Annotated in this window: 45 protein-coding genes and 1 pseudogene; 20 read left to right on the top strand and 26 right to left on the bottom strand. The window is 68.5% G+C overall.

The annotated features are described in order from the left end of the window. Positions 1-52: 52 nt before the first annotated feature. The 7 genes from ACWFRB_RS15770 to pafA form a co-directional block, all read right to left on the bottom strand. A complete protein-coding gene (locus ACWFRB_RS15770; protein WP_452642072.1) occupies positions 53-1,039 on the bottom strand; it encodes a DUF4333 domain-containing protein in 987 nt (328 codons plus the stop codon). 117 nt (positions 1,040-1,156) lie between these two features. Continuing rightward, complete coding sequence (locus tag ACWFRB_RS15765) at positions 1,157-3,856, bottom strand: DEAD/DEAH box helicase (RefSeq protein ID WP_452642071.1); 2,700 nt, start codon at positions 3,854-3,856, stop codon at positions 1,157-1,159. Between the two features lie 113 nt (positions 3,857-3,969). Then, entirely contained in the window at positions 3,970-4,911 is a 942-nt protein-coding gene (gene tatC / locus ACWFRB_RS15760) for a twin-arginine translocase subunit TatC (RefSeq protein WP_452642070.1), read from the bottom strand. A 71-nt stretch (positions 4,912-4,982) separates the two neighbouring features. Continuing rightward, a complete protein-coding gene (tatA, locus tag ACWFRB_RS15755) occupies positions 4,983-5,246 on the bottom strand; it encodes a Sec-independent protein translocase subunit TatA (protein ID WP_452642069.1) in 264 nt (87 codons plus the stop codon). Between the two features lie 71 nt (positions 5,247-5,317). Continuing rightward, positions 5,318-6,292 carry a helix-turn-helix transcriptional regulator gene (locus tag ACWFRB_RS15750; RefSeq protein ID WP_452642068.1) on the bottom strand — a complete coding sequence of 325 codons (975 nt, stop codon included), beginning with the start codon at positions 6,290-6,292 and terminating at the stop codon, positions 5,318-5,320. Further along, the gene (locus tag ACWFRB_RS15745) at positions 6,289-7,296 is read right to left on the bottom strand and encodes a helix-turn-helix transcriptional regulator (RefSeq protein ID WP_452642067.1); all 1,008 of its coding nucleotides are present in this window, start codon (positions 7,294-7,296) and stop codon (positions 6,289-6,291) included. The genes ACWFRB_RS15750 and ACWFRB_RS15745 overlap by 4 nt, the downstream gene beginning before the upstream one ends. Positions 7,297-7,336: 40 nt before the next feature. Beyond that, on the bottom strand, positions 7,337-8,695 hold the full coding sequence (pafA, locus tag ACWFRB_RS15740; protein WP_027501390.1) for a Pup--protein ligase: 1,359 nt from the start codon (positions 8,693-8,695) through the stop codon (positions 7,337-7,339). Between the two features lie 87 nt (positions 8,696-8,782). Here pafA and ACWFRB_RS15735 point away from each other — a divergent pair, with 87 nt between their 5' ends. Then, the gene (locus tag ACWFRB_RS15735) at positions 8,783-10,201 is read left to right on the top strand and encodes a phosphatase PAP2 family protein (RefSeq protein ID WP_452642066.1); all 1,419 of its coding nucleotides are present in this window, start codon (positions 8,783-8,785) and stop codon (positions 10,199-10,201) included. Between the two features lie 18 nt (positions 10,202-10,219). Here ACWFRB_RS15735 and prcA read toward each other — a convergent pair whose 3' ends face one another. The 5 genes from prcA to ACWFRB_RS15710 form a co-directional block, all read right to left on the bottom strand. After that, positions 10,220-11,032 carry a proteasome subunit alpha gene (prcA, locus tag ACWFRB_RS15730; protein WP_452642065.1) on the bottom strand — a complete coding sequence of 271 codons (813 nt, stop codon included), beginning with the start codon at positions 11,030-11,032 and terminating at the stop codon, positions 10,220-10,222. After that, positions 11,029-11,907 (bottom strand): proteasome subunit beta, encoded by an 879-nt coding sequence (gene prcB / locus ACWFRB_RS15725; RefSeq protein WP_452642064.1) that lies wholly within the window; start codon positions 11,905-11,907, stop codon positions 11,029-11,031. The genes prcA and prcB overlap by 4 nt, the downstream gene beginning before the upstream one ends. Next, complete coding sequence (locus ACWFRB_RS15720) at positions 11,904-12,098, bottom strand: ubiquitin-like protein Pup (protein ID WP_452642063.1); 195 nt, start codon at positions 12,096-12,098, stop codon at positions 11,904-11,906. The genes prcB and ACWFRB_RS15720 overlap by 4 nt, the downstream gene beginning before the upstream one ends. A gap of 128 nt (positions 12,099-12,226) precedes the next feature. Beyond that, the gene (dop, locus tag ACWFRB_RS15715) at positions 12,227-13,726 is read right to left on the bottom strand and encodes a depupylase/deamidase Dop (RefSeq protein ID WP_452642062.1); all 1,500 of its coding nucleotides are present in this window, start codon (positions 13,724-13,726) and stop codon (positions 12,227-12,229) included. A gap of 81 nt (positions 13,727-13,807) precedes the next feature. Beyond that, complete coding sequence (locus ACWFRB_RS15710) at positions 13,808-14,533, bottom strand: carbon-nitrogen hydrolase family protein (RefSeq protein WP_452642061.1); 726 nt, start codon at positions 14,531-14,533, stop codon at positions 13,808-13,810. Positions 14,534-14,713: 180 nt separating this feature from the next. Here ACWFRB_RS15710 and ACWFRB_RS15705 point away from each other — a divergent pair, with 180 nt between their 5' ends. Continuing rightward, the gene (locus ACWFRB_RS15705) at positions 14,714-15,934 is read left to right on the top strand and encodes a DUF418 domain-containing protein (protein WP_452642060.1); all 1,221 of its coding nucleotides are present in this window, start codon (positions 14,714-14,716) and stop codon (positions 15,932-15,934) included. Here ACWFRB_RS15705 and ACWFRB_RS15700 read toward each other — a convergent pair. Further along, complete coding sequence (locus tag ACWFRB_RS15700; protein ID WP_452642059.1) at positions 15,848-16,228, bottom strand: nitroreductase family deazaflavin-dependent oxidoreductase; 381 nt, start codon at positions 16,226-16,228, stop codon at positions 15,848-15,850. The genes ACWFRB_RS15705 and ACWFRB_RS15700 overlap by 87 nt on opposite strands. 35 nt (positions 16,229-16,263) lie before the next feature. On the opposite strand from ACWFRB_RS15700, the gene ACWFRB_RS15695 reads away from it, so the two are divergent. Next, positions 16,264-16,812, top strand: a complete 549-nt coding sequence (locus ACWFRB_RS15695; RefSeq protein WP_452642058.1) for an NUDIX hydrolase — start codon at positions 16,264-16,266, stop codon at positions 16,810-16,812. Positions 16,813-16,889: 77 nt separating this feature from the next. On the opposite strand, the gene arc is transcribed toward ACWFRB_RS15695, so the two are convergent. Further along, positions 16,890-18,665, bottom strand: a complete 1,776-nt coding sequence (gene arc / locus ACWFRB_RS15690; protein ID WP_452642057.1) for a proteasome ATPase — start codon at positions 18,663-18,665, stop codon at positions 16,890-16,892. A gap of 185 nt (positions 18,666-18,850) precedes the next feature. On the opposite strand from arc, the gene ACWFRB_RS15685 reads away from it, so the two are divergent. After that, complete coding sequence (locus ACWFRB_RS15685; protein WP_452642056.1) at positions 18,851-19,336, top strand: nuclear transport factor 2 family protein; 486 nt, start codon at positions 18,851-18,853, stop codon at positions 19,334-19,336. Between the two features lie 73 nt (positions 19,337-19,409). Here ACWFRB_RS15685 and ACWFRB_RS15680 read toward each other — a convergent pair whose 3' ends face one another. Further along, entirely contained in the window at positions 19,410-20,273 is an 864-nt protein-coding gene (locus tag ACWFRB_RS15680) for a tRNA (adenine-N1)-methyltransferase (RefSeq protein WP_452642077.1), read from the bottom strand. 115 nt (positions 20,274-20,388) lie between these two features. On the opposite strand from ACWFRB_RS15680, the gene ACWFRB_RS15675 reads away from it, so the two are divergent. Both ACWFRB_RS15675 and ACWFRB_RS15670 read left to right on the top strand, forming a co-directional pair. Further along, a complete protein-coding gene (locus tag ACWFRB_RS15675) occupies positions 20,389-21,276 on the top strand; it encodes a RecB family exonuclease (protein ID WP_452642076.1) in 888 nt (295 codons plus the stop codon). Further along, positions 21,273-22,082: a thioesterase family protein gene (locus ACWFRB_RS15670; RefSeq protein ID WP_452642055.1), complete on the top strand. Its 810-nt coding sequence runs from the start codon at positions 21,273-21,275 to the stop codon at positions 22,080-22,082. Before ACWFRB_RS15675 ends, ACWFRB_RS15670 begins: the two co-directional genes overlap by 4 nt. Before the next feature lie 124 nt (positions 22,083-22,206). Here the strand turns inward: ACWFRB_RS15670 and ACWFRB_RS15665 are convergent, their stop codons facing one another. Then, a complete protein-coding gene (locus ACWFRB_RS15665; RefSeq protein WP_452642054.1) occupies positions 22,207-22,434 on the bottom strand; it encodes a hypothetical protein in 228 nt (75 codons plus the stop codon). Continuing rightward, positions 22,434-23,579: a Rieske 2Fe-2S domain-containing protein gene (locus tag ACWFRB_RS15660; RefSeq protein WP_452642053.1), complete on the bottom strand. Its 1,146-nt coding sequence runs from the start codon at positions 23,577-23,579 to the stop codon at positions 22,434-22,436. The genes ACWFRB_RS15665 and ACWFRB_RS15660 overlap by 1 nt, the downstream gene beginning before the upstream one ends. A gap of 356 nt (positions 23,580-23,935) precedes the next feature. Between ACWFRB_RS15660 and ACWFRB_RS15655 the strand changes: the two genes are divergently transcribed. The 6 genes from ACWFRB_RS15655 (at position 23,936) to ACWFRB_RS15630 (ending at position 32,720) form a co-directional block, all read left to right on the top strand. Next, entirely contained in the window at positions 23,936-24,610 is a 675-nt protein-coding gene (locus ACWFRB_RS15655; protein WP_452642052.1) for an IclR family transcriptional regulator, read from the top strand. Between the two features lie 67 nt (positions 24,611-24,677). Next, complete coding sequence (locus tag ACWFRB_RS15650) at positions 24,678-25,193, top strand: nuclear transport factor 2 family protein (RefSeq protein ID WP_452642051.1); 516 nt, start codon at positions 24,678-24,680, stop codon at positions 25,191-25,193. Positions 25,194-25,249: 56 nt separating this feature from the next. Then, a complete protein-coding gene (locus tag ACWFRB_RS15645) occupies positions 25,250-26,308 on the top strand; it encodes an oxidoreductase (RefSeq protein ID WP_452642075.1) in 1,059 nt (352 codons plus the stop codon). Positions 26,309-27,022: 714 nt separating this feature from the next. Continuing rightward, a complete protein-coding gene (locus tag ACWFRB_RS15640) occupies positions 27,023-28,717 on the top strand; it encodes an Ig-like domain repeat protein (RefSeq protein WP_452642050.1) in 1,695 nt (564 codons plus the stop codon). A 235-nt stretch (positions 28,718-28,952) separates the two neighbouring features. Further along, positions 28,953-30,584, top strand: coding sequence for an Ig-like domain repeat protein (locus ACWFRB_RS15635; RefSeq protein ID WP_452642049.1), 1,632 nt, complete (start codon positions 28,953-28,955; stop codon positions 30,582-30,584). Positions 30,585-30,821: 237 nt separating this feature from the next. Beyond that, complete coding sequence (locus tag ACWFRB_RS15630) at positions 30,822-32,720, top strand: Ig-like domain repeat protein (RefSeq protein WP_452642048.1); 1,899 nt, start codon at positions 30,822-30,824, stop codon at positions 32,718-32,720. A gap of 321 nt (positions 32,721-33,041) precedes the next feature. Here ACWFRB_RS15630 and ACWFRB_RS15625 read toward each other — a convergent pair. The 9 genes and pseudogenes from ACWFRB_RS15625 to metH form a co-directional block, all read right to left on the bottom strand. Then, positions 33,042-33,734 (bottom strand): annotated as a pseudogene (locus tag ACWFRB_RS15625) (transposase); the annotation flags it as partial. A gap of 149 nt (positions 33,735-33,883) precedes the next feature. Next, the gene (hisG, locus tag ACWFRB_RS15620) at positions 33,884-34,735 is read right to left on the bottom strand and encodes an ATP phosphoribosyltransferase (RefSeq protein ID WP_452642047.1); all 852 of its coding nucleotides are present in this window, start codon (positions 34,733-34,735) and stop codon (positions 33,884-33,886) included. A 68-nt stretch (positions 34,736-34,803) separates the two neighbouring features. Next, on the bottom strand, positions 34,804-35,067 hold the full coding sequence (locus tag ACWFRB_RS15615; RefSeq protein WP_027501839.1) for a phosphoribosyl-ATP diphosphatase: 264 nt from the start codon (positions 35,065-35,067) through the stop codon (positions 34,804-34,806). A gap of 168 nt (positions 35,068-35,235) precedes the next feature. Further along, positions 35,236-36,888 (bottom strand): ABC transporter ATP-binding protein, encoded by a 1,653-nt coding sequence (locus ACWFRB_RS15610; RefSeq protein WP_452642046.1) that lies wholly within the window; start codon positions 36,886-36,888, stop codon positions 35,236-35,238. Next, positions 36,885-37,706 (bottom strand): ABC transporter permease, encoded by an 822-nt coding sequence (locus ACWFRB_RS15605; RefSeq protein ID WP_452642045.1) that lies wholly within the window; start codon positions 37,704-37,706, stop codon positions 36,885-36,887. Before ACWFRB_RS15605 ends, ACWFRB_RS15610 begins: the two co-directional genes overlap by 4 nt. Continuing rightward, positions 37,703-38,650 (bottom strand): ABC transporter permease, encoded by a 948-nt coding sequence (locus ACWFRB_RS15600; protein WP_452642044.1) that lies wholly within the window; start codon positions 38,648-38,650, stop codon positions 37,703-37,705. Before ACWFRB_RS15600 ends, ACWFRB_RS15605 begins: the two co-directional genes overlap by 4 nt. Before the next feature lie 9 nt (positions 38,651-38,659). After that, entirely contained in the window at positions 38,660-40,171 is a 1,512-nt protein-coding gene (locus ACWFRB_RS15595) for an ABC transporter substrate-binding protein (protein WP_452642043.1), read from the bottom strand. Between the two features lie 25 nt (positions 40,172-40,196). After that, positions 40,197-40,895, bottom strand: coding sequence for an HAD family hydrolase (locus ACWFRB_RS15590; protein WP_452642074.1), 699 nt, complete (start codon positions 40,893-40,895; stop codon positions 40,197-40,199). Positions 40,896-40,902: 7 nt separating this feature from the next. After that, positions 40,903-44,472 (bottom strand): methionine synthase, encoded by a 3,570-nt coding sequence (gene metH / locus ACWFRB_RS15585; RefSeq protein WP_452642042.1) that lies wholly within the window; start codon positions 44,470-44,472, stop codon positions 40,903-40,905. Between the two features lie 51 nt (positions 44,473-44,523). Here metH and ACWFRB_RS15580 point away from each other — a divergent pair, with 51 nt between their 5' ends. The 8 genes from ACWFRB_RS15580 (at position 44,524) to ACWFRB_RS15545 (ending at position 56,205) form a co-directional block, all read left to right on the top strand. Further along, positions 44,524-45,420, top strand: coding sequence for a PAC2 family protein (locus ACWFRB_RS15580; protein ID WP_452642041.1), 897 nt, complete (start codon positions 44,524-44,526; stop codon positions 45,418-45,420). 272 nt (positions 45,421-45,692) lie between these two features. Beyond that, complete coding sequence (gene nirB / locus ACWFRB_RS15575) at positions 45,693-48,170, top strand: nitrite reductase large subunit NirB (protein WP_452642040.1); 2,478 nt, start codon at positions 45,693-45,695, stop codon at positions 48,168-48,170. Next, positions 48,167-48,508, top strand: coding sequence for a Rieske (2Fe-2S) protein (locus tag ACWFRB_RS15570; protein ID WP_452642039.1), 342 nt, complete (start codon positions 48,167-48,169; stop codon positions 48,506-48,508). The genes nirB and ACWFRB_RS15570 overlap by 4 nt, the downstream gene beginning before the upstream one ends. A 78-nt stretch (positions 48,509-48,586) precedes the next feature. After that, on the top strand, positions 48,587-52,300 hold the full coding sequence (locus ACWFRB_RS15565) for a nitrate reductase subunit alpha (protein WP_452642038.1): 3,714 nt from the start codon (positions 48,587-48,589) through the stop codon (positions 52,298-52,300). An 8-nt stretch (positions 52,301-52,308) separates the two neighbouring features. Continuing rightward, positions 52,309-53,934, top strand: a complete 1,626-nt coding sequence (narH, locus tag ACWFRB_RS15560; protein ID WP_452642073.1) for a nitrate reductase subunit beta — start codon at positions 52,309-52,311, stop codon at positions 53,932-53,934. Next, positions 53,934-54,632, top strand: a complete 699-nt coding sequence (gene narJ, locus ACWFRB_RS15555) for a nitrate reductase molybdenum cofactor assembly chaperone (protein WP_452642037.1) — start codon at positions 53,934-53,936, stop codon at positions 54,630-54,632. Before narH ends, narJ begins: the two co-directional genes overlap by 1 nt. Continuing rightward, the gene (gene narI, locus ACWFRB_RS15550; RefSeq protein ID WP_452642036.1) at positions 54,629-55,363 is read left to right on the top strand and encodes a respiratory nitrate reductase subunit gamma; all 735 of its coding nucleotides are present in this window, start codon (positions 54,629-54,631) and stop codon (positions 55,361-55,363) included. The genes narJ and narI overlap by 4 nt, the downstream gene beginning before the upstream one ends. Positions 55,364-55,500: 137 nt before the next feature. Then, a complete protein-coding gene (locus ACWFRB_RS15545; protein WP_452642035.1) occupies positions 55,501-56,205 on the top strand; it encodes an MspA family porin in 705 nt (234 codons plus the stop codon). Positions 56,206-56,249: the final 44 nt, after the last annotated feature.

The following is a 56,249-nucleotide window of genomic DNA, read 5'->3' as shown; positions in this document are numbered from 1 at the left end:
CCCGACGCCCTGGGGGGTCGGGTGGACGGTCGGATAGACGGTCGGGAAAGACCTACTTGCTGGTCGGCCTGCTGACCTCGTAGGTGCCGGAGTCGTCGGTGAAGGTCACGGTCACCTGCTGCGGCTCACCGTCGACGGTGAGCTCGCAGGTGAAACTGTCGCCCTTGTCGACCTTCTGGTCGGCGGGGCAGGTCACGTCGTCGACGTTCTTGATCCCGTAGGAGCCCGTGAGCACCTGCTCGACGCCCCGCTCGGCCGCCGCCCGGTCCAACGTGTCGCCGCCGACGAACGCCATCCCGGCGATCGCGGCGATGACGCCGAGCACCACGATCGCGCCGACGCCGAGGGCGATCCACAGCGGGGCCTTCGACGAACCGCCTCCCGGCTGCCCGGCGACCGGTGCGCCCCACTGCGGCTGGCCGGGCTGGCCTGGCTGGTACCCGCCCTGCTGATACTGGCCGGGGTACTGCTGCTGCGGCGCGTTGTACGCCTGGAACTGTGGCTGGGCGCCGGTCTGCGGCTGTCCGGGCTGCTGTGCGCCCCAGGCCTGCTGGCTCCACTGCTGCTGGTCGCCCGCGGGCTGCGCCGGGTATTGCGGCTGTCCCGGGTACTGCTGCGGCTGGTACTGCGGCTGACCGGGATACGGCTGCTGCGGCGCTGAGTACGCGGGGTACTGCGGCTGGGCGCCGGTCTGCGGCTGTCCGGGCTGCTGTGCGCCCCAGGCCTGCTGGCTCCACTGCTGCTGGTCGCCCGCCGGCTGCGCCGGGTACTGCGGCTGTCCCGGATACTGCTGCGGCTGGTACTGCTGTCCCGGGTACGCCTGCTGCGCAGACGGATACGCCTGGGTCGGTTCTGCGCCGGCTTGTTGCGGCCACTGGAACTGCTGGGTCTGCTCGCTTCCCGGCTGTTCGCCGGCTGCCTCCTGCGGGTTGGCTCCGGGCGCGTCGGATTCGGCGGGTGACTGCTCACCGGCACCGGGCTGGTCCTCGCTTGATGCCCCGTGCTCGTCTGGCTGGCTGGGTCCGACCGGGCCACTCATCGTTGCCTCCCCTGAAGGTTGTGTTGAGGTACACCGTAGTCCCCCGCGGCCCGTCACCCCGAGGTCAAACGGCGCGGCTGTGCCAGAAGCCGTCGAATCCGATCACCTTCGACTTGCTCAGGCCGCATCGATGGCGACCACGCCCCGCCGGATGGCGTGCACCGCCTTGGTCGCGGCGGCGCGCACCTCACGGTCGGGAGCGGTCGACTGCACCTGGTCGAGGAGATCGATCACCTGCCTGCACCACCGGACGAAATCGCCTGCCGAGAGCGCCTGTCCGCGATCGCCCGCCGCGAGCAGCGCGTCCACCAACGGCTCCCCTCGCGCCCACTTGTAGATCGCCGAGACGAAGCCGAAGTCCGGTTCCCTGGTGAGCGGCAGCTTGTGCCGGACCTCGTCCGCGCGAATCTCACTCCACACCTGCAGCGTCCGGGCGAGCGCGTGCCGTGACGGTCCGGTCGGACCGCGGTCACCGGTGTCGCCGTCCGACCGCGACTCGTAGACCATCGTCGACACCACCCCCGCCAACTCGGCCGGTCCGAGTCCCTTCCACAGACCGCCCCGCAGGCATTCCGCGACCAGCAGGTCGCTCTCGGAGTAGATCCGGCTCAGCCGTTGCCCGTTCTCGGTGATCCCGTGTCCCTCCTGCTCGATGTACTCGCGTTCGGCCAGCAGCGCGACGATCCGGTCGAAGGTCCTGGCCAACGAGTTCGTCGTCGCCGCGACCTTCTGCCGCAGCGTCTCCGTCTCGCGGGCCAGCGAGTTGTACCGCTCCCCGATCCGGCTCAGCTGCTCCCGATCCGGCGCGGTGTGGCACGGGTGGGAACGCAACGCCCGCCGGAGCGTCGCCAGCTCACGGTCACTGGCCGCGGGCGACTTCCGCTTGCTGTACCGGCCCGGCGGCACGATCCCGGTACTGCGCAACGCCGAGGCGAGATCCCTTCGGCTGCGCGCGGTTCGGTGGTCGACGTGGCGGGGCAACCGCATGCTGCCCAGCGATCTGGCGGGTGCCGGGAAGTCGGCCGCGGAGATCCGGCCCGCCCACTTGTCCTCGGTGAGCACCAGCGGGCGAGGGTCGTTCGGGTCGGAATCGCTCTCCAGCACCACGGCAAGCCCGGACCGGCGGCCCACCGGGATCGCGATGACGTCGCCGCGGCGCAGGGCCGTCAGGGAGCTCACCGCGTCCTGTCTGCGATCCGTGTGGCCCTGCTTCTCCAGCTGCCGTTCGCGTGCGCGCACTCGCTCCCGGAGCTGGGCGTACTCGAAGAACTCGCCGTCGGCGCCGCCGAGCTGATCGCTGAGCTCCGCCAGCACGACCCTGTTGCGTTCGATCGTGCGGACGAGCCCGACCACCGACCGATCCGCCTGGAACTGCGCGAAGGACCGCTCCAGCAGCGAGCGCGATTCGGCCGCCCCCATCCGGTCGATGAGGTTGATCGACATGTTGTACGCAGGCCGGAACGAACTCCGCAGCGGGAAGGTGCGGGTGGAGGCAAGGCCGGCCACCTCGGTGGTCTCGATCCCGGGCTGCCAGAGCACGACGGCGTGGCCCTCGACGTCGATGCCGCGCCTGCCCGCCCGGCCGGTGAGCTGGGTGTACTCGCCGGGGGTGAGCTCGGCGTGGGTCTCACCGTTGTACTTGACCAGGCGCTCGAGCACGACGGTCCTGGCGGGCATGTTGATGCCGAGCGCCAGCGTCTCGGTCGCGAACACGGCCCGGACCAACCCGTTGACGAACAGCTCCTCGACGGTGTGACGGAACGCGGGCAGCATCCCGGCGTGGTGTGCGGCGATGCCCCGTTCGAGGGCCTCCCGCCATTCCCAGTAGCCGAGCACCTCGAGGTCGGCGCGCGGCAACTCCCCTGTGTGCTTGTCGATGATCGCGGTGATCGCCTCGACCTGCTCCTCGGTGGTCAGCCGCAGCCGCGACCGCAGGCACTGTGCGACCGCCGCATCGCAGCCCGCCCGGCTGAAGATGAAGGTGATCGCGGGCAGCAGGCCCTCCTCGTCGAGGCGCGCGATCACCTCGGGGCGGGCCAGCGGCCGGAAGTTGCCGTTCGAGCCGCCACGGTCCCCGCGCCCGCGGCCGCGCGGCTGCCACGAGTCGGACCGGTCCAGCGCCTGGCGCTGTTTGAGGTGCCGCACCAGCTCACGGTCGACGATCACCTTGGCGCCGCTGTCCGCCTTCTGTGCATCGTTGTCGAACAGGTCGAAGAGCCTTCGTCCCACCATGATGTGCTGCCACAGCGGCACCGGCCGAACCTCGTCGACGATGATCTCGGTGTCTCCGCGCACGGTCTCCATCCAGGCGCCGAACTCCTCGGCGTTGCTGACGGTCGCCGAGAGGCTCACGAGACGGACCTCCTCGGGCAGGTGCAGGATGACCTCCTCCCACACGGCGCCGCGGAACCGGTCCGCCAGGTAGTGCACCTCGTCCATCACCACGTGCGAGAGCCCACGCAGCACCGGTGAGTCCGCGTACAGCATGTTGCGCAGCACCTCGGTGGTCATCACGACCACCGGCGCCTCGGGGTTGATGCTCAGGTCACCGGTGAGCAGCCCGACGGAGGGCTTGCCGTACCGGTCGACCAGGTCGGCGTACTTCTGGTTGCTCAGCGCCTTGATCGGGGTGGTGTAGAAGCACTTTCGGCCCGAGGTGAGGGCGAGGTGCACCGCGAACTCCCCGATCACCGTCTTGCCCGCGCCCGTCGGCGCGCACACCAGCACCCCGTGTCCCGCCTCCAGCGCCCGGCAGGCTTCCTTCTGGAAGGGATCGAGCGGAAAGCTCAGCTGCGCCGCGAAGGTCTCGAGTTCCACACAGCCAGGTTAGCCAACGACACGCCCGGTCCGGCCAACGACGAACGGGCTGCCCCCGAACCGACCACCGAACGGCGGTCGTGGGGGCAGCCCGTTCGTCGGGTCTGGTTGCGTCAGAGGGTGTCGGACAGATCCTTCAGCGGTGTCGCACCGGAGATCGTCGACGCGTCGTCGAGCGGCGTCGCCCCGGAGATGGACGAGGCCTCGTCGTCGTCGAGAGCGCCCCAGCCCTCCTCCTGCTTGCGGGCCTTGCGCCTGTCGTTCAGTCGCGCGATCTGGATGGAGAACTCGACGAGGACGGTCAGCGCCGCCGCCAGCGCGAGCATCGAGAACGGGTCCTGACCGGGGGTGGCGATCGCGGCGAAGACGAACAGTCCCATGATGATGCCGCGCCGCCAGGCCTTGAGCTTGTCGTAGCTGAGCACGCCGACGGCATTGAGCGCCACGATCAGCAGCGGGATCTCGAAGCTGACACCGAAGATGATGATCAGATTGATCACGAAGCCGAAGTACTCGGAGCCGCTGAGCGCGGTCACCTGGACGTCGCCGCCGATGGTGAGCAGGAAGTGCAGCGCCTTCGAGACCACCACGTACGCGAGGACCGCGCCCGAGACGAACAGCGCCGCGCCACCCGCGACGAACCCGATCGCGTACCGGCGTTCCTTCGCGTACAGCCCGGGCGTGATGAACGCCCAGAGCTGATAGAGCCAGATCGGGCAGGCGAGCACGATGCCCGCCGTGAACGCCACCTTGAACCGGAGCATGAACTGTTCGAACGGTCCGGTGGCCAGCAGTCGGCAGGCACCGTCGCTGGTGAGCTCGGCGCGGTTTGCCTGCGGCAACGAACAGTACGGCCCGAGCATCAGGTCGCCGAGGCTCTGGATGCCGAAGATCTCGTGCGAGTACCAGTAGAAGCCGAACGCGGTGGTGATCAGCACCCCGAGAATCGACAGGAGCAACCTGGTCCGCAGCTCGTACAGGTGATCGGTCAGCGACATGCTGCCGTCTGGATTGACCCTGCGTTTGCTCCGCCGCGGGTCGAATGGGATGCGCACAGTGGGCCCTGGTTCTGGTCAGCAGTCGGCCCGGGGCGCGTGACGCAGCCCCGGGACCGTCGGAATCGGGACTAGGAAGTCCGGGGCTCGGTGTGAGTGACCGCGGACTGCGTCGGATCGGCGACCGGCGCCGCTGAGGGCAGCTCGGCGGGCGGGGCGGCGGGTGCCGGCGCGGCGGTGGGGGCACCGTCGTTCTGCATCTCCTTGACCTCGCTCTTGAAGATCCGCAGCGAACGACCCAGGCCGCGCGCGGCGTCGGGAAGCTTCTTCGAACCGAACAGGATGACGACGACAAGCGCCACAATGGCCCAGTGCCAGGGGCTCATGGCTCCCATTTTTACCTCCAGGTATCAGATGATTCGATGCTACCGGACCAGAGTGGCCAGGCCCCCGCGGAGAGTGCGGGTCAGTCAGCGGTCGAGGCCTCACCATAGGCGGCAAGGGCGGCCTCTGCACGATTTCGAACGGACGCCGCCAGATCGTCGGCGCCGAGCACACGCACCCCGGGACCGAACCCCACCATCAGCCGCGTCATCCAGTCCTGCGAGCCGTATCGCATCGACGCCTCGACCGAGCCGTCCGCGGCCACGGTGACGTCCGTCATCGGGTAGTAGTCCATGACCCAGGCGTGTTCGGGCGCGATCAGCAGCCGGGCCTGCGGCAGCGTCGGGTCGTCGTGGAACAGGTCCATCGAACTGCCGTCCTCGAGTGCCGCCTCGGGCGCGGCTGCGGGCTCTTCGAGCTCGGTTGCGGCGTCGATCCGGTCGAACCGGAACAGTCGGACTCCCCCGGCCTGCCTGCACCACGCCTGCAGGTAGCTGTGGTTGTCGACGAGGACGATGCGCACCGGGTCCACGATCCGCTGCGACACCGCGTCCCGCGACGCGGAGAAGTAGGTCAGCTCCAGTGCCATGCCCCGGCGCACCGCGGAGCGCACGGTCGCGGCGACCGGGTCCTCCGCCTGCTCGCGCTGATCGGCCACGCCGGTGACAGACCCGCCCGCGGCGACACCAGCAGCCGATTCGATCTTGGCGATCGCACCCTGCACGGCCGAGGGGTCCGCGGTGCCCGGCATCTCCACCAGCGAGCGCAGGGCCACCAGGAGCGCGGTAGCCTCCGTCGAGGTCAGCCGCAGCGGCCGGTCGATGCCTGCCGAGAAGGTCACCTCGATGCTCTCCTCAGAGAACGAGAGATCGATGAGGTCGCCGGGTCCGTACCCGGGCAGCCCACACATCCACAGCTGGTTCAGGTCGTCCATCAGCTGGGCGGTGCTGACTCCCAGCTCGGTGGCCGCCTCCTCGGCGCTCATCCCGGGATTGGCGATGAAGTACGGGACCATGTTCAGCAGCCGGGCGAGCCGGGACGAGAGCTTCTGACTCATCGGGTGGCCCGCCCCTCGCTCCCGGACGTCGACAGCGCCGATCGCAGCTTGTCCAGGACGTCCTCCTTCAGTTCCGCGGGCTCGAACACCAGCGCGTCCTCCCCATAGCCTGCGATCAGCCTGGCCACCCAGTCCCAGGACCGCACCGGGACCTCGAGCATCGTGCCCGGTATTCCCCTGACGGTCCGGTCCGAGGCCGCGCGGCCGAGCCTCCGTAGCTCCTGAGCGCGACCGTCCGCGACCCACACGGTGGCGATGCCGGTGACCCCGCCCGATCCGACGATCCGGTCCACGATCTGGCGCAGGTCGACACCGTCGGGTTTGTGCACCGAGTTCACCGGCCCGAACGCGGTGACGTCGTCGCCGATCCGGGACAACCGGAACGTGCGGGTGGCGTCCCGGTCGGTGTCGTGCCCGACGAGGTACCAGCGGCCGGCGTGGGTCACCACACCCCACGGCTGCACGGTTCGGGTGCGCAGCGGCTCGTTGCGGGCCGATCTGTGCTCGAAGCGGACGCTCTGTCCGGCGTCGACGGCAGCCAGCAACTTCTCCAGTGCGGGCTCGGAACCCCTCGACCTGGCAGGCAGGGCGGTGATGATCGCCGACGCGGAATCCTGGTCGACCACCACGCCTGCGGCGCGCAGCTTCAGCAGCGCGCCCTGGGCTGCGGAGCTCAGTTCAGGCGACTCCCAGAGCTGCACGGCGATCGCGACGGCGGCGGCCTCCTCGCTGCTCAGATCGATGTCCGGCAGCTCGTAGGCGTCCCGGTTGATCCGGTAGCCCTCCACCGTGCCGAAGCGGGAGGCCTGGCCGGTCTCGAGCGGCACCCCGAGATCGCGCAGCTCGTTCTTGTCCCGCTCGAACATCCGGCTGAAGGCCTCGTAGCTGGCCGATTCGTCGTAGCCCGCCACGCTGTGCCGGATCTTCTCGGCGGTCAGGAACTGCCGGGTTGAGAGCAGACAGATGACCAGGTTCATCAACCGCTCGACTTTGGTGATCGCCACGGCTCAGCAGCCTAGTGCCAGAACGGTGACCGCCCGGCACTCACATCGATGCGATGAGGCGTTCGACGCGCTCATCGACCGACCGGAACGGGTCCTTGCACAGCACCGTGCGCTGCGCCTGGTCGTTGAGCTTGAGGTGCACCCAGTCCACGGTGAAGTCCCGGCCGGCATCCTGGGCGGCCGAGATGAACTCGCCGCGCAGCTTGGCCCTTGTCGTCTGCGGCGGCGTGTTGACCGCCTCGTCGATCTGCTCGTCCTCGGTGACACGCTTGGCCAGTCCCTTGCGCTGCAGCAGGTCGAAGACGCCGCGGCCGCGCTTGATGTCGTGGTACGCGAGGTCGAGCTGCGCGATCTTCGGGTCGGAAAGCTCGAGGTTGTGCTTGTCCTGGTAGCGCTGGAACAGCTTGCGCTTGATCACCCAGTCGATCTCGGTGTCAACCTTCGCGAAGTCCTGGGACTCGACGGCGTCGAGGGTGCGGCCCCACAGCTCGACCACCTGGTCGACCTGTGGGTCGTGCTCCCTGGTCTTGAGATGCTCGACCGCGCGGGCGTAGTACTCGCGCTGGATGTCGAGCGCGCTGGCCTGGCGTCCTCCGGCCAGCCGGACGGGGCGCTTGCCCGTCATGTCGTGGCTGACCTCGCGGATCGCCCGGATCGGATTGTCGAGCGCGAAGTCGCGGAAGGAGACCCCGGCCTCGATCATCTCCAGAACCAGCGCCGCCGTGCCCACCTTGAGCATGGTGGTGGTCTCTGACATGTTCGAGTCGCCGACGATCACGTGCAGGCGCCGGTACTTCTCCGCGTCCGCGTGCGGCTCGTCGCGGGTGTTGATGATCGGCCGGGAGCGGGTGGTCGCCGACGAGACGCCCTCCCAGATGTGTTCCGCGCGCTGCGAGAGGCAGAACGTCGCCGCCTTGGGCGTCTGCAAGACCTTGCCCGCGCCACAGATCAGCTGGCGGGTGACCAGGAACGGCAGCAGCACGTCGGAGATCCGCGAGAACTCGCCCGCCCGCACCACGAGGAAGTTCTCGTGGCAGCCGTACGAGTTGCCCGCCGAGTCGGTGTTGTTCTTGAACAGGTAGATGTCCCCGCCGATGCCCTCCTCGGCGAGCCGCTCCTCCGCGTCGATCAGCAGATCCTCGAGCACCCGCTCGCCCGCCCGGTCGTGGGTGACCAGCTGCGCCAGGCTGTCGCACTCGGCGGTGGCGTACTCGGGGTGCGAGCCCACGTCGAGATAGAGGCGCGCGCCGTTGCGGAGGAAGACGTTGGAGCTGCGGCCCCAGGACACCACGCGACGGAACAGGTAGCGGGCCACCTCGTCGGGGCTCAGCCTCCTGTGGCCGTGAAAGGTGCACGTCACACCGAACTCGGTCTCAATGCCCATGATTCGTCGCTGCACACTTCGACAGTACAGCGCCGAGGCGCCCCTGGACCGGCTCACCGCATACATACCTCCGCGGTGTTTCGCGCCGTCTACTCTGAACTGATGACCACGTCGGAGCGGGTCTTGCCGATGGCGCCGCTCGCGTCAGACCGCGGCCTCAGGGCGCTCAGTCGGGCGGCCGATCACGGCGTGCTTTGGTTCGGGATCAGCGCTGGACTGTTCGCGATCGGCGGCCGCCCCAGGCGCGCGGCGGTGCGCGGACTGCTCGCGCTCGGAGGTTCGAGCGCGCTCACGAACGCCGTTCTCAAACCGTTACTCCCCCGCAGGCGTCCGCCCGTGGGATGGGTGGCGGCGCACCGGCAGGCGCGGCGGGTCCCGACCTCCTCGTCGTTCCCGTCCGGCCATTCGGCGTCCGCCGCGGCCTACGTGACCGGTGTTGCGCTCGAATCGCCCGCCACCGCCGCGCTGCTCGCTCCGGTTGCCGCCGCGGTCGCGTACTCCCGGGTCCACATCGGCGTGCACTGGCCGTCCGATGTGATCGTCGGTGCCGCCGTGGGAAGTGGCATGGCCCTGCTCACCCGCCGATGGTGGGCCGTGCGAACCGAGGAGCCTGCCACGCTTGGGCCGACGGTTGCGGCGCCCGAGATCCCGAACGGCGCCGGCTTGCTCGTCCTGGTAAACCCCGGATCGGGGGCGGCCGACGATGATCCGGCCGCCGAGCTGTCCGAGCTGCTGCCGGACGCGACGGTCGTCGAAGCGGATCCGGGCGGCGATCTCGAAGCCCAGCTCGACGCCGCGATCGCGCGGGTGCGGCCACGGGCGCTCGGCGTGTGCGGCGGTGACGGCACCGTGGTGGCAGCGGCGGCGGCCGCGATCCGCAACGATCTCGCGTTCGCTGTGTTCCCCGGTGGCACCCTCAACCACTTCGCAAGGGACGCAGGGGTGGAGGACATCGAGGCCACCCGGGCGGCAGCTGCCGAGGGCCAGGCGACTCGGCTGGACGTCGCCGAGGTGAGTGCGGACGGCCAGAGCCCGAGGTTGTTCGTCAACACCGCGAGCCTCGGTGGCTATCCGGACGCCGTCCGGATGCGTGAACGCTGGGAGCACCGGATGGGCAAGTGGCCTGCGGCCGCCGCCGCGATGGTCCGGGTCCTCGCGCGGGCACAACCCCTCGAGCTGTCCGTTGACGACCGCCGGATCGCGGTGTGGATGCTCTTCGTCGGCAACGGCCGCTACTCGCCTGCCGATCAGGTCCCGATGTCGCGGCCGGAGCTACACAACGGACTTCTCGACGTCCGCCTGCTGCGGGCCGACCGGCGCTGGTCACGGACCCGGCTGCTGTGGGCGGCCGCGACCGGCACCCTCGGCGGCTCGGCAGGGTACGAGCGCACCATGGTCGCCGACCTGGAGGTGCGGGTGCACGGTGAGGCCGTCTCGCTCGCCACCGACGGCGAGGTGGCAGGTAAGGGCAATCGGTTCCGGTTCACCAGTAGGCCGCTGGCGTTGCGGCTCTACCGGTGACGTGACCGGTAGAGCCGGTCAGGCCTTGTCGGTCCCGTTCTCGTCGGGACCGGTGCCCTCGCCGCTCTCAGGGGTGCTCTCGGGTTCCTTCTCCGAGTCCGACCCGCCGACCATGTTGGCGGGCAGCAACCCGGCCAGCGCCGCGCCGGTGATGCGCTTGAACGCCCGGCGCTGGCGGGTCTGGTCGAGGACAGCGACCTCGAGCGCCTCTACGCCGATCGCGCGGGGTTCGACCTCGCCGTTCCCCGGCACCGCCGTACCGACACGCAGCGCGTTCACCGCGACCTCGACCGCAGGCCCCAGCTCGAGGTCCGGCTGGTAGGACGCCTTGAGGGCGGTGCTGATCGGTTCGGTCGCGCCGCCCATCACCACGAACTGCTGCTCGTCGACGATCGATCCGTCGTAGGTGATGCGGTAGAGCTGCGCGTGCTGCGGCTGCTCGACGCGGCCCACCTCGGCGACGCAGATCTCCACCTCGTACGGCTTGGGCTGCTCGGTGAAGATGGTGCCGAGAGTCTGCGCGTAGGCGTTGGCCAGCGAGCGGCCGGTGACGTCGCGGCGGTCGTACGAGTAGCCGCGCATGTCGGCGTGCACGATGCCTGCCCGTCGCAGGTTCTCGAACTCGTTGTACTTGCCGACGGCCGCGAACCCGAGCCGGTCGTACAGCTCGCTCACCTTGTGGAGTGCGGTCGACGGGTTCTCCGCGACGAACAGCACACCGTGCGCGTAGGTCAGCACGATGACGCTGCGGCCCCTGGCGATTCCCTTGCGAGCCAGCTCCGAGCGATCCCGCATGATCTGCTCGGCGGAGGCGTAATACGGCAACGTCACGCGTTCTCACCCGCTTCCTCGGTGCGCTCGGTGATGACCGCCTTGGCGAGCGCGGACGTCCGTTCCTGGGGAACGGTGACGGCGCCTGCCGAGGTGATCACCACGGCGGTCGGGTAGATGCCCCGGCTGACGTCGGGCCCGCCGGTGGCGGAGTCGTCGTCCGCGGCGTCGTAGAGGGATTCGATGGCGGCCCGCAGGGCGCGCTCCTCGTCCGCCTTCGGATCGAACAGCTTCTTGAGGGCGGACTTCGCGAACAGCGATCCGGAACCGACCGCGTGGTACCCGGCCCGCTCCTCGTAGCGTCCGCCCACCACGTCGTAGGACACGATCCGGCCTGCCTTCTCGGGCGTGGCCGAGTCCAGGTCGAAGCCGATGAGCAGCGGCACAACGGCGAGTCCCTGCATCGCCGCGGGGAGGTTGCCGCGCACCATCGACGAGAGCCGGTTGGCCTTGCCGTCGAACGTCAGCGGAACGCCCTCGATCTTCTCGTAGTGCTCGAGTTCGACGGCAAACAACCGCACCAACTCGATCGCCACACCAGCGGTGCCCGCGATCCCGGCCGCCGAGAAGTCGTCGGTGACGTACACCTTCTCCACGTCCCGGCTGGCGATCAGGTTCCCCATCGTCGCCCTGCGATCACCGGCGATCAGCACGCCACCGGCAAAGGTCAGCGCGACGATCGTGGTGCCGTGCGGAGCGATGTCCGCCGCGTCCATCGAGTCACCCCTTCCGGCGCGCTGACGACCGAGGTCGATCCGGTTCTCCGGCAACAGTTCCGGCGCATGCTTGCGGAGGTGATCGGAGAACGAGGACAGCTGCGAACCGAAGTGCAGCCGCTCGCCCCCCGCCACGGACCGCTGGTGATCCGCCGTCACTGGCCGCCCTTTTGCACGTACGCGCGCACGAAGTCCTCGGCGTTCTCCTCGAGAACGTCGTCGATCTCGTCGAGGAGGTCGTCGGTGTCCTCGGCGAGCTTCTCCCGACGTTCCTGACCCGCGGCACCGTCGCCGACAGGGGCATCGTCGTCGTCGCCACCGCCACTGCGCTTGGTCTGCTCCTGCGCCATAGCCGCCGACCTCCTCTTAGCTCTTGCACAATTACCGGCACAACCAGTGTGCGCTCGTGCACGGACCCCTACCCTACCGAGTGCGACCCACCCTGAGGTGGTGGACGAGCGTGTCGCGTGCGCGCGTCTCAGCTGGTGAGCTGATCGACCAGGTCAGCGGCGGAATTCACCGACTCGAGCAGTTTGCCGACGTGTGCCTTGCTGCCGCGCAACGGCTCGAGGGTGGGAATGCGGACGAGGGAGTCGCCGCCCAGGTCGAAGATGACGGAGTCCCAACTGGCCGCGGCGATGTCGGCCCCGAACCTGCGCAGGCACTCGCCGCGGAAGTACGCCCTGGTGTCCGTGGGCGGGTTGCTGATCGCGTCCAGCACCTGCTGCTCGGTGACGAGCCGTTCCATCGAGCCGCGCGCGACCAGGCGGTTGTACAGCCCCTTGTCGAGGCGCACATCCGAGTACTGCAGGTCCAGCATGTGCAGCTTGGGCGCGGACCAGGACAGGCCTTCGCGCTGCCGGAAGCCCTCGAACAGCCGGAGCTTCGCGACCCAGTCCAACAGGTGCGCGCACTCCATCGGGTCCCGCTCGAGCATGTCGAGAACGGTGGCCCATTTGTCGAGCAGGTCCGCCACCCGCGGATCGTCGTTGCCCTGGCGTTCGGCGAACGCCGCGCACCGCTCGTGGTAGATCCGCTGCAGCGCAAGACCTGTCAGCTCACGCCCGTCCGCAAGCGCGACCGTCTGTCGCAGTGTCGGATCGTGGCTGATCAGGTGCACGGCGGTGACCGGGCGCGCGAGCTGCAGGTCGGACAGGTCAACGCCCGCCTCGATCAGGTCCAGGACCAGCGCGGTGGTGCCGACCTTGAGGTAGGTGGACCATTCCGCGAGGTTCGCGTCGCCGATGATCACGTGCAGGCGCCGGTACTTGTCGGCGTCGGCGTGCGGCTCGTCGCGGGTGTTGATGATGCCGCGCTTGAGGGTGGTCTCGAGCCCGACCTCGACCTCGATGTAGTCCGCGCGCTGGGACAGCTGGAACCCGGACTCGTCGCCGGACTGGCCGACGCCGACCCGCCCGGATCCGCAGATCACCTGCCGGGAGGCGAAGAACGGCGTCAGCCCGGCGATGATCGCCGAGAACGGGGTCTCCCTGGAGCAGAGGTAGTTCTCATGGGTCCCGTAGGACGCGCCCTTGCCGTCGACGTTGTTCTTGTACAGCTGGAGCCGAGGGGCACCGGGAACGCTGGACGCGTGCCGTGCGGCGGCCTCCATGACGCGCTCCCCCGCCTTGTCCCAGATGACGGCGTCCAGCGGATCGGTGCACTCGGGCGCGGAGTACTCGGGGTGCGCGTGATCGACGTACAGCCGGGCACCGTTGGTGAGGATCATGTTCGCCGCACCGACCTCGTCGGCATCGATGACCGGCGCCGGCCCGCTGAAGCGGCCGAGATCGAAACCGCGGGCGTCACGCAGCGGTGATTCCACCTCGTAGTCCCAGCGGGTGCGCTTGGCACGCGGCACACCGGCGGCCGCCGCGTAGGCCAGTACCGCTTGCGTCGAGGTCAGGATGGGGTTCGCGGTCGGTTCCGTCGGGGAGGAAATCCCGTACTCGACCTCGATACCGATGATGCGCTGCATGCCCACGAGCCTAGATCGTCGGCGCGCTCGATCTTTCGACCGTTCCCACTTGGCGGCGCCGTGGCGTGGATCAGGGCGGGGTCACAGCTCCACCGAGGCGACCGCTCCCGGATCGGATCCGAGCTGCCGCACCACGGTTCCCGCCGAATCCCAAACTCCCGAGCCGCCGCAGGTTCGCGCGAAACCACCCCCTGTTGGTCCGGCGAACCCAGCAAATGCGACCGGCAGGTCGTATGCCGTCGCGATCCTCCGCGCTCGGATATCGAGTTCGGCAAGATCGTCAGCCGCATGGACGAGACCCGCGACGTACAGATCGATGCCGAGGGCCACGGTTCGGTCGAGGTGATGATCGATTCTGGTGTCCCTGCACACCCCGATGCCCACCCTCAGGCCCCTCACCTCGAGACTCGCCGGGCCACGCCCGGGCTCGAAATGTCTTGACTCCACCTCGCCGAGGGACATCTTGACGTAGGCGACGGTGACTCCGTCGCCGGTCACGGCGAGCACCCCGATGCTCCGGCCTCCGCTGCCGGTGTGGACCGGAGCACCCGCCAAGGCGATGGCGCCCGTTCGCCGGCATGCCTCCCTCAGCGGGAGGAGGCGCGGGTCGTCTCGGGCGACGGCCTGCGCGTCCATCGCGTATCCGCTCAACGACATCTCCGGGAAGACCACGAGATCGGCGGCCGCCCGATCCATCGCCGCCGCGTGTGCGGCAACGTTGCCCGAGAGGTCCCCGAGCACGGTCCTCGGCTGCGCAACGGCGACCCGGACGCTCAGGCCTGCGCTCGGCCGGTGTCTACCACCCATCCTTGGATCAAAACACACCTGGACCGACCCGCGCCCCTCCCTCGAGGTGGTTCTAGATCGTTTGGTGTCAGACCGACGCCACTCCGGCCTAAACGCCGATAAGCTGCGTTATGACATTATTCCAGGAAGAGAAGCCGAAAGATCAGGGCTGAACCCCTTCCCCGCTACCCGAGCCTCGACGTGCTCCGTGGCATCGCGATCCTCGGAACGCTGGCAACCAACATCTGGATCTTCACCAACCCGGAGGGACTGGTCGGCTACCTGAACGGCACCGCGGCCGCGGCGGGAGGCTGGGAGTGGGTCGAGAAAGTGCTCCAGCAGCTCGCACAGGGCAAGTTCCTCGGGCTGCTCACGTTGATGTTCGGGATCGGGCTCGCCATCCAGCAGCGCTCCGCCCTCCGTGCGGGCAGGCCCTGGCCGGGGAAGTACCCGTGGCGGGCGGCGCTGCTGTTCGTTGACGGCCTCGTGCACTACCTGCTCGTCGTCGAGTTCGACGTCCTGATGGGGTACGCCGTCACCGGCCTGGTGGTCGCGTTCGTGCTGGCGAGCAGCGAACGCGCACAGCGCCGTTGGATGATCTGGGCGGCGGTGGTCCACCTTGTGCTGCTCACTCTCGGCACCCTCGCGTTCGCTGCGCAGCCGCCGCGCCCCGATCCCCCACCGCTCGACCCGAACCCGTACGCGGACGGGTCGTGGTGGGATCTCGTGCTCTTCCGGATCGACAACCTGGTGCTCTTCCGGATCGAGCCGGTCTTCATCTTCGCGCTGTCGATCGCGTTGTTCCTGCTCGGGGCCAGGCTGTTTCGGGCGGGGGTCCTGGCGCCTGCCGGTTCCGGAATCCGTCGTCGCCTGATGATCCTGGGACTCGGGATCGCGCTACCCCTCGACGTCGCGACGGGGATCCTCGGCGGCGACGCGGGCCTGCTGGTTGCCCGCTACGGGACCGCGCCGATCGTCTCGCTCGGGTTGCTCGCGCTGGTCGCCGAGTTCTATTGCCGCCGCCCTCGGGTCGGCTCGGTCGGGGTCAGGCTCGCCGATGTCGGGCGGATGGCGCTGAGCTGCTACATCCTCCAGAACCTGCTCGCGTCGGCGCTCTGCTACGGCTGGGGCCTCGGTCTGGCGGCCCGCTTCTCCCCCGACGCCCGGGTGCCCGCGACCGTCGCGATCTACGTCGGCGTCGCCGCGGCGGTGATCGCCGCCGCGCGCCTGTGGCTCCGCCGATTCGAGCGCGGCCCCGTCGAATGGCTGTGGCACCGAGGCTATCTCCTGCTGGCCGGCGAGGACCCCGTCAGAGGACCCAGCCCCGGGACGGCGTCAGCGGTCGATCCGGCATTGCAGGTAGGTGTCGGCACCGACCCGGCGGAGCACGAAGCGGACTCCGCGCGGCGCCCAGTCCGCTGACGGGTCGGTGACCAGCCGGGGATCGGTGAGGGACACCAGCCGACCGCGGGTCGTGATGTCGACATGCCCGGCCGCCAGCACGTTCCGCACCCAGTCGCTGTCCGGGCCGTAGGTCAATGCGAACCGGTATCCGTCGCCACGCCGGAACACATTGACTGGTGTCCGGTACAACCGTCCGGACCGACGTCCGCGGTGCAGCACGATGGCGCAGCCTGGCAACCAGCCGGCGACGATCCTGCTGACGCGATTGGTGACCACCTTGTTGAACTCGGCGAGCCTGCGAGGAAGGGGCACGCGGTCAGCCTATCGCCACGTGGAACGATGGACGCATGGATCAGCGCCCATCGTCGCCGCCGGGCGACCCCGCCGCGCCGGATGAGGTGGTGACGGTCTACGACGCCGCGGGAGCGGCCATCGGCACGGCCCCACGATCGCGGGTGTACGCGGAGGGCCTGTGGCACGCCAGTGCGGGAGTTCTGCTGCGCTCGATGGACGGCAGCCGGGTCTACGTGCACCGCCGCTCCCCTGAGAAGGCGGTCTTCGCAGGCATGCACGATTGCCTCGCGGGCGGGGTGGTGGATCCCGGTGAGAGCCCGGACGAGACCGCGGTCCGCGAGCTCACCGAAGAGCTGGGCGTCACCGGAATCGAGCTGTCGCCCATCGCGCAGGTCAGGTGGGACGGCCGGTGGGACGGTAAACCGTTGCGATGCCACCTGTTTGCCTTCGAGGGGCGCTACGACGGTCCCATCCGTCACCAGGCGAGCGAGATCGTCGACGGTTGGTGGTGGACCGACGCGGAACTGCGCGCGCACCTCGCCGACCCGTCGTGGGCATTCGTCCCCGACACCAGGGCACTGCTCGCCGACTACTTCGCCTGAGCAACCCGAGGCCGGTGCCGCAACGAGATCGGGCCGGGCACCCGTGGAACGAGGTGCCCGGCCCGATCGTCGTCGCGCTACAGGTACTGGCCGGTGTTGGACTCGGTGTCGATGGCGCGGCTGGCACTGGCGTTCTTGCCGGTGACCAGCGTGCGGATGTACACGATCCGCTCGCCCTTCTTGCCCGAGATGCGTGCCCAGTCATCGGGATTGGTGGTGTTGGGCAGGTCCTCGTTCTCGGAGAACTCGTCGACGATCGAATCGAAGAGGTGCTGCACCCGAAGTCCGGGCGCCCCCGTATCGAGCACCGACTTGATGGCGTACTTCTTCGACCGGTCGACGATGTTCTGGATCATCGCACCCGAGTTGAAGTCCTTGAAGTACAGGACCTCCTTGTCACCGTTCGCGTACGTCACCTCGAGGAATCGGTTGTCGTCGCTCTCGGCGTACATCCGGTCCACGACCCGCTCGATCATGGTCTTGATGCAGGCCGCCCGGTCCCCGCCGAACTCGGCCAGATCGTCGGCGTTGACCGGCAGGTGCTCGGTCAGGTACTTCGAGAAGATGTCCTGCGCCGATTCCGCGTCCGGACGCTCGATCTTGATCTTCACGTCGAGCCGGCCGGGCCGCAGGATCGCGGGGTCGATCATGTCCTCGCGGTTCGACGCACCGATGACGATGACGTTCTCGAGTCCCTCGACGCCGTCGATCTCGCTGAGCAGCTGCGGAACGACGGTGGTCTCGACGTCGGAGGACACACCCGACCCACGGGTACGGAAGATCGAGTCCATCTCGTCGAAGAACACGATCACCGGGGTGCCCTCGGAGGCCTTCTCACGGGCCCGCTGGAAGATCATCCGGATGTGCCGCTCGGTCTCGCCGACGAACTTGTTCAGGAGTTCCGGGCCCTTGATGTTCAGGAAGTAGGACTTGGCGTCCTTGGCGTCCTGGCCCCTGGCCTCGGCGATCTTCTTCGCCAGCGAGTTGGCGACGGCCTTGGCGATGAGCGTCTTGCCGCAGCCGGGAGGGCCGTACAGCAGCACGCCCTTCGGTGGCCGCAGCGCGTACTCGTGGAACAGGTCCTTGTGCAGGAACGGCAACTCGACGGCGTCGCGGATCTGCTCGATCTGCCGCCCGAGGCCGCCGATGTCGCCGTAGTCGACGTCGGGCACCTCCTCGAGCACGAGGTCCTCGACCTCCGCCTTGGGGATTCGCTCGAAGGCATAGCCCGCCTTCGAATCGACCAGCAGGGAATCCCCCGGCCGCAACTTGCGCGACGGCGAATCGATGTCCTCGTCGTCGGGATGGACCGTCGCGTCGGACGCGGCCAGCGCGAGCGGATGCGCGAGCCAGACCACGCGCTCCTCGTCGGCGTGACCGACCACGAGGGCCCGCTCGCCGTCGTCGAGGACCTCGCGCAGGCTGCAGATCTCCCCGACCCGTTCGAAGGCCCCTGCCTCGACGATGGTCAGCGCCTCGTTCAGGCGAACCGTCTGACCGGGCCGCAGCGTCTCGGTGTCGATGTTCGGCGAGCACGTCAGGCGCATCTTGCGACCGGAGGTGAACACGTCGACCGTCTGATCCTCGTGCGTGGAGATGAGCACGCCGTACCCACTCGGCGGCTGACCGAGACGGTCGACCTCCTCGCGGAGCGCGATCAACTGCTGACGGGCTTCCTTGAGCGTGTCCATCAGTTTGGAGTTTCGGATCGACAGTGAGTCGACACGGGACTCGAGCTCTCGTACCTGCTCGGGCGACTGGGCGAGCTGGCGGCGAAGGCCAGCGGCTTCCAGGCGTAGCGCCTCGAGCTCGGCCCGGGCGGCGAACGAGTCCGGATTCTCTGTTGCGCTCATGTGCGACTCCTCCCAGTGACGATCTATCAACGCTACAGCCGCTGTACCAAAACTGCGGACCGACAGGCGGACACGGGCCACAGGCGTCGCACAGTGTGGGACGGCGAGCCGCCTCACCCGCACCATCTCTGATGTTAGCCTTACCTGACTAATTGGCACCGAAGCCAACGAGAAAGGCCCCACTCGTGATCATTCGCAAGTCCCTCATCGCCGTCGGAACCGTCGCACTGGCCGTAGGAGTCGCCTCCTGCAGCTCGGACGACTCGTCCAGCGCGTCCGACGCCACCACCTCCGCCGCGTCCGCAGGCACCAGCACCGGCGCCGAGGCCGCCGCGACCCCGACCGCCGCCGAGCTGCAGGCGACCCTGGTGACCTTCTTCAACCCGGCCGTCGGCACCACCGAGAAGGCCGCGCTCGTCGAGGACGGCAACGGTCAGGCGGCGGTGCTCGAGCAGTTCAACGGGGTGCTCCAGGGCTACCCGCTGACCGCCGAGGTGACCAAGGTGACCTCGGTCGACGAGGACACGGTCTCGGCCACGACGACCATCGCAGGCCCGCACGGCGGCGCCGCATCCGAGGTCGTCTTCGACCAGGTCGACGGCAAGTGGGTCATCTCCGAGGACGCCGCGTGCACCATCTTCTCGATGGGCAAGCTCACCTGCGCGAAGTAGGCGGCTCCGCCGCCTGTGAGTGGTTGTGGTCCCCAGGGGGTCCACAACCACTCACGGGCGCGCAGCGCCTCGGTCAGACCTTCTTGTCCTTGCCCGCACGACGCTGCGGCTTCGGGGTGACGGTGCCCTCGGCCAGCTTGCGCGCGCTGACCAGGAACGCGGTGTGGCCCTGCATCCGGTGTTCCGGACGCACGGCGAGGCCGACGACGTGCCATCCGCGCACGATCGACTCCCATGACCGCGGCTCGGTCCAGCACTCCTGCTCACGCAGCGCCTCGACCACCCGCGACAGCTGGGTCACCGTCGCGACGTAGACGATGAGCACGCCGCCTGGCACCAGCGCCTTCGACACCGCGGGCAGCGTCTCCCATGGCGCGAGCATGTCCAGGATCACCCGGTCCACCGGGCCGCCGTTCTCCTCGGCGTCGAAATCCGCCAGGTCCGCAACCGTGAGCTCCCAGTTGTCGGGGCGGCCGCCGAAGAAGGTCTCGACGTTGCGGACCGCGTGCTCGGCGTGGTCGTCGCGCACCTCGTACGAGATGACCTTGCCCTCGGGCCCGACCGCCCGCAGCAGCGAACAGGTCAGCGCGCCCGAACCCGCTCCGGCCTCGAGCACTCGCGCACCGGGGAACACGTCGCCCTCGTGCACGATCTGCGCGGCGTCCTTCGGATAGATCACCTGCGCGCCACGGGGCATGGACAGCACGTAGTCGACGAGCAGCGGCCGCAGCGCCAGGTACGGGGTCCCGTTGGTGGAGGTGACGACGCTGCCCTCGGGGGCGCCGATGAGATCGTTGTGCACGATCCCGCCGCGATGGGTGTGGAACTCCTTGCCCGCCTCGAGGACCACCGTGTACTTGCGCGCCTTCGCGTCGGTGAGCTGAACGCGGTCGCCCTCCCGAAACGGTCCGGTCGGTCGCTTCTCGCGTGCGCTCACGTCTTGCCCAGCCACGACTCAGATCTCCTCGTATTCAGCATTCCCGGCGACCCACGCGCCGGCCCCGACAGCGGTGTCGGACCCGCCGCATACCCTGCCAGGTGTGAGCTCTCCCGTGTCGACGCCCCCTGCCGAGTCCTCCGACGCCGCCGACGCGGGGACGGTGCGCCCGCGCTCACGGCCCGCCCTGTCCCCGTCCCGTGCCGGCGACTTCAAGCAGTGCCCGCTGCTGTACCGCTTCCGCGCCGTCGACCGGATCCCGGAGGTGCCGTCCAAGGCGCAGCTGAAGGGGACGGTGGTGCACGCGGCGCTGGAGTCGCTGTACGGCCTGCCCGCCCCGGAACGGGTCTCCGACCGCGCCGTGTCCCTGGTCGACCCCGCCTGGGAACAACTGCTGGCCGAGTCCCCCGAGATCGCCGACACCGTTCCAGCCGAGGAGCGCGCCGCGTTCCTCGCCGAGGCCCGCACGCTGATCGAGGGTTACTACAAGCTCGAGGACCCCACCCGCTTCGAGCCGGAGTCCTGCGAGCTGCGGGTGGAGACCGAGCTCGACAACGGAGTGCTGCTCCGGGGCTTCGTCGACCGGATCGACGTCGCGCCCACCGGTGAGGTCCGGGTCGTCGATTACAAGACCGGCCGTGCGCCGCGCGAGATGACCGAATCCAAGGCGCTGTTCCAGATGAAGTTCTACGCACTGGTGCTGCTGCGCACCCGGGGGATCGTGCCAGCACAGCTACGCCTGATCTACCTCACCGACGGCGAGATCCTCACCTACGCGCCGGACGAGGCCGAACTACTCCGGTTCGAGCGGACCCTGTCCGCGATCTGGAAGGCGATCCTCGCCGCGGGCCAGACGGGTGACTTCCGGCCGAAGCCGGGGCGACTGTGCAGCTGGTGCGATCATAAGGTGCGCTGCCCCGAGTTCGGTGGCACGCCGCCGCCCTACCCGGGCTGGCCGGAAACACCGGCCGAGGAAGACAGTTTCGAGGAGATCACCCAGTGAGCGACCAGGCCTACTACATCCCGCTCGAGTCCCGCGCGGACGGTACCGAGACGTTCGCCGCAACGGAACTGACGATGAGCACCTGGGGCGACGCGATGCAGCACGGCGCTCCCCCGTCGGCGCTGCTGGTGCGCGCGCTGGAACGGTGCGCCCCGCGCGAGGACGCCCGGCTCACCCGGGTGGTCGTCGAGATCCTCGGACCCGTACCGATTTCCGAGATCGAGGTCCGATCCTGGGTCGAACGTCCCGGCAGGCGGGTGGAGCTGGTGGTCGCGGAGCTCTGGGCCACCGGACCGGACGGCACCGCCCGCGCAGCCGCCCGCGCCACCGGATGGCGGATGCAGGTCGCGGACACCAGCGCCGTCACGCACGCGGGAGACCCGGCACTCGAGCCGGTGTCCGCGGGCCGTGAGGTCGCGATGGAGGGCCGCTTCTGGGACACCGGATTCGTGGCGACCCTGGACTGGAAGTGGCTGGCCGAGATCGGCTGTGAGGGGCCCGGCCAGGTGTGGGCGCGCCCCAATCCCGTTCTGGTCGAAGGTGAGTCACTCTCCCCGATCCAGCGACTGTTCACGGTCGCGGACGTCGCGAACGGCGTCGGGGCGAAACTGCATTTCGCGGAGTGGACCTACCTCAACACCGACCTGACCGTGCACCTGTTCCGGGTGCCCGAGGGCGAGTGGGTGGGCGTCTCGGCCGAAACCTCTTACGGCCCCGACGGTGTCGGGATGTGCGCGGGTGTGCTGCACGACGAGTCGGGTCCGGTCGGCCGGATCAATCAGACCGTGCAGGTCCGGGCCAGGTAACCGACGAGGCGGGTAGTCCGCGCATCCAGACGCGCGGCCTACCCCCTCCGCCCGGCGTCCTCAAGCAGTCGAAGACGCTGTTCGAGACTCGATCATCGTTCCCTCATGTCGCCCTGTCCGGCGGTCACTCGGAAACGGGGATACGTCCGTCAACGGCGGCCGCGGCGATCGACTCGCGCAGTGCGGAGCAGCGCCCCACCCGTGCGCCGCGCACCGTCAAAGACGGATCGTCCCGGTACTCGTGGCAGACGGTCTCCGGGTGAGCGGTGCTCCACTGGACGCTGGTGTGCTGCCAGCTGTTCTTCTCGGCGCGGACCTCGACCCCGCACCGCGCACAATCGACGTGCCGCATCAGACCGGCAACTCCTCGGGAGCCCAGCGGACCAGGTTGTCCGCGACTTCCTGCTTCCACGCCTCGACCGGCTTGGTGGTGTCGAGTTCGAACTCGAAGCGGTCGACCATGTCAGGGGTGATGTCGGCGACGTCGACGTAGAACTGCTCGTACCAGCGGCGCAGCTGGTAGACCGGTCCGTCCTCGTTGGTGAGCAGCGGGTTGTCGATCCGGGTCTTGTTCTTCCAGATCTCGATGTCCTGCTCGAAGCCGATGCCGATGTAACCGATCATCAGGTCCACCACCTGGTCGGTTAGCTCGGCCGGGATCTGTTCGGTCTTCTTCACGGAGATGCCGTACATCAGCACGAACCTGTCCGGCGAGATCGGGTAGTGGCAATTGATCAGGACGGACTCGACGTCGAACTTGTCGGTGCGGTAAACGAGGTCGTCGATCATGAACGACGGCCCGTGATAGGCGGCGATCGAGCGGTGGCCGAGCAGCTTCGGCACGTCGGGATCGGTCCACCCCATGATGTCCTCGCGACCAACGCCCTCCTGTTCCTGGATGGCGACATGGCCCTCGAAGATGTTCTTGAAGTACGTCGGGAACGAGTAGTGCACGTAGAAGAAGTGCGCCATGTCGACGACGTTGTCGATGATCTCGCGGCAGTTGGAGTCGATGACGATCGACTTCCATCGCCACTCGGTCCACTCGGCATCCTCGGACCGCGCGGCGGGGATCGCGACCTCGGGCGGCGGCGGGTTTCCCTCGGAGTCGTGCCAGACGAACAGCAGCTCGTCCTGCTCCATGGTCTGCCACGTGCGGGTGCGAGCCAGCGGCGGAACCCGGCGGGCGTAGGGGATGCCGGTGCACTTGCCGTTGCCGCCCCAGCGCCAATCGTGGAACGGGCACGCGATCGAATCGCCCTTGACGCTGCCCTGGCTCAGGTCGCCACCCATGTGCCTGCAGTAGGCGTCGAGGATCTTGATGTCACCGTTGCTGTCGGCGAACACCACGAGCTTGGTCCCGAAGGCCTCGACGGAATGCGGTGCGCCGTCCCGGAACTCCGCCAGCAGCCCCAGGCAGTGCCACCCCCGTGCGAAACGGGCGGGGGCCGTGCCCTCGTCGATGATGCGAACCTCGTCGGATTCGTCGATGTCCACGGTGGTCCTTTCGTTGCCCGGCACATTCGCGATGTCAGCCGCGGCGGTGTCGATGTGATCACGATCATGGGAGGTGACCTTCGAACCCGGCGCGCCTGCCTCGATCAGGGCACAACCGGAACAGACACAGGTCAGCACTATCGGGCAGGTCGCCTGCCGACCGGCAAACGAAAACCTGTGGCGCGCCGTCAGATTCCCCCCGGGGACCAGAATAGACCAGGTGGTCTGAAAACGTCCCACTGAGCGGACGCACCCCTGGCATCGCACCGATCATCACGGTGAGATGTCAGTGCCTGCGCACGCCCGGAGGTCCGCGGGCGATGCCAGCGCACACGGTGCACGGGGAGGAGATGCGAATGGCGATCGGAGACGGTCCGAAGGCGAGCCTGCCCACCTCAACGCTCGATCGACTCTCCCTGGTCCTGGACAGTTTCCGTAGCGCGTCGCGACTCAGCCTGACGGACGTGTCCCGCGGTACCGGCATCCCCAGGACGAGCACCCTCCGGATGCTCGAGCAGTTGGTCCGGATGGGGTGGCTCCGCCGCAGGGGTGTCGAGTACGAACTCGGGGACACCCTCGCCGAACTCGGTGCCTTGTCGCTGTACCGGGACCGTGCCGACCGGGTGGTGACACCACTGCTGCGCGAACTGCACCTCGTGACGGGCCACGTCGTGCATCTGGGCATTCTCGACGGCAAGGACGTGCTCTACCTGGAGAAGATCGGTGGTGCCGCGGCGCCCCATCTGCGGACACGGGTCGGGTCGCGCATCCCCGCACGATCGTCGACGATCGGCAAGGCGCTGCTCGCGGCAGCACCACGGCCCGGCGTCTCGTTCGGTACCTGTGCCGCCGGGTTCGGTTGCATCGGAGCGCGCGTCGGCTCGCTGGGCGGTGCGGAGATCGGCCTGTCGGTCAGCGGACCGATGGATCGGCTGAAGTTCGATCAACGGCACGCGGCTCCCGTCCGGATGGCGGCAACGGCGCTCGCGCACTTCTTCGACCTCACCGGAGCGGCGGGGCCGCGGACGTGACCTCGCCTTAGTCCGCTGATCGGAAGGACGAATTGCCCGCACGACGGACCGCTGACAGCGTGTGGCCATGAAATCCGAGCTCACACTGACCGTCCCCGAACAACTCCTGGCGATCGAGCAGATCAAGCGCACCTTCGCGGCTCGGCTGCGATGCATGGACAACAAGCAGTGGGACATCTACCCGACCCTCCATACCGACGACGTGGTCTCGGAGACGTGGGGCGGCCTGCCGGGCGACAAGCAGCCGCAGACCGAGGGCACCTCGAACCGTGTGGTGGGCAAGGAGAAGCTGACCCGCGCAATCAGCACCCTGCTCGGCGGGCGGACCGCGGTGACCACCGTGCACCACGGCCACACCCCGGAGATCGAGCTGACCTCCGACGACACCGCCCGCGGGATCTGGGCGATGGAGGACAAGCTGTGGTGGACCAACGGCGACCACGAGGAGCATCTCCACGGGTACGGGCACTACCACGAGGAGTACCGAAAGGTGAACGGCCGCTGGCTGATCAGCTATCGAAAGCTCACCCGGCTGCGTGAGGACGTGACCGCGGGCTTCTTCGACTACCTGCAGGCGCTGTGAACCCGCTCTTCGCCCCGCTGCAGGTCCGGTCGCTGGCGCTGCAGAACCGGATCGTCATGTCCCCCATGACACGTGAGCACTCCCCTGGCGGGGTGCCGGGACCCGACGTGGCCGCCTACTACCGGCGGCGCGCCGAGGGCGGCACCGGTCTCCTGATCACCGAGGGCGTGGCGATCGACCACCCGACGGCCGTCGACAGCCCCAGAGTCCCCCGCCTGCACGGTGAATCGGCCCTGGCGGGGTGGCGCTCCGTGGTCGACGAGGTGCACGCGGCCGGCGGCCGGATCATTCCCCAGCTGTGGCACGTCGGCCCACTGTGGGGCGCGATGAGCCCGGTGGATCCGGCTCTGACGCCGATGCGCCCCTCCGGGCTGTGGGGCCGGGTCGGTAGGACCGTCTATCCGGAGGACTACCTCGCGAGGGCGAGCGCCACCACCCCTCCGATGACCGACCGCGACATCACGGACGTCATCGCCGCATATGTGCGGTCGGCGCGCAATGCGGTCGACGTCGGCTTCGACGGGATCGCGATCCACGCCGGGCACGGCTACCTGCTCGACGCGTTCCTGTGGGAGTCGACGAACCAGCGAAACGATCGCTGGGGCGGCGACCTGCAACAACGGACTCGTTTCCCGGTGGAGGTGGTGCGGGCGATCCGGCGCGAGATCGGTCCCGACCTGCCGATCTTCTACCGGTTCTCCCAGCACAAGCAGCAGGACTACGGGGCGCGGATCGCGGACACCCCCGACGAGCTCGCCGTCGTCCTGAACGCGCTGGTCGAGGCCGGTGTGGACGTGTTCGACGCGAGCATCCGCCGGTTCGACGCCCCCGCGTTCGAGGGCAGCGAGCTGACCCTGGCCGGTTGGGCGAAGAAGCTGACCGGCGCACTCAGCATGGCCGTGGGCAGCGTCGGGCTCGACAAGTCACTTCGTGATGCAGGCACCCCCGGCCCCGCCTCTCTCGACGGGCTCCATCGGCGGCTCGAGGACGAGGAGTTCGACCTGGTCGCGATCGGGCGACTGCACCTGACCGAGCCGGCCATCGCGACGATCCTCCGCGACGGCGGGCCCATCCAGTCGTTCGACCGCGCGCTGCACGAGGGGAGGCTGTACTGACCGAGTCACAGGACGGCCCCGGTCACACGTGGGCGGATTCCAGGGATCGTCGCAACACGTGAACTGAAGATGGACTGCCTCCCAAGGACACTCGAACAGGTCCAGGAACGACTCGCCACATGAAACTGATCTGACCAGAACGCCACCAGTCCACTCGTGGTGGCCCGCCCCGACCGTCAGCAAGGGCACGGCCGGGGTGTCGGGTCAGCTGGCAGGTTGGGCGGCTTCGGCCTTGTAGGCGCGGACTCCTTCCTGAGCAGGTCGCGGTCGATCGCACGCAGCTTGGTGGTGGCATCGATTTTCACTGCTGGTGCTTGTCGGTCATACGCCGGCCCTACCGGCTGATGTGCGGGCGATCAGGCCCGCTTCGCCGACAGCGACTCCGTCGACCCAGAACGCTGCGCTCCGACGTGCCGGAACTGCCGCTGCGTTCGGCGACCCTCCTCAGTGCGATGACCTCGCGACGGCCGAGGCGGTCTACCCAACGAGCGGAACGGTAGTGCAAGTCGGAGCAGAGCAGAGCTGAACGGCACCAATGGCTCTGGGATGGCTACCGCCTCCCCCGCAGGCGCCGGGCCAGGTGCGCCGCTGAGCCCGCATTCATCCCACCAATTTTCGGTAGGCAGCGGCGGAAATCACGCATACAGTCCCGCAACCGGCCTGGCCCCGACGCCTCGGTCGTACCCCGCAACGCCCTCGAACCGAAAGGTCCCCATGCGTAGTACCCGCGCCCGCCGTGCCGCGATGATCGGCACCGCGGCACTCCTGCTGGCCGCGCCCTGCGCGACCCTCGCGCAGGCCGAACCCACCGAACCGGCATCCATGCTGCCCGAGGAACTGGTCGCCGCCATCCAGCGTGACCTCGGCATCAGCCCCACCCAGTACCTCGAGCGGGCCGACACCGGACAGGAACTGGCGACGTTCGCCGACACACTCCGCGGCAAGTTCCCCACCGCCTACGCGGGCGCCTGGCTCGATAAGGCCGGCACCCCGCTGGTCGGCCTGGCCGACGGACCGGACAAGGCCGCCGCCCGCACCGCCGTCGAGGCCGCCGGCTTCAAGGTCAAGGACCAGGCGCGCAGCGAAAACGCCCTGTCCGACCTGCTCGGTCAGCTCAACACCTGGATCCAGCAGCTGCCCGCACCGTTGTCCGGCCACATCAACGGCGCCAAGGTCGACATCGCCAACAACGACATCGTGCTGGGCGTCCACGACATCGCCGGGGGTCAGGGGCTGCAGCTGCCCGACTTCCTCAACTTCGTGCGCGTGGCGCAGGAACCGGCACAGGGCGCGTCCGACCTGCCCGGGCTCGGCTCACTCGGTTCATTCGGCTCGTCCGGCCCGACCAAGCCCACCGAACCCACCGAACCCACCGAGCCCACCAACCCCGGCGCCTCCACGATCGCCCTCGACCCCATCAAGGGAGCCACCGCAGGCAAGGAGATCACGCTGAAGGCGAAGGTCACCCCCGCAGCAGCGGGCGGCACCGTCGTATTCGAGGCCGACAACTTCTACGAAGAAGCACCGGTCGCCGCCGACGGCACCGCCACCCAACAGTGGTTCGCCCCCGAGACCGCAGGCAAGGTGACCATGAAGGCCACCTTCTCCGGCCGCAATGGCGTCGTCGGATCGACCACCACGCAGCAAGTCAACGTCGCCAAAGCCGCCACTACACCCACCACCACCAAGAAGCCCACGCCGCCGGCCGGCGACGCCATCATGGGTGGCGATGCGTACGACTACGTGCACGCCTTCGGCGGCGATTCCCACAGGTGCACGCTCGGTTTCAATGGCACCGACGCCTCCGGCCGCGCGGTGACCATCACCGCCGGACACTGCGACCCGGCCGATCCCGATGTCGCCGGCACTGATAACGCCTCAAGCGGACACGAGGTGGTGGGCGGCGTTCGCGGCGAGCGCTTCGGCGAGGCGGTCAAGACGGCGAAGGCGCCTATGCGACTCGACTACTCGGTGATCAAGATCGACGACAACTTCGCCAAGCGGTTCGAGAACAACTACGTTCGCGTCCCCGGCAAGGCCCCGCTGGCGATCACCGGCACCGCCGATCCCGTGGAGGGGGCTCCGGTGTGCATGTCCGGCATGGTCACCGGCTACCACTGCGGCACACTCAAAGCCGCTGTGGCCGGCGATGATCGAGGCAACCACACCACTGGCCGATTCACCGTGAGGATCTGCGGGCTGGGCGGCGACAGCGGCAGCCCCATGTTCACCGGCACCAAGGCGCTGGGCATCTCGGCCCAGTCCAGCGTGACGTCGGGCCAACAGTCGGAGTGCGATCTGTGGGAGACGATGCCGGACATTTCGGACTTCTACCGGCCCACCGTGTGGGTGACACCGATCAAGGAAATCCTCAAGGAAAACCCCGGCCTGAAGATCCGCACCAACTAGACACACCGAATCTCCCGAAAAGGGGCCTCGGACGCGAACTCTCGCGCCCATGGCCCCTTTTCGTATTCCGGGGTGATACCCCGACCCGCAGGTCCGAGCTGGCGCGTCTCGCTGAGCCGACATTCATCCCACCAATTTTCGGTAGGCAGCGGCGGATATCACGCATACAGTCCCGCAACCGGCCCGGCGCCAACGCCTCGGCCCTACCCGCACACGCTCAATCCGAAAGGTCCCCATGCGTAGAACCCGCGCCCGCCGTGCCGCGATGATCGGCACCGCGGCACTGCTTCTGGCCGCGCCGTGCGCGACCCTCGCGCAGGCCGAACCCGCCGCACCGGCACCCGCGCTGCCCGCGGACATGGTGACCGCGATCCAGCGCGATCTCGGACTCAGCCCCGACCAGTACCTCGACCGGGCTGAGACCGGACAGGAACTGGCGACGTTCACCGACACGCTCCGCGGCAAGTTCCCCACCGCCTTCGCCGGCGCCTGGCTCGATAAAGCCGGCACCCCGCAGGTCGGCCTCACCGACGCACCGGACAAGGCCGCCGCCCGCACCGCCGTGGAGGCCGCCGGCTTCAAGGTCAAGGACCAGTCGCGCAGCGAGAACACCCTGCGCGATCTGCTCGGCCAGGTCAACGGCTGGATTCAGCAACTGCCCGCACCGCTGTCCGGCCACGTCACCGGCGCGAAGGTCGACATCGCCAACAACGACATCGTGCTGGGCGTCCACGACATCGCCGGGGGCCAGGGCCTGCAGCTGCCCGACTTCCTCAACTTCGTACGCGTGGCCCAGGGACCGGCATCGAGCCCGTCCGACCTGCCCGGGCTCGGCTCACTCGGCTCACTCGGCTCGTCCGACCCGACCAAGCCCACGGAACCCACCACCAATCCCACCGACCCGGCCTCCACGATCGCCCTCGACCCCGTCAAGGGAGCCACCGTCGACAAGATGATCACGTTGAAGGCGAAGGTCACCCCCGCAGCAGCGGGCGGCACCGTCGTATTCGAGGACGACAAGAACACCTACCACGAAGAAGCAACGGTCGGCGCCGACGGCACCGCCACCCAGGAGTGGTACCCTAGCATCGCCGGCAAGGTGACCATCAAGGCCACCTTCTCCGGCCGCGACGGCGTCACCGGATCCACCACCACGCAACAGGTCACCGTCGCGGGCCCCCCTAAGCCCACCACCACCAAGCCCAAGCCGCCGGCCGCCAACGCCATCATGGGTGGCGATGTCTACGACGCCGTGGACGCCTCCGGCGGTTCCCGCAGGTGCACGCTCGGTTTCAATGGCACCGACGCCTCCGGCCACGCGGTGGTCATCTCCGCCGGACACTGCGACGCGAACCCCGACGCCGCGGGCACTGATGACGCCTCAATCGGACACGAGGTGGTCGACGGCGTTCGCGGCGATCGCTTCGGCACCTTCACCAAGGCGTCCCAGCGGCCACTCGACTACGCGGTGATCAAGATCGACGACGGCGTCGCCAAACGCTTCGAGAACAACTACGTTCGCGCCCCCGGCCAGGCCCCGGTAGCGATCACTGGCACCGCCGTACCCGTGGAAGGGATGCCGGTGTGCATGTCCGGCATGGTCACCGGCTACCACTGCGGCACGGTCGAATTCGTCGACATAATGAATATCCCCATCTTCCCGAGTCGTTTCACCGTGAGCATCTGTGGACTGAGCGGCGACAGCGGCGGCGCCGTGCTGTCCGGTACCAAGGCGCTGGGCATCACGGTCCGATCCAACAAGGCTGTCGAGGGGACGTGCGAATCCGCCACAGCACCCGAAGTGACCGCGACACCGATCACCAACATCCTCAGTGCCAACCCCGGCCTGAAGATCCGCACCAACTAGACACACAGAATCTCCCGAAAAGTGGCCTCGGACGCGAACTCTCGCGCCCGAGGCCCCTTGTCGGATTCCTGAGGTGACGCCCCGACCCGCAGGTCCGAAACGGCGCGCCGCCGAGCCCGCATTCATCCCATCAATTTTCGGTAGGCAGCGGCGGAAATCACGCATACAGTCCCGCAACCGGCCCGGCCCCGACGCCTCGGGTCGTACCCGCAACGCCCCCACATCCGAAAGGTCCCCATGCGTAGTACCCGCGCCCGCCGTGCCGCGATGATCGGCACCGCGGCACTGCTTCTGGTCGCGCCGTGCGTGGCCCTCGCCCAAGCCGAACCCACCGGACCGGCACCCGCGCTGCCCGCCGACATGGTGGCCGCCATCCAACGCGACCTCGGACTCAGCCCGGCCCAGTACCTCGACCAGGCGAAAGCCGGGCAGGACCTGGTGGCGTTCGCCGACACGCTGCGCGGCAAGTTCCCCACCGCCTTCGCCGGCGCCTGGCTCGATGCGGCCGGTACGCCGTTGGTCGGTCTGGCCGACGGGCCGGACAAGGCCGCCGCCCGCACCGCCGTCGAGGCCGCCGGCTACCAGGTCAAGGACCAGACGCGCAGCGAAAACGCCCTGCACGATCTGCTCGGCCAGCTCAACACCTGGATCCAGCAGCTCCCCGCACCGCTGGCCGGCCTCGTCAACGGCACCGCGATCGACCCCGCCGCCAACGACATCGCGCTGGAAGTAAAGGACACCGCCGCGGGCCAGGGCCTGCAACTGCCCGACTTCCTGGGCTTCGTCCGCGTGGCGAAGGGACCGGCCAGCTCGTCCGAACTGCCCGGGTTCGGCTCGCTCGGCTCGTCCGACCCGACCAAACCCACCACGGACCCGACCACGGACCCGGCCGCCACCACCGTCACCCTCAACCCCATCACCGGAGCCAAGGTCGGCACCGCCATCACACTGACCGCCACCGTCAACCCGGCGGCAGCCGGCGGCGAGATCGACTTCGCGGATGGCGACGACGTCCTCGGCACCGCACAGGTCGGCGCCAACGGCACCGCCACCCACCAGTGGACCCCCACCACCGCCGGTCAGCGCACCATCACCGCCATCTTCTCCGGCCGCGACGGCGTCCCCGGATCCACCACCACCGCGCAGGTCACCGTCGCTAAAGCCAACAGCAACACCGTTGCCTCCACGATCACCCTCGACCCCATCAAGGGAGCCACCGCCGACGGCAAGGCGATCGTGCTGAAGGCGAAGGTCACCCCCGCGGCAGCGGGCGGCACCGTCGTATTCGAGGACGACAAGAACACCTACCACGAAGAAGCACAGGTCGCCGCCGACGGCACCGCCACCCAGGAGTGGTACCCCAGCATCGCCGGCAAGGTGACCATCAAGGCCACCTTCTCCGGCCGCGACGGCATCACCGGATCCACCACCACCGCGCAGGTCACCGTCGCAGGCCCCCCCAAGCCGACCACGCCCCCGCCGCCGGCCCCCGACGCCATCCTCGGTGGCGACGTCTACGGCGTCGAGAACGAGAACGGGGGCCAGTTCAACTGCTCGTTCGGTTTCAACGGTACCGACGCGTCCGGCCACGCGGTGAACATCTCCGCCGGACACTGCGACACGGACGCAGCCGCTGCGGGCACTCTGTACGCCTCGATCGCATTCGAGGACTTCGGCGGCGTTCGCTTCGGCGATCGCTACGGCACCTTCGACAAGACAGTCATGGATGGCTTCGACTACTCGGTGATCAAGATCGACGACAACGTCGCCAAGCGCTTCGCGAACAACTACGTTCGCGCCCCCGGCTCGGACCCGGTAGCGATCACCGGCACCGCCGACCCCGTGGTCGGGGCTCCGGCATGCACGTCCGGAAAAACCACCGGCTACCTCTGCGGCAAAGTCACCAGCATCAACCAGCGTACTAAGCTCGGGTCGGCGACATTGAAAAACGCCTTCCGCACGAACATCTGCACGAATAAGGGCGACAGTGGTGGCCCCGTCCTGACCGGCACGAAGGCACTCGGCATCACGGCCGGCGGCAACGGGTGCCCCACGGGTGCCCCACGCAGCAACATCTCGTCACCGATCACGTCGATCCTCGCGGACAACCCCGGTCTGAAGGTCCGCACCAACTGATATGTAGGGAAGTTCGTCAAGAGGACAGGATGAGGCGCCGTCGGGGAGCGACCCCGACGGCGCCTCGGTGCTTCCTCTGGCGAGTCTGTGTGGTGAGCGTGTCAGTTGGCGACTCGCGGTCAGACGGGGGGGTCCCTCCCTGCACGAAGTGCTCGGGGGCATATGCGCGGGTTGGATACCGCAGGACGGGGTTTCGGCTGGATCGGGTTCCGCGTGTCTAGGATCGAGCGTCGGCCTGAAGGTCTGCTCATAGTTGGGTCGCGGGTCGATCCACGCGCTGCCACCACCGGACTCGGGGAGGAAGCAGATCAGGTGGGTCGCTCAGTCGTTCATGACCGCCAGGGACCAGCACCAGCCGGCGAGTTCTCGGGCGATCGCCACGTTCGCCACCGTCGGCCGCTTACGGCGTTCGAGGAAACTCACCCACCGGCCGTGCAGGCGGCGGTTGCCCTCGTCTCCACGGGCACGGGACGCGGCCGGTGCCAGATCCCACCGTCGGCGCATCACCGTCCCGACGTGATAGCGGGGCCGGTAGTGCCAGGCCGCTTCCACCAAGAGTCGGCGAACATGGGTGTTCCCGGCCTTGGTGATCGCGCCCTGCACCCGTGATGAACCGGAGGAATACTCCGAGGGAACCAACCCGACGAACGATCCGATCGCGAAAGCCGGTGAACCGGTTCCAGTCACCGATCTCGTGTGCCAACGCGAACCCGGTCAAGGTGCTCACACCGCGCAGGCATGACACCCGGCGCACCAGCGGGTGAACTCGCTGCCTGGTGCCGTTTCTTCGATCGCCGTGTCGAGGCGGCTGCGTCTGGCTTGCATCGTGAGTGCATGGTCGTAGTCGGCGTCGAACGCCATCCGGGTCGCTTGTGAGGTCAGCTGTGGTGCCGCTTCGGTGCGCAGCCACCGGTCATGCGCCCCGGCCGCGGCGGCACCGCCGTAGTAGACGATGCCGTGACGGAGCAGCAGCTTCGAGAGCCGATGCCGTGCCCGCATCAGGTCACCACAAGAAACCGCAGCTTCAACACTTCGCGGTCAACCTCTGAAATCGACACGGTCGTCGCAACTCCCACTGCTGGGTGTTGCGACGACCGCTAGAAGCTGCCCGTGGGTGTGACCGGGGCCGTTCGTGTCTCCTCGAAGCCGACGACGCGCGGGCGTCAGAAGGCCCGGCAGGACCGGATGTCGGAGGCCAGGATCGCCTTGGCGCCGATCTCGGCGAGCTGATCCATCACGTCGTTGCTGACCTTGCGCGGCACCAGTGCGCGGATCGCGACCCACGCCTCGTCGGCGAGCGGCGAGATCGTCGGCGACTCCAGGCCAGGGGTGATCCGCAGCGCCTCGTCGAGCAGTCCGCGCGGGCAGTCGTAGTCCAGCATCAGGTACTGCTGCGCGAAGACGACGCCCTGCACGCGGGCGATCAGCTGGTTGCGGGCCTTGTCGGTGCCGTCCGAGCCCTCGCGCTGGATCAGCACGCCCTCGGAGTCGCAGAGGGACTCGCCGAAGGCCACCAGGTTGTGCTGACGCAGCGTGCGGCCGGAGCCGACAACGTCGGCGATGGCGTCCGCGACGCCGAGCTGGATCGAGATCTCCACGGCGCCGTCCAGCCGGATGACAGTCGCCTCGATGCCGCGGGCGGCGAGGTCCCTGCGGACCAAGTTCGGGTAGGAGGTGGCGATCCGCAGGCCTGCCAGGTCGGCGGGCGACCAATTCTTGCCCGCGGGGGCCGCGTAGCGGAAGCTCGACCGACCGAAGCCGAGGGACAGGCGCTCGGAGACCGGGGCGCCGGAGTCGAGAGCGAGGTCACGACCGGTGATACCGAGATCGAGTTCGCCGGACCCGACGTAGATCGCGATGTCCTTGGGGCGGAGGAAGAAGAACTCGACCTGGTTCGCCGGGTCGAGGACGGTCAGGTCGCGGGAGTCGGTGCGGCGGCGATAGCCGGCCTCGTCGAGGATCTCGGCGGCGGACTCGGACAGCGAGCCCTTGTTCGGTACTGCGACGCGCAGCATGGGGGTGTTCCTTCCGGAGGTGGCGAGAGTATGGCCAGAGGACGTGCGGAGTCGGTGCGGAGCGCGACTCACAGATGTCGGTAGACGTCCTCGAGCTTGAGGCCACGGCCGACCATCAGCACCTGCACCCAATAGAGCAGCTGGGAGATCTCCTCGGACAGCGACTCGTCACTCTCGTGCTCGGCGGCGATCCACACCTCACCCGCCTCCTCGAGCACCTTCTTGCCCTGCGCATGGACGCCCGCGTCCAACGCGGCCACGGTGCCGGAGCCCTCGGGACGGGTGGCGGCACGGTCGGTCAGCTCGGCGAACAGCGAATCGAAGGTCTTCACGGGTCACGATTCTTTCACGGACGAGCCGGGGCTCCCCACCGCCCCGCCACAACCCGTCCTCGGTGTTGTTTCGAGCGACCTGCAAGCAGTCGCTACGGGTGATTCGAGCGACCTGCAAGCAGTCGCTACGGGTGATTCGAGCGACCTGCAAGCAGTCGCTACAGGGGATCAGAGATCCGGCAGGACCAGTTTCGGGGCGCTCGCGATGAGCGTTCGGGTGTACTCCTCCCGAGGCCGCTCGTACACCTCCTCGGTCGGTCCGCACTCCACGATCCGGCCCCGATGCATCACCGCGACCACGTCGCACACGTGCCGGACGACGGCCAGATCGTGCGAGACGAACAGCAAGGTCAGCCGGTACTCGTCGACCAGCCCTGCCAGCAGCTCCAGGACCTGAGCGCGCACCGAGACGTCGAGCGCGCTGACCGGCTCGTCCGCCACCAGGATCTTCGGCTTGGTGATCAGGGCGCGGGCGATCGAGATGCGCTGACGCTGACCGCCGGAGAACTGGTGCGGATACCGGTGCGCCATCGCCGGTTCGAGCCCGACGGCGGTGAGGATCTGGGTGACGGCCTCGGCCGAGCCCGCGCGCGAATCGAGCGGCTCGGCCACCACATCGCCGACCTTCATCCTCGGGTCGAGCGAACCCATCGGATCTTGGAAGACGATGGAGACATCGCGCCGGAACTGCCGCAACTCCCGTTCCCGCGCCCCGACGATCTCCTGCCCGTCGACCACGACCGAACCCGCGGTCGGCGTGTCGAGGGCACACAGCAACCGGATCAGCGTGGACTTGCCCGAACCCGATTCGCCGACCACGCCGAACCGCTGGCCGCGACCGATGTCGAACGACGCGTCGGCCAGCGCGTGCACCGGCTCCGCGCGACGCCACAGCGAGGACCGCGACCCCCGGTAGGTGCGGCTGAGCCCGCGCACGGACACGAGCGGCTCGGCCTGTTCGTTCGACACCGGCGCGGCGACCGTTGCCTCCCCCTGACCCGGCGCCGCGCGGGCCGCCACGGACCCCCCGAGCGTCGATCCGCTCAGGTCCGACGCCTCGAGCAGGGCGCGGGTGTAGGGGTGCTGCGGCGTACCGAACACCCGCTCGATCGGTCCGGACTCGAGGATCGACCCGTCCCGCATCACCAGCACCCGGTCACACAGCGCGGACACCACGGCCAGGTCGTGGGTGATGAACAGCAACGCGGTGTCGTGCTCGCGGACGGTGGTGTCGATCAGGTCGAGGACCTGCGCCTGCACGGTCACGTCGAGGGCGGTGGAGGGCTCGTCGCAGATCAGCACCCGCGGGCGGTTCGCCATCGCGATGGCGATCAGGACCCGCTGCCGCTGCCCACCGGACAGTTCGTGCGGATATGACCGCGCGATGCGCGCCGGGTCGGGAAGATTGACCGCGGCGAGCTGCGCCAGCGCCGCCTCCCGCCGGTCGCCGCGGCTCAGCGCGCCATCGTGCAGCTCGATCACCTCGGCGACCTGCCTGCCCACCTTCATCAACGGGTTCAGTGCCGTCATCGGCTCCTGGAAGACCATCCCCAGGTCGTCTCCCCGCAGGGTGGTGAGCAACCGCTCCGAAGCACCGACGAGATTCGCGTCGACCCCGTCGAGGGCGATCGAACCCGTCGCCGACAGCTGATCCGGCAGCAGCCCCATCAGGCTCAGCGCGGTCAGCGACTTGCCCGACCCGGATTCGCCGATCAGCCCCAGCCGCTCGCCCCGGTTCAGCGTGAACCCGATGCCGTTTAGCAGGGTGCGACCGGCCGCGCGGACGGTGAGATCCGAGACCTCGACCAGCGGGCCCGTCACTGTCGCACCGTCTTCGGGTCGAATCGGTCGCGAAGCCCGTCGCCGAGCAGGTTGAACCCGAGCACGGTCAGCGCGATCGCCAAGCCGGGCCACAACATCACCGCGGGCTGCAGGTACAGGTACGGCTGTGACTCCTGCAGCATCCGGCCCCACGACGGGGTCGGCGGCGGGGTCCCGAAGCCCAGATAGGACAGCGCGGCCTCGGCCAGCACCGCGATCGCGAAGGTCACCGACGCCTGCACGATCAGCGCGCTGGAGATGTTGGGCAACACGTGCCGCAGCGCGATCCGCAGTGGGCTCTTGCCTGCCGCCCGCGCCGCGAGCACGTAGTCCTTGGCCATCACCTGCCTGGTGCCGCCGCGGGCGACGCGCGCGAACGCGGGCGCAGTCCCGACACCGAGTGCGGTCATCGCCGTCACCGTCGATCCGCCCCAGACTGCGGCGAAGACGATGGCCAGCAGCAAGGCGGGGAATGCCAGGAGCACGTCGTTGCCACGCATCAGGATCTCGTCCGGCACACCGGGGCGCATCCCGGCTGCCACCCCGATCGGGATGCCGATCGACGCCGCGATGGCCACGGCCACGATGCCGACCAGCAGCGTCGTCCTGGCACCGACGAGGAGCGAGCTGAAGATGTCCCTGCCGAAATCGTCGGTGCCCAACCAGTGTTGTGCGCTCGGATGCAGCAGCCGCGCACCGGCGTCGACAACGGTCGGGTCGTAGGGCGTCCACACGAAGGAGAGCAGCGCGGCCAGCACCACCGCGGCGACCAGTCCGACCCCCAGGGTCAGCGTGCCCGACCACCGAACGCGTTTCACGCCGCGCTCCGCATCCGGGGATCGATCGCGGTGTAGAGCAGGTCCACCACAAGATTCAGCAGCAGCACCATCAACACCAGCACCATCACGATGGACTGCACCTCCGCCATGTCCCGCTGACTCACTTTGTCCAGCAACAGACTGCCGAGCCCGGGCACCACGAAGACCCGCTCGACGACCACCGCCCCGATCAACAGGGTGGCCAGCTGGAGACCGGCGACGGTGACCACCGGTACGGCGGCGTTGCGCAACCCGTGCCGCAGTAGCGCTCCCGTCCGGGTGAGCCCCTTGGCCCGCGCCGTCCGCAGGTAGTCCGCCCCCAGCTCGTCGAGCACGGCGGAACGGACGTACCGCGTCAGCACCGAGCCCTGCACGAGTCCCAGTGCCAGCGCGGGCAGCGTGAGGTAGCTGAGGAACCCGCCGATCCCCTCGATCGGTGCCTGCCAGCCGCTCGACGGCAACCAGCCAAGCTCGACCGCGAACACGGTGGCCAACAGCACGCCTGCCAAGAAGGCCGGGATCGCGATTCCCACCTGGCTGAGCCCACCGATGAGTACCCCGTCGGGGCGGCTGCGCCGGACCGCGGCCATGACCCCGAGCGGGATCGCGACGACCAGTGCGACCACCATGGCCGCACCGACCACCCAGAGCGTCACCTGCAGCCGATCGAAGATCTCCGGCCCGACCGGCTGCCTGGTCAGGTATGACTCGCCCATGTCGCCGTGCAGCATGCCCCACACCCAATTGCCATAGCGCACATGGGCAGGCGCGTCGAGGCCCATCGCGGCCCGCTCCCTGGCCACCTCCTCGGCCGAGGCCTGCACACCCAGTGCGATCCGCGCCGGATCGCCTGGGAGTACCGACAGCAACGCGAACACGAGCACCGATGCGAACGCGGCCGTGAGCGCGAAGATACCGAGCCGCCTGGCCAGCTGGATCGCCATCACACCGCCCTACCCGCGCCGCACCCGGGACAGGTCGAGCGCGAGGGAGGTCGCGTTCGCCGGGATCCCGGAGATGTCGGCGTCGGTCACAGCAAGGAGCGGAAAGAGGAAGAGCCAGTTCGCCGCCGCCTCGTCGGTGATCGTCCGCGCCACCATCCGCATCTTCTCGACGTAGCCGGCCTCGTCCGCCGTGTCGGCCTCCGCGATCAGCCGGGTGACGTCGGGGTTGCGATAGCCCCAGTAGTACCCGGGGTTGCCGAAGGTGACGATGTCCCGCGGCTCGGCGTGCTGGATCACCGACATCTGGTAGTCGTGCCTGCCGAACACGGAATCGAGCCAGACCGCGGGGAACTCGACCGGGTTGGTCTTCACGGAGAAACCGACCTGCTGCAGTTGCGAGCTCACCACCTGCGCGGCGGCAGTGGCATAGGGCAGGTTCGGCACGTCGAACCGCACCGTGGGATTCGGGGTGCCCGCCTCGGCCAGCAACTCGCGTGCCCGCTGCGGATCGAACGGGTACACGCCGGTGAGATCCTCGTACCAGGGGTCGGTGGGCGGCACCATAGATCCGATGAGATCGCCGTAGCCCGCGTACGCGGTGTCCCGCACCGCCTTTCGATCGACGGCATACATCACCGCCCGGCGTACCCGAATGTCGTCGAACGGCGCGACGGCCCCGTTCATCGAGAGGGTGACCTCCCCGTTGGTGCCGCCCTCGACGACCCGGAACCGTGGATCCGCACTGAACTGCCCGAGCAGTTGCGGGGCCCCGAGGCCGTAGATCGCATCCACCCCGCCACTGAGCATCGCGTTCGCCTGCGCGGTGGCATCGGCAAAGTACTTCAGCCGCACCGTCTTCATGGCCGGTTGTGCGCCCCAATAGCGGGGGTTGGCCGCGAGCACCAGCTCCGAGCCCGGGTTCCAGCGCGCCACGGTGAACGGGCCGGTTCCGATCGCGGTGGTGGCCAGCTGGGTGACGCCGCGTGGGGTGAACATGGCGCCGACGGGACCGGTCATGGCGAACAGCCACGCGCTGCTCGGCGCCCGCAGGATCACCCGCGCCAGATGCGGCGACGGTGTCTCCACCCGATCCACCACCGCCATCAGTGCAGGCGAGTTCGCGGTCCACTCGGTCTTGACCCGGTCGAGGCTGAACCTGACGTCCTCGGAGGTGAAGGCCTCACCGTTGGAGAATGTGGCGTCTTCGCGCAACACGAACTCGTAGACGGTCCGGTCCGGGCTGATCGTCCACGAGGAGGCCAGCAGCGGAACGATCGCACCGTGGTCGTCGAGCCGGACCAGCCCCTCGTACACGTTGTCCAGCAACGCCTGCGGGATCGCCGCGCCCGCAGTGCGGGTGAAGTCGAGGTTGTCCGGTTTCGCGGTGAGTGCGACGGTGAACGTATCCGGTCCGCCCGCGCTCGACAGGCCCGCGCCTGCCGAGCAGGACGCCAGCACAGCGATGATCACGGTCGACGCGGCCACCCCGCGTAGGAGCCGACCGGTCCACCGAGGCGTCATGCCAGGAATCCTGCCACGGCCGGGCTCAGGCGTGGACGGTCCGCCACGCCGCGGCGAACCCCGATTCCCCTATCCCCTCGAGACTCTCCCGGTGCACCCGACGCGGGCCGATCGGCACCGCGACCTCGCACGGCACCACCAGAACCGCGCAGCCTGCCGCCTCCGCCGCCGCCGAACCGGTCGGCGAATCCTCGACGGCCAGGCAGTGCTCGGGGGCGATGCCGAGCAGCTCCGCAGCGCGCAGATACGGATCCGGCTCGGGCTTGCCGAACGGAACCTCGTCACCGCAGACGGTGACGTCGAAGTGCTCGCGCCCCAACGTATCCAGCGCCTGTTCGGCCAGCACCCGCTCGGTGTTGGTCACCAGCGCGGTGCGCAGCCCGATCTCCCGCGCCGTGCGCAAGGCCTCCTGCGCACCCGGCCGCCACGGGATGCCGAGCGAGAACAGCTCGGTCACACGGCCGTTCATCCACGCCGCGGCGTCCGCGAGGGCCGCGGGCGTCGGGTCGAGTTCGAGCGCACCGAAGATCGTCGCCAGCGCGTCGGGGCCGGAGGCGCCGATGATGGCGTGCCGCGTGCTCGCCGTCATCACCCCGCCCAGTTCGGCGGCGAGCTCGTGCATGGCGACGTCCCAGAGCTTCTCGGAGTCGAGCAGTGTGCCGTCCATGTCCCAGAGCACGGCCTTGAGATCGGGACCCGACACCGACATCGACGCCTCGAACATCGAGGCCTCAGACATTGAAGTACTTGGCCTCGGGGTGGTGCAGCACGAACGCGTCGGTCGACTGCTCGGGATGCAGCTGCAACTCCTCGGACAGCACCACACCGATCCGCTCCGGCTCGAGCAGGGCAACCATCTTGGCGCGGTCCTCGAGGTCGGGGCAGGCGCCGTAGCCGAACGAGTACCGCGCGCCCCGGTAAGCGAGCTTGAAGTACTCCTCGACGTCGTCGGGATCCTGCTCGGCGAGGTTGTGACCGCCCGCCAACACCAGCTCCTCGCGGACGCGGCGGTGCCAGTACTCGGCGAGTGCCTCGGTGAGCTGCACGCCGATGCCGTGCACCTCCAGGTAGTCCCGGTACGAGTTCGCGGCGAACAGTTCGTTCGCGAAGTCCGCGATCGGCTGACCCATCGTCACCAGGTTCAGCGGCAGCACGTCGACCTGGCCGGTGCGCCGTGCCTCCTCGCGCGAGCGCACGAAGTCCGCGATGCACAGGAACCGGTCCCGGTGCTGACGCGGGAAGGTGAACCGGAACCGTTCCGGCGCATCGGGAGTCGGTTCGGTGAGCACGACCACGTCGTCACCCTCGGAGACGGCCGGGAAGTAGCCGTACACCACCGCGGCGTGCGCGAGGATGCCGTCGGTGCTGAGCCGGTCCAGCCAGTACCGCAGCCGCGGCCTGCCCTCGGTCTCCACCAGCTCCTCGTAAGTCGGCCCGTCACCGGCCCGCTGCCCGCGCAGGCCCCACTGGCCCAGGAACAGCGCCCGCTCGTCGAGCAGTCCGGAGTAGTCCGCCAGCGAGATGCCCTTGACGATGCGGCTGCCCCAGAACGGCGGCGTCGGGACCCCGATGTCGGTGGCGACATCGGACCGTTCCGGCACCTCGACCGGGACCTCGGCGGCCTTGCGCGCCTCGGCGATTCGCTTGGACCGCTCGTGCCGCGCCTTGCGTTCCGCGGCCTTCTCCTTGGCGGCCAGCGCCTCCGGGCTGTCCGGGTCCGGTCCCCCGCCGCGCTTGGTGGTCATGATGGTGTCCATCAGCCGCAGGCCCTCGAAGGCGTCGCGCGCGTAGGACACCTCACCCTCGTAGATGTCGGCGAGATCGTTCTCGACGTAGGTCCGCGTCAGTGCCGCGCCGCCGAGCAGGACCGGGAACTGCTCGGAGACGCCCTTGGCGTTGAGCTCCTGCAGGTTCTCCTTCATCACCACGGTCGACTTCACCAGCAGCCCGGACATGCCGATCACGTCGGCCTTCTTGTCGATCGCCGCGTCGAGAATGGTCGCGATCGGCTGCTTGATGCCGAGGTTGACCACCTCGTAGCCGTTGTTGCTGAGGATGATGTCGACCAGGTTCTTGCCGATGTCGTGCACGTCGCCCTTGACGGTGGCGAGCACGATCCGGCCCTTGCCGTCCTCGTCGGTGGCCTCCATGTGCGGCTCGAGGTATGCGACGGCCGCCTTCATCACCTCGGCGGACTGCAGCACGAACGGCAGCTGCATCTGTCCGGAACCGAACAGCTCGCCAACGGTCTTCATGCCGTTCAGCAGCGTCTCGTTGATGATCGCCAGTGGAGGCTTCTCGGTCATCGCCTCGTCGAGGTCGGCCTCGAGTCCGTTGCGCTCGCCGTCGACGATGCGCCGCTCGAGCCGCTCGAACAACGGCAGACCGGCGAGCTCCTGCGCCCGGGTCTCGCGGGCCGAGGCCGCGGACACGCCCTCGAACAGCTCCATCAGCTTCTGCAGCGGGTCGTAGCCCTCGCTTCGGCGGTCGTAGACCAGGTCCAGCGCCACCGTGCGCTGCTCCTCCGGGATCCGCGCCATCGGCAGGATCTTGGATGCGTGCACGATCGCGGTGTCCAGGCCCGCCTCCGTGCACTCGTGCAGGAAGACCGAGTTGAGGACCTGCCGGGCGGCGGCGTTGAGTCCGAACGAGATGTTCGAGATGCCGAGGGTGAAGTGGAGGCGGGGGTGAGCCGCCTTCAGCTGTCGGATCGCCTCGATCGTCTCGATACCGTCCTTACGCACCTCCTCCTGACCGGTGGAGATCGGGAAGGTGAGCGCATCGATGATGATGTCGGACTCGGCGAGTCCCCAGTTGACGGTGATGTCCTCGATCAGCCGCTCCGCGATCCGCACCTTGTGCTCGGCGGTGCGCGCCTGACCCTCCTCGTCGATGGTCAACGCGACGACGGCTGCGCCGTGCTCCTTGACCAGCCGCATGATCTTCTGGAACCGCGAATCCGGCCCGTCGCCGTCCTCGTAGTTCACCGAGTTGACCGCGGACCGCCCACCCAGGTGCTCGAGGCCGGCCTGGATCACATCCGGTTCCGTCGAGTCGATCATGATCGGCAGCGTCGAGGCGGTCGCGAGCCTGCTCGCGAGTTCGGTCATGTCGGCGGCGCCGTCGCGCCCGACGTAGTCGACGTTGAGATCGAGCATGTGCGCACCGTCGCGGGTCTGGTCCTTCGCGATGTCGATGCACCGATCGAAGTCACCGGAGATCATCGCATCGCGGAATGCCTTGGAACCGTTGGAGTTCGTGCGCTCGCCGATCACCAGGATGCTGGCGTCCTGCTCGAACGGGACCGCGGCGTACAGCGAGGACGTACCCGGCTCGGGAACCGGCGTGCGCTTGGCCTTCTCGACCAGTCGCACCGCATCGGCGACCTGACGGATGTGGTCGGGCGTGGTGCCACAGCAACCGCCGACCATGCCGAGCCCGAATTCCGACACGAAGCCGCTGAGGGCCTCAGCCAGTTCCGGTGCGGTGAGAGGGTATTCGGCGCCGTTCGCGCCCAGCACCGGGAGTCCGGCATTCGGCATCACCGACACCGGCAGCGTCGAGTGCTTGGACAGGTGCCGCAGGTGCTCGCTCATCTCCGCGGGCCCGGTCGCGCAGTTGAGGCCGATCATGTCGATGCCGAGCGGCTCGAGCGCGGTCAGCGCGGCGCCGATCTCGCTGCCGAGCAACATCGTTCCCGTGGTTTCGACGGTGACGTGGGTGATGATCGGAATCCGGCGTCCGAGCTTCTCCATGGCGTGCTGGCTACCGATGATCGCGGCCTTGACCTGCAGCAGGTCCTGGCAGGTCTCGACCAGGATGGCGTCGGCACCCGCCTCGATCATGCCGAGTGCGGATTCGGTGTAGGCGTCGCGGAGCACCGCGAACGGCGCGTGCCCGAGGGTGGGGAGCTTGGTGCCGGGTCCCATCGACCCGAGCACGAAACGCGCCATGCCGTCCCGGCCGGGGCCCATCTCGTCGGCGACCTCGCGGGCGATGCGGGTGCCGCGCTCGGAGAGATCGCGAATCCGGTGCGAGATGTCATAGTCGGCGAGGTTGGGCAGGTTGCAGCCGAAGGTGTTGGTCTCGACGGCGTCGGCGCCGGACTCGAAGTAGGCCCGGTGGATGTCCGCGAGCACGTCGGGACGGGTTTCGTTCAGGATCTCGTTGCAGCCCTCGAGGCCGAGGAAGTCGTCGAGAGTGAGGTCCGCGTCCTGCAGCATGGTTCCCATCGCACCGTCGCCGATGACAACGCGCTGTGACAGCGCATCCAACAGGGCGGAGTGAAATGGGGCAGACATGCCGTCCAGAGTAGTGGGCCCCCTGAAGGACCCTGGTCGTAGGCTGGTCGGGTGAGTCCAAGTGAACCCGATGTCACGTCCGAGCACGACGCGCCCGCGCTGCGTGACCCCATCCTGGTCGCCGCCTTCGAGGGGTGGAACGACGCGGGCGATGCCGCGAGTGGCGCGGTCGAGCACCTGGAACTCATCTGGGACGCACGACCACTGGCAGAGCTCGACTCCGAGGACTATTACGACTACCAGGTCAATCGTCCGACGGTCCGCCAGGTCGACGGGGTCACCCGCGAGATCGAGTGGCCCGCCACCCGGGTCTCGGTGTGCTCGCCGCCCGGCAGCGAGCGGGACGTGCTGATCCTGCGCGGCATCGAGCCGAACATGCGCTGGCGCAGTTTCTGCGACGACCTGCTCGAGATCATCGAGGACCTCGGCGTCACCACCGTGGTCATCCTCGGCGCCCTGCTCGCCGACACCCCGCACACCCGGCCGGTACCGGTGACCGGCACCGCGTACAGCACGGAGTCGGCCGAGCGGTTCAACCTGGAACAGACCCGGTACGAGGGTCCGACCGGGATCACCGGGGTGCTCCAGGACGAATGCGTCAAGGCCGGGGTGCCCGCGATCTCGTTCTGGGCCGCCGTCCCCCACTACGTGTCGCAGCCCCCGAACCCGAAGGCCACCGTCGCGCTCCTGCAGCGGGTGGAGGAGGTGCTCGACGTGGAGGTGCCGCTCGGCGAGTTGCCTGCGCAGGCCGAGGACTGGGAGCAGTCGGTCACCGAGATGACCAAGGACGACGAGGAGATCACCGAGTACGTGCGCTCGCTGGAGGAGCGCGGGGACGCGGAGGTCGACATCTCGGAGGTCATCTCCAAGATCGACGGCGACGCCATCGCGGCGGAGTTCGAGCGCTACCTGCGCAGGCGCGGACCGGGCAGCTTCGGCGGTCTGTGAGATTCGTCTCTCCCGGTCGGCGGGAGCCTTTTCGACAGGACCGGCCCCGCCCGCGGGGTCGGTCCTGCCAGATCACAGGCCTGTGATTCATGTCCTGACATGTGGCCCGTCGGGCCGGTGAGTTCTTCCTGATTCCCACGTAACCTCTGCGCAGCCACTTCGTCACCGAAGCGCAGCACCCTCGAATCCATGACGAGCACACGGCGGTTCCTGCGCAGCGTGGACAGGTGCACCGGCGGGGCCGTCACGGACCTCGGACAGGTGGTGCTCTGATGCGACGACTGGTTGTGATCGGCAACGGAATGGCCGGTGCCCGCACGGTGGAGGAGATCCTCGCCAGGGGCGGCCGCGACCAGTTCGACATCACGATGATCGGCGACGAGCCGTACGGCAACTACAACCGGATCATGCTCTCGCACGTGCTGGCGGGCGAGTCCAGCACAGACGACGAGGACCTGATCCTCAACCCGATGAGCTGGTACCGGGAGAACGGCGTGACGCTGTACGCCGGCGATCGCGCCATCCGGCTCGACCGCTTCGTGAAGACCGTGACCTGTGAGAGCGACCGCGAGGTCGGCTACGACGTGCTGATCGTGGCGACCGGAAGCAACACCTTCTTCCCGAACATGGACGGCCTGCGCGAGGCCGACGGACGGCTCGCGCGGGGCGTGTTCGGATTCCGCACCATCGCCGACACGAACGGCATGCTGCAGATGGCACAGGCCGAGGACGACGTCTCCGCGGTGGTCATCGGCGGCGGTCTGCTCGGGCTCGAGGCGGCATACGGTCTGCGCACCCAGGGGCTGACGGTGAACGTCGTCCACTCCCCCGGCCACCTGATGAACCAGCAGCTCGACGAGCGCGGCGGATCGGTGCTGCGCGCCAAGATCGAGGCGCTGGGCGTTGGTGTGCACACCTCGGTCAGGACCGACGCGGTGCTGCGGGACGAGCAGGGGCGGGTGACCGGTGTCGCCTTCACCGACGGCAGCTCCCTCGCGGCCGACATGGTCGTCGTCACCGCCGGAATCCGTCCGAACACCGAGCTGGCCCGCGCGGGCGGTCTGGTGATCGAACGCGGCATCGTCGTCGACGACCAGATGCGCTGCGAGGACGAGGGTTCGGTGTACGCGGTCGGCGAGTGCGCACAGCATCGCGGCGAGCTGTACGGGCTGGTCGCCCCGGTGTGGGAGCAGGCCGTGGTGCTGGCCGAGCACCTCACCGGCGCGAATCCCGAAGCCGCCTATGAGGGTTCGCGGTCGACCACCAAGCTGAAGGTCGCCGGGGTCGACGTCGCGGCGATGGGTGTCAAGGGCCCCGAACTCGACGACGACGAGTTCCTCCAGTTCTACGATTCGCGCAACGGCACCTACAAGAACGTCGTGGTGCGCGACGGCAAGCTGATCGGCGCGACCCTGATGGGTGAGGTCGGCAAGGCCGGGATGCTGACCCAGGCCTTCGACGGCAAGATCGAGCTTCCCGAGGACCGCCTCAGCCTGCTGTTCGACCTCGCCGACGGCGGCGCCGCGACCAGCGCGGCCGACCTGCCGGACGACACCCAGGTCTGCAACTGCAACGGGGTCAGCAAGGGCGACATCGTGTCCTGCGTGCACGCGGGCGCGTCCTCGCTGGGCGAGGTGATCGCGAAGACCCGGGCAGGAAAGGGCTGTGGCTCCTGCAAGGGGCTCGTGGCCGACATCGTCGCCTGTGCGGCGGGCGGCGCCCTGGTACCGGATCCGTCCGCCGACTGGTACGTCCCCTGCATCCCGATGACCAAGGCCGAGTTGATCACCGCGATCCGGGAGCAGGACCTGCGCGCGGTGTCCCAGGTGTTCACGGCGCTCGCCGCCGACGGGGCCGAGGATGCGGGGTCCAAGATGCCGCTGGCCTCGCTGCTGCGCACCATCTGGGGACCGGACTGGGTCGACGAGCGCGGCGCGCTGTTCATCAACGACCGGGTGCACGCGAACATCCAGCGGGACGGCACCTTCTCGGTGGTGCCGCAGATGAAGGGCGGGGTGACCACCCCTGACCAACTGCGCCGCATCGCCGACGTCGCCGACAAGTACCGGGTGCCGTTGGTGAAGGTGACCGGCGGCCAGCGCATCGACCTGCTCGGGATCCGCAAGGAGGACCTGCCCAAGGTGTGGGGCGATCTGGACATGCCGTCGGGCTACGCCTACGGCAAGAGCATGCGCACGGTGAAAACCTGTGTCGGCAGCGACTTCTGTCGGTACGGTCTCGGCGATTCGACCGCGTTGGGGATCGCGCTCGAGGACCGGTTCCAGGGGCTCGAGACGCCCGCCAAGCTCAAGCTGGCGGTCGCGGGATGCCCCCGGAACTGCTCCGAGGCGCTGTGCAAGGACTTCGGAGTGGTGTCGGTGGGCGAGGACCGGTGGGAGATCTATGTCGGCGGCGCGGCCGGGGCCCACATCCGCAAGGGTGATCTGCTCGCGACCGTCGAATCGTCGGACGCGGTGCTCGAAGTGGCCGGCCGCTTCATCCAGTACTACCGCGAGGACGCGAAGTGGCTGGAACGCACATATTCCTGGGTTCCACGGGTGGGACTGGAACACTTGCAGGCCATACTGATCCGCGACGAGGAAGGGGCCGTGGCCGGGTTGGACGAGCGCATGGCGATCGCGGTCGCGGGGTACCGCGACCCGTGGCAGGAACGCACCCAACCGAAGTCCCCTGCACAGTTCGTGCCGTCGCTTCCTCTGCTCCCGCTCCCCCAGGTGCCGGTCCGATGACCGCGCTGCGCACGCCGAAGCGCCCCGAGGGCGCGACGCCGACGACGCTCGGAGCGGTCACCGACCTGACTCCTGGCGAGGGCAGGGCGTACGCCGTCCGTGGAATCCAGCTGGCGGTGTTCCTGTTGTCGGACGGCACGATCCGCGCGATGGACGCGGTGTGCCCGCACAAGGGCGGCCCGCTCGCCGACGGCCAGATCGACGGCGGCGGCGTGATGTGTCCGCTGCACCAGTACGCGTTCTCCTTCGACACGGGCGCGTGCACCTCGGAGGGCGTCGGTGCGGCGCAGACCTACGCGGCCAGGGTCGTCGACGGAATGGTGATGGTCGACATCTAGGCACCTGGCACAGAAGACGCAGCTCAACCAGTGGGGCCCAGCCGGCGGCCGGGCCCGAAGATCCTCGGAGAGGTACCGATGCCAAGCTCAACCAAGCCCGGCAGCACAACCGGAGTCGCGGGAACCGATCTCGCCGATTCTCTGCTCAAGTTCGGCAGACACTTCCAGCGCGGCGAGGCCTCCGAGGACCTGCGCACGCTGCACCAGATCGGCGGCCGTTCGTCGGACGACTTCTACCGCGATCGGATGTCCTACGACAAGGTGGTCCGGTCGACGCACGGCGTGAACTGCACCGGTTCCTGCTCATGGAAGATCTACGTCAAGGACGGGATCATCACCTGGGAGGCCCAGCAGACCGACTACCCGTCGATCGGCCCTGACAAGCCCGAGTACGAGCCGCGCGGCTGCCCCCGCGGCGCCTCGTTCTCCTGGTACACCTACTCGCCCGCGCGGGTCCGCTACCCGTACGTGCGCGGTGTGCTGCTCGAGATGTACCGCGATGCCAAGGAACGCCTCAAGGATCCCGTGCTCGCGTGGGAGGACATCGCGTCCGACCCCGAGAAATCCAAGCGCTACAAGTCCGCCCGCGGCAAGGGCGGATTCGTCCGCGCCGAGTGGTGGGAGGCCGCCGAGATCGTGGCGGCCGCGCACGTGCACACCATCAAGAAGTACGGTCCCGACCGCGTCGCCGGGTTCTCACCGATCCCGGCCATGTCGATGGTCAGTCACGCGGTCGGCACCCGCTTCATCTCGCTGATCGGCGGCGCGATGCTGTCCTTCTACGACTGGTACGCCGACCTTCCCGAGGCCTCGCCGCAGGTGTTCGGCGACCAGACCGACGTGCCCGAATCGGCCGACTGGTTCGACGCCGGCTACCTGATCATGTGGGGCTCGAACGTCCCGGTCACCCGAACCCCTGACGCGCACTACATGACCGAGGCCCGCTACCGCGGCCAGAAGGTCGTCGTGGTCTCGCCCGATTACGCCGACAACACCAAGTTCGCGGACCAGTGGCTGCCGGCACGCCCCGGCACCGACGGCGCCCTCGCCATGGCGATGGGGCACGTGATCCTCAAGGAGTTCTTCGTCGAGAAGAACACCGAACGGTTCACCGACTACGTCAAGAAGTACACCGACCTGCCGTACCTGATCACGCTGGACGAGCGCGGCGACGGGTACGTGCCCGGAAAGTTCCTCACCGCAGCCGATCTCGGTGACACCGCCGAGGGCGCCGAGCACAAGACGGTGCTGCTCAACGCGGAGACCGGTGAGACGGTCGTACCGGGCGGCTCCCTCGGCCACCGGTTCACCGAATCCGGCAAGGGCAAGTGGAACCTCGACCTGCACGGCGTCGACCCGCTGATGACCATGCACGAGGACGAGGGGATGGCGGCCAACGCCGTCGCCGTGGACTTCCCGCGCTACGACACCTCGACCCCCGGGGTGCTGCGCCGCGGTGTACCCACCCGGATGGTGGCGGGCAGGCGCGTGACCACCGTGTTCGACCTCATGCTCGCCCAGTACGGCGTCGGACGCCGCGACCTGCCGGGCAACTGGCCGACCGGCTACGACGACACCGAGGAGCCGTACACCCCCGCATGGCAGGAGGGCATCACCGGCGTCTCGGCGGCCGCCGCCGCGCGCGTCGCCCGCGAGTTCGCCGACAACGCCGACCGGTCCGGCGGCCGCTCGATGATCCTGATGGGCGCCGGCACCAACCACTGGTTCCACTCCGACCAGATCTACCGCTCCTTCCTCACCCTGACCATGCTCACGGGCTGCCAGGGCGTCAACGGCGGCGGCTGGGCCCACTACGTCGGGCAGGAGAAGTGCCGCCCGGTCACCGGTTGGGCGACACTCGCATTCGGCTCGGACTGGTCAAGGCCCGCCCGGCAGATGCAGGGCACGATCTTCTGGTACCTGGCCACCGACCAGTGGCGCTACGACCCCTTCACCGCCGAGGTGATGTCCTCGCCGCTGGCGAACGGCACGTTCGCGGGCCGCACGGCGGCGGACAACATCGCGCTCGCCACCCGCCTCGGCTGGATGCCGAGCTACCCGACCTTCAACCGCAACCCCCTCGACCTGGCGGACGAGGCGGACCGGTTGGGCAAGAACGCCGCCGAGCACGTGGTGGACGGACTCAAGACCGGTCACCTGCAGTTCGCCGTCGAGGATCCGGACGCGCCAGAGAACTTCCCGCGCTGTCTGACGGTGTGGCGCTCGAACCTGCTCGGCTCGTCCGCGAAGGGCAACGAGTACTTCCTCAAGCACCTGCTCGGCGCCGATTCGAACCTCAATGCCCGTGACTCCGAGGGGATCCGGCCCGAGGAGCTGATCTGGCGGGACGAGGCCCCCGCAGGCAAACTCGACCTGCTCACCACGCTGGACTTCCGGATGACGAGCACCACGCTGTTCTCCGACGTCGTGCTGCCCGCCGCCACCTGGTACGAGAAGCACGACCTGTCCAGCACGGACATGCACCCGTTCGTGCACGCCTTCTCCCCCGCCATCTCCCCGCCGTGGGAGACCAAGACCGACTTCGAGGCGTTCCACCGCATCGCCCGCGGCTTCAGCTGGCTGGCCGAGAAGCACCTCGGCACCCGGCGCGACATCGTCGCGATGCCGCTGATCCACGACACCAACGACGCGACCGCTCAGCCCGGCGGCCGGGTGCTGGATTGGAAACGCGGCGAGTGCGAGCCGATCCCGGGCAAGACGATGCCGAAGCTCGTGGTCGTGGAGCGGGATTACTCGGCGATAGCGGAGAAGCTCAGTGCGCTCGGCCCGCTGGTGGAGGAGCTCGGCCTCACGACCAAGGGAGTCACCACGTACCCGACCGAGGAGGTCGAGTACCTGCGCGGTGTGAACGGAACGGTCCAGAGCGGCGTCGCGGCGGGGCGTCCCTCCCTGGCCAAGGACAAGCACGCCTGCGAGGCGATCCTCGCGCTGTCGGGCACCACCAACGGACGGCTCGCCACCCAGGGCTTCGAGCACCTGCAGGAGCGCACCGGGACCGAGCTGGTCGACCTGGCCGCCGAGAACGAGGGCACCCGAATCCGTTTCGCGGACACCCAGGCCAGGCCGGTGCCGGTGATCACCTCGCCGGAATGGTCGGGGTCGGAGACCGGCGGCAGGCGGTACTCGCCGTTCACCATCAACACCGAGCGGCTCAAGCCATGGCACACCCTCACCGGCAGGCAGCACTTCTACCTCGACCACGACTGGATGGCCGAGCTCGGTGAGCAGCTGCCGATCTTCCGTCCGCCGCTCGACATGACGGCGCTGTTCAGCGAGCCCGCGGTGGGCGAAACCCACGGAAACGGGGTCGGCGGCACCGTCACCGTCCGGTACCTCACCCCGCACTCGAAGTGGTCGATCCACTCGGCGTACCAGGACAACCTGCACATGCTGACGCTCTCGCGCGGCGGCCAGTCCATCTGGATGTCCGACGTGGATGCCGCCAAGATCGGTGTGGCGGACAACGACTGGATCGAGGCGAGCAACAGGAACGGCATCGTCGTCGCCCGCGCCATCGTCAGCCACCGGATGCCGGAGGGCACCGTCTTCATGTACCACGCCCAGGACCGCGCGGTGGACGTGCCGCGCACCGAGCGCACCGGAAAACGCGGCGGCATCCACAACGCGTTGACCCGGCTGATGATCAAACCCTCGCACCTGATCGGCGGCTACGCCCAGCAGTCCTTCGCGATGAACTACCACGGCCCGACCGGCAATCAGCGCGACGAGGTCACCACGATCCGCCGCCGCGACCAGGAAGTGACGTACTGATGAGAGTTATGGCGCAGATGGCCATGGTCATGAACCTGGACAAGTGCATCGGCTGCCACACCTGCAGCGTCACGTGTAAGCAGGCGTGGACCAACCGCGGCGGCGTCGAGTACGCCTGGTTCAACAATGTGGAAACCCGTCCGGGTCAGGGCTATCCGAGGCAGTACCAGGATCAGGAGAAGTGGAAGGGCGGCTGGACGCTCAACAAGCGCGGCAAGCTGACGCTGCGAACCGGCTCCCGGCTCAAGCGCCTGCTCAACATCTTCGCCAATCCCGACCTGCCGACGGTCTCGGACTACTACGAGCCGTGGACCTACGACTACGAGAACCTGCTGGCCTCGCCCGCGATCGACACGGTCCCGGTCGCACGCCCGAAGTCGCTGCTGACCGGCCAGGACACCAAGGTGACCTGGGGCGCCAACTGGGACGACGACCTCGGTAGCGGACCCGAGCAGGTCGGCAAGGATCCGTTGCTGGCCAAGGTGTCCGACAAGGTCAAGCTCGAGTTCGAGCAGACCTTCATGTTCTATCTGCCCCGCATCTGCGAGCACTGCCTGAACCCGGCCTGCGCGGCGTCGTGCCCGTCCGGAGCGATCTACAAGCGCTCCGAGGACGGCATCGTGCTCGTCGACCAGGACAAGTGCCGCGGCTGGCGCCAGTGCGTCACCGGCTGCCCCTACAAGAAGATCTACTTCAACCACAAGACCGGCAAGGCCGAGAAGTGCACGTTCTGCTACCCCAGGATCGAGGTCGGCATCCCGACCATCTGTTCGGAGACGTGCGTCGGCAGGCTGCGGTACATCGGCGTGATGCTCTACGACGCCGACGCCGTGCTGGAGGCCGCGTCGGTCACCGATGACAAGGATCTCTACCCGTCGCAGCTGGGTGTGTTCCTCAACCCGCACGACCCGAGGGTGGTCGCCGAGGCCGAGCGCGCCGGCATCTCCGCCGAGTTCATCGAGGCCGCGCAGAACTCCCCGGTGTACAAGCTGATCGTCGACTATCAGGTCGCGCTGCCGCTGCATCCGGAATACCGCACCATGCCGATGGTCTGGTACATCCCGCCGCTCTCGCCGATGGTCGAGGCCCTCTCGGACACCGGCCACGACGGCGAGGAGGCCGACAACCTGTTCGGCGCCATCGACTCGCTCCGCATCCCGGTCGAGTACCTCGCCGAACTCTTCACGGCGGGCGAGATCGGGCCCGTGCGTGCCTCCCTGCAGCGTTTGGCGGCGATGCGCGCGCACATGCGCCGGGTCAACCTGGGCGAGCCGACGCGGCCCGAGGTCGCGAACGCGGTCCGGTTGACCGAGACCGAGCTGGAGTCGATGTACCGACTGCTCGCCATCGCGAAGTACGAGGACAGGTACGTCATCCCGAACGGGGCCGGCTCCGATGCCCACCGGCTCGACGCGCTCGCCACCGGGTGCAGCCTCGAGGGCGACGGCGGGCCGGGCATGACCGCGTTCGACGTGATGGCCGACAAGTTCCATCTCACCGAGCAGGCCGTCGACACCAATTCCGATGCGGCACCGGACAACAAGGCCGGCCGGATCAACCTGCTCAACTGGGACGGCAAGAGCACCGCGGGCCTGATCCCGGCCGCGGCCGCCTCCAACCGGGACGGCGCCTGATGGTCGCGCTCGGATTGCGCCGCAAGGTGTCCAACAGGTTCCGGCCGGGGGCGGAGGCAACCCTGTCCGAGCGGGACCAGCGGGTCGTGTGGCGGATCGCCGCCCTCCTGCTGGACTACCCGACGGAGCAGACGCTTGCGATGCTCGGCGACCTGCGCGCCGCGGCCGAGACGGTGCCGGGAAGGCCTGGCGCGGACCTGGTTGCGTGCGTGGACTTCATGCAGCGCACGCCCCGGATCGAGTTGTCCTCGCTGTACGTCGAGACGTTCGACCTGCGCAGGCGCAGCAGTCTGCACCTGTCGTACTACGCGTACGGCGACACCCGCAATCGCGGAATGGCGCTGCTGCGCTTCAAGAACGCGTACCGCAACGGCGGCGTGACGCTGGGCGACCACGAGCTGCCCGACTACCTGCCGGTGGTCCTCGAGTTCGCGGCGACGACCGATGCCGCGCGCGGCTGGCGGCTGCTGGTCGACCACCGGGCCGTCATCGAGGTGCTCCGACTGTCGCTGCGCGACAGCGATTCCCCCTTCGTTCCCGTCCTGGAGGCGGTCTGCGCGACCCTGCCGGAGCTCGACACCGACGACCGGCAGAAGGTGGCGAAGATGGCGTCCGAGGGGCCGCCCGAGGAAGAGGTCGGTCTCGACACCTACGCGCTCGACCCCGCATTGCACCCCGAGATGGGAGAACGACGGTGACCACGCTGATGTGGCTGACCCTGCCCTATATCGCCCTCACCTCATTCGTGGTGGGGCATGTCTGGCGCTACCGCAAGGACCAGTTCGGCTGGACCACCCGCTCCTCCCAGATGTACGAGAGCCGTTTGCTGCGTCTTGGCAGTCCGCTTTTCCACTTCGGCATCCTGGCCGTGCTCGCGGGGCACATCGGCGGCGTGTTGATCCCGGCCAGTTGGACGGAGGCGCTTGGCATCTCCGATCACACGTATCACCTGCTCGCGGTCGGGCTGGGTGTGCCTGCGGGAATCGCCACCGTCGTCGGCCTGTCCATTCTCGTGTACCGGCGGATCAGTGTGCCTGCCGTGCGCCAGTCCAGCAGCACCAGCGACAAGATCATGTACGTGCTGTTCATCGCCGTCATCGCGACCGGGATGTACAACACCCTCGGCGAGAACCTGATCCTGGGCGACTACAACTATCGCTCGACGGTCTCGCCCTGGTTCCGCAGCCTGTTCACGCTGAACCCGCAGCCGGACCTGATGGTCGGCGTCCCGCTGAGCTTCCAGCTGCACGGGTTGACGGTGCTGGCGCTCCTGGCGATCTGGCCGTACACCCGCCTGGTGCACGTGTTCAGCGCGCCGATCGGGTACCTGGGACGACCGTACGTGGTCTACCGGAGCAAGGACGTCAAACGACCCGGCGGCAACCGCTACGACAAGGCCTGGGAGACCGCGAACCGGAACCGCGCGTGAACACTCGTCGCCACGCCCCCGAAAGAGTCGCGGCATCGACTGCGATCAACTAGCGTTCGAGAAGCATCGGGGATCTGTGTTGATTTGGGCCAATCGCGAGTACGCGATCGGAAACTCGAACGAACGGATGTGAATTCATGGCAAGGATTCGTGGACCTCGGCGCCGCCGCGGAACCGGGCCCCGTCGAGCGGCTGCGATCGCCGCCGTCGCGGCCGTGGGGATGGTCCTGGGCAACGGCACCTCGGCGGCGGTGGTCAACAATGCGAACAGCCTCATCGATTACCAGGGCAATCGCGTCGAGGTCTCGCAGGGCGACACCAACATCAACGCAGTGCCACCGCTCGACAGTTCACCGCTGAGCCGGGAGTTCTTCCACAACGGCTACGCGCAGGTCACCATCGACGGGCCGACGGCGGCGAGTTTCACAGGAACCAAGCTGTCCTTCGGCTACCAGATCGGCTACCCGGTCGCCCTCACCGGCGCGTCGGTTCAGCTGAACACCCCCGGCCTCGGCTTCGAGCTCGAGCACACGGACGGCATCGTCTTGGGCGACTTCTTGGGTGACCCCGACGTCGAACTGGGCTTCGAGAACCGCGGCATGCTGGCAGGCGACATCATCCCGCAACAGAACCTCATCGTCGACCTCGAACCCGGCGGCATCACCGATGTCCCGCTGGTCAGCGAGAAGGAGTTCGACGGCCCGGGGGCCAGGATCCGGCTCGCGGGTGTGCACGGCAGCATCTCGGGGGCCCTCGGACAGGTCACGCTCCGGCCGTATGCCCGGGTCGAGACGGCGTCCGGTGACATCGCGATGACCTACGGCGCGCCGGTGCCGCTGTAGGTCCGTACCAGCGCAGTACGAGGGCCGGGGGACGCGGTATCGCG

It is taken from the genome of Rhodococcus sp. NPDC055112 (genome assembly GCF_053607505.1).
This window is presented reverse-complemented; position numbering and strand designations above follow the sequence as displayed.

Excerpts from the sequence above, each read along its gene's own strand:
- ACWFRB_RS15770 (WP_452642072.1), bottom strand. The coding sequence starts at position 1,039 with ATGAGTGGCCCGGTCGGACCCAGCCAGCCAGACGAGCACGGGGCATCA.
- tatA (WP_452642069.1), bottom strand. The coding sequence starts at position 5,246 with ATGGGAGCCATGAGCCCCTGGCACTGGGCCATTGTGGCGCTTGTCGTC.
- ACWFRB_RS15750 (WP_452642068.1), bottom strand. The coding sequence starts at position 6,292 with ATGAGTCAGAAGCTCTCGTCCCGGCTCGCCCGGCTGCTGAACATGGTC.
- ACWFRB_RS15735 (WP_452642066.1), top strand. The coding sequence starts at position 8,783 with ATGACCACGTCGGAGCGGGTCTTGCCGATGGCGCCGCTCGCGTCAGAC.
- ACWFRB_RS15720 (WP_452642063.1), bottom strand. The coding sequence starts at position 12,098 with ATGGCGCAGGAGCAGACCAAGCGCAGTGGCGGTGGCGACGACGACGAT.
- dop (WP_452642062.1), bottom strand. The coding sequence starts at position 13,726 with ATGCAGCGCATCATCGGTATCGAGGTCGAGTACGGGATTTCCTCCCCG.
- ACWFRB_RS15710 (WP_452642061.1), bottom strand. The coding sequence starts at position 14,533 with ATGGGTGGTAGACACCGGCCGAGCGCAGGCCTGAGCGTCCGGGTCGCC.
- ACWFRB_RS15695 (WP_452642058.1), top strand. The coding sequence starts at position 16,264 with ATGGATCAGCGCCCATCGTCGCCGCCGGGCGACCCCGCCGCGCCGGAT.
- arc (WP_452642057.1), bottom strand. The coding sequence starts at position 18,665 with ATGAGCGCAACAGAGAATCCGGACTCGTTCGCCGCCCGGGCCGAGCTC.
- ACWFRB_RS15665 (WP_452642054.1), bottom strand. The coding sequence starts at position 22,434 with ATGCGGCACGTCGATTGTGCGCGGTGCGGGGTCGAGGTCCGCGCCGAG.
- ACWFRB_RS15655 (WP_452642052.1), top strand. The coding sequence starts at position 23,936 with ATGGCGATCGGAGACGGTCCGAAGGCGAGCCTGCCCACCTCAACGCTC.
- ACWFRB_RS15650 (WP_452642051.1), top strand. The coding sequence starts at position 24,678 with ATGAAATCCGAGCTCACACTGACCGTCCCCGAACAACTCCTGGCGATC.
- ACWFRB_RS15645 (WP_452642075.1), top strand. The coding sequence starts at position 25,250 with ATGTCCCCCATGACACGTGAGCACTCCCCTGGCGGGGTGCCGGGACCC.
- ACWFRB_RS15640 (WP_452642050.1), top strand. The coding sequence starts at position 27,023 with ATGCGTAGTACCCGCGCCCGCCGTGCCGCGATGATCGGCACCGCGGCA.
- ACWFRB_RS15635 (WP_452642049.1), top strand. The coding sequence starts at position 28,953 with ATGCGTAGAACCCGCGCCCGCCGTGCCGCGATGATCGGCACCGCGGCA.
- ACWFRB_RS15630 (WP_452642048.1), top strand. The coding sequence starts at position 30,822 with ATGCGTAGTACCCGCGCCCGCCGTGCCGCGATGATCGGCACCGCGGCA.
- hisG (WP_452642047.1), bottom strand. The coding sequence starts at position 34,735 with ATGCTGCGCGTCGCAGTACCGAACAAGGGCTCGCTGTCCGAGTCCGCC.
- ACWFRB_RS15600 (WP_452642044.1), bottom strand. The coding sequence starts at position 38,650 with ATGGCGATCCAGCTGGCCAGGCGGCTCGGTATCTTCGCGCTCACGGCC.
- ACWFRB_RS15595 (WP_452642043.1), bottom strand. The coding sequence starts at position 40,171 with ATGACGCCTCGGTGGACCGGTCGGCTCCTACGCGGGGTGGCCGCGTCG.
- ACWFRB_RS15590 (WP_452642074.1), bottom strand. The coding sequence starts at position 40,895 with ATGTTCGAGGCGTCGATGTCGGTGTCGGGTCCCGATCTCAAGGCCGTG.
- metH (WP_452642042.1), bottom strand. The coding sequence starts at position 44,472 with ATGTCTGCCCCATTTCACTCCGCCCTGTTGGATGCGCTGTCACAGCGC.
- nirB (WP_452642040.1), top strand. The coding sequence starts at position 45,693 with ATGCGACGACTGGTTGTGATCGGCAACGGAATGGCCGGTGCCCGCACG.
- ACWFRB_RS15570 (WP_452642039.1), top strand. The coding sequence starts at position 48,167 with ATGACCGCGCTGCGCACGCCGAAGCGCCCCGAGGGCGCGACGCCGACG.
- ACWFRB_RS15565 (WP_452642038.1), top strand. The coding sequence starts at position 48,587 with ATGCCAAGCTCAACCAAGCCCGGCAGCACAACCGGAGTCGCGGGAACC.
- narH (WP_452642073.1), top strand. The coding sequence starts at position 52,309 with ATGGCGCAGATGGCCATGGTCATGAACCTGGACAAGTGCATCGGCTGC.
- narJ (WP_452642037.1), top strand. The coding sequence starts at position 53,934 with ATGGTCGCGCTCGGATTGCGCCGCAAGGTGTCCAACAGGTTCCGGCCG.
- ACWFRB_RS15545 (WP_452642035.1), top strand. The coding sequence starts at position 55,501 with ATGGCAAGGATTCGTGGACCTCGGCGCCGCCGCGGAACCGGGCCCCGT.